Source organism: Massilia sp. LMS1-1-1.1 (assembly GCF_040815535.1).
GTDB classification, from domain to species: Bacteria; Pseudomonadota; Gammaproteobacteria; order Burkholderiales; family Burkholderiaceae_D; genus Janthinobacterium; species Janthinobacterium aestuarii.
The window spans coordinates 227,597-282,596 of record NZ_JBFPNG010000023.1 but is presented as its reverse complement, the minus strand read 5'-3'; the positions used below and the strand labels follow the sequence as shown (position 1 = coordinate 282,596).

The window sequence follows — 55,000 nt, the reverse complement described above, 5'->3', positions numbered from 1 at the left end:
GATCCAGGGCGCGATGGTCTGGAGCGGGCTCGAGACGTGGGATGAATTGAAAGCCATTTGCCTGTTTCATGCGGTCGGCTTCGCGCTGGAGGTGTTCAAGGTGTCGGGGACCATCCAGTCGTGGAGCTATCCCGACTTCGCCTACACCAAGGTGTTCGGCGTGCCCCTGTTTTCCGGCTTCATGTATGCGGCTGTCGGCAGCTACATCATCCAGACCTGGCGCCTGCTCGACATGCGGATCCGCCACCATCCACCGTACTGGATGGCGGTGCTGATCGCGCTGCTGATCTACGCCAACTTCTTTACTCACCACTACATCGGCGACTATCGCTGGTATCTGGCCGCTTGTGCGCTGGGCCTGTATGCGCGCACCACCGTGGTCTTCCGCCCGCTCGACCGCGACCGCAGCATGCCCTTGCTGCTGGGTTTCGTGCTGGTCGGCTTCTTCATCTGGCTGGCCGAAAACATCAGCACCTTCTGGGGCGTGTGGCGCTATCCGAACCAGCTTGGCGCCTGGTCGGCGGTGCACGTCAGCAAATGGAGTTCATGGTCGCTGCTGGTGGTCATGACCTTCACCATCGTTGCACACCTCAAGCACATCAAGGCCAGCATCCACGTCGCCCAGCCTTAGGCCGGGCCCCGGGAGTTGCTTATTGCAGGCTGGCCGCCACCACGTCGAAGCGCGCCCCCAGCGCCGCTTGCGGGCCGCCTTGCAGTTGCTTCGCGTATTGGCGCAGCACTTCCGCCGAATAGGTGCGCGAGGCGGGCGACAGCTTCGGCAGCAACGGCAGCACGCGTTCCAGATAGCCCGTGCCTTCCTGCCACTTGCCTTGCGCGGCCAGGGCCGACGCCAGCTCCACCATGCGGCGTCCGACGCGCGCATCGCTGCGCGGCTGCGCCGCTTCTTCCGTGGCCAGGGCTTGGCGGTACAGTTGCTCCGCTTCGGCATTCTTGCCCTGCAAGCGCTTGATGCGGCCCAGGTTGTACTGGCGCTGTGAGAGGATGTCCGCGCTGGCGCCAGCCTGCTCGGCGCTGCGCAGTGCCTGTACACACGCCAGTTCCGCTTCGCCAAACTGGCCTTTGAGTTCGGCCGCGTTGCAGGCGTCCTGCTGTTCATTGGAGGTGGTGAGTGTCGCTGGCGCCGCGCAGGCGACCAGCAGGCTGACAGCGCATAGCAGGCTGATGGTATGGGTCTTCATAGTCTCCTCGGACGGGTGTCAAACACAGTGTATCGGTGGAGTCATGCCGTAATAAATATACTCTAAGTTTTTTGGGGTGGGTGGCTTTTCGCCAGCCCGCACAATTGACGCCGCTTGCGTGCTTCAGGGATACTCCGGGCTTGTCCATTAATGCGTGCCGCCGCCATGTCCAAGACTGTCCTGATCGTGGAAGATGAACAGGCGATTGCCGACAGCATCGCCTATGCCTTGCGCACGGACGGCTTTACGCCGCGCCATGTGATGTTGGGCGAGCACGCCCTGGCCGCACTGCGCCCCATGCCCGGGGAAGCCGCGCAGATGCCCGTGCTCGTGGTACTCGACGTGGGCTTGCCCGACATGAGCGGCCTGGAGGTGTGCCGCCGCCTGCGCCAGTTTTCCGACGTGCCGGTGATTTTCCTGACGGCCCGCAGCGACGAGATCGACCGCATCGTGGGCCTGGAAATCGGCGCCGACGATTACGTCACCAAACCGTTTTCGCCGCGCGAATTGGTGGCGCGCATCCGCGTCATCCTGCGCCGCGCGGGTGTCGCTCAGGTGCCGCGCGAGACTGGCATGACGATAGCCGCGCCTGCCGCCGCGACCGCGCCGGCGCGCTTCGAGTTGCGCGCGCTCGAAGCGCGGGTGCTGTTCCACGGCCAGCCGCTGGACCTGACCCGCTATGAATACCTGTTGCTGAAAACCCTGCTCGAGCATCCGGGCCACGTGCTGTCGCGCGCCCAGCTGATGGAGCGCGTGTGGAGCGGGGCGTCCGACACGCTCGAGCGCACCGTCGACGCGCACGTCAAATCGCTGCGCGCCAAGCTGCGTGCCGTCGATGCGCAGGTCGACCCCATCCACACCCACCGTGGCCTCGGCTACAGCCTGGCCGGCGCATGAAGATCGGCCTGCGCATCCTGCTCGGCTACTTCCTGATCGTCGGGCTGGCCGCGTGGTTTTTGCTCAATGTTTTCATGGAACAGGTCAAGCCGGGCGTGCGCTCGACCCTGGAAGACACCCTGGTCGATACCTCGCAACTGCTGGCCAACCTGGTGGCGCCCGACGTGAAGGCGGGCACGCTGGCGCAGTCGCCCGTGGCCGAACGCATGCAGGATTACGCGCGCCATGGCGTGGACGTCAATATCAATGGCGTGCGCAAGCGCACGCTCGATTACCGCATCTATATTACGGACCGGCACGGCATCGTGCTGTTCGATTCCAGCGGACGCGACGTGGGGCGCGACTATTCGCGCTGGAATGACGTCTACCTGACCTTGCAGGGCAAGTATGGCGCGCGCAGCACGCGCAGCCAGCCGGACGACGAGATGTCGACGGTGATGCACGTGGCCGCGCCGATTCGCGACGGCAATGAGGTAATCGGCGTGCTGACGGTGGCCAAGCCGAACGCCAGCGTGCAAGCGTTTGTCGAGCGCAGCCAGCGCAAGATCCTGCAGCGCGGCGCCGTACTGTTGCTGCTGTCGCTGCTGATCGGCCTGGCGTTCGCCTGGTGGCTGCACCATGCGCTGGGCAAGCTGATGGACTATATTGGCGACGTGGAAGCGGGGCGCAAGGTGGCGCTGCCGGCGCTGGGAACGAACGAGATCGGCACCTTGGGCAGGGCGCTGGAGGCAATGCGCACGCGCCTGGAAGGCAAGGAATATGTGGAGCAGCTGATGCATACCCTGGCGCATGAATTGAAAAGCCCGATCGCGGCCATCCAGGCCTCGGCCGAACTGCTGCAGGAAGACATGCCGCCGGCCGAGCGCCGCCAGTTCCTCGCCAGTATCCTGGAACAGAATGCGCGCCAGCGGCAGCTGATCGACAAGCTGCTGGCCCTCGTGCGCGTGGAAAAGCAGCAGCGCCTCGATCATCCCGAGCGCATCGCGCTGGGACCCTTGCTGGCGCAAGTGGCGCAGGATGGCGCGGCCACTTTGGCGGCGCGCGGCGTGCGCGTGCAGCTGCAACACGACGAGGCGAGCGTGGCAGGGGACGCCCTGCTGCTGCGCCAGGCGCTGGGCAACCTGCTCGACAACGCAGCCGGCTTTGCGCCGCCGGGCAGCTGCATCGACCTGACGGCGCAGCGCCACGGCAGCCAGGTGGAAATTGCCGTGCGCGACCGGGGCGAGGGGATTCCCGCGTATGCGCTCGAGCGCGTCTTCGAGCGCTTTTATTCGCTGCCGCGCCCGAGCGCCGGCAAGAGCACGGGCCTGGGCCTGCCCTTCGTGCGCGAAGTGGCCTCGCTGCATGGCGGCACGGTCGAAGTGCTCAATCACGCGGAGGGCGGCGCCTGCGCGCGCCTGTGCCTGCCGCTGCTGGCTTAGCGCACTTTATTTGTCGGCTTCACACAGACTGCATCGTCAGCGCATACAGCTCTTTTACACTGGCCGCCTTACTTCAAGGATGCGCCATGCAAAAAACTCTGTTAGTCAAAGCGTTGATCGTGTTCGGCCTGATGCTGCTGATCGGCCTGCCTTTGCTGATGATTCAGGAAACGATCAAGGAACGGATGGAATTCCGCCAGGAAGCCGTCAACAGCATCGCCGCCGATTCGGTGCGCGAACAAACCATCATCGGCCCCATTCTGGTGATTCCCTACACGGAGCAGTACGAAGAGCGCGTGGAAGTGGCCAAGGGCGATGACAAGGAAGCGAAATCGCCGGTGCGCACGGAGTTGCTGCGCCGCCTGGTGCAGCGCCGCCTGATTGTTTATCCGAACGATCTGCAGATCAACGGCAACATCGAGACGGACCGCCGTTACCGCGGCATCCACCAGGTGCTGGTGTACAGCGGCCAGCACGCGTTCAAGGGCGACTTCACGGTGCCGGCCAGCAGCCAGCTGCCGCGCAAAACGCCGGACTCGCGCGTGACCCTCGGTGCGCCATTCGTCGCCCTGTCCATCGAGGACGTGCGCGGCATCCGCAATATTCCGAAAATCGACTGGGGCGGCCAGAAGATCGAGTTCGAGCAGGGCACCGACCTGTTTGCCTTCCGCAGCGGCCTGCATGCGCCGCTGGGCGCCATGCCGCTGGCGGCGCCGCAGCAGGTGCGCTTCAGCTTTGACCTGGGCCTCGATGGCATCGAACGCCAGCATTTCGTGCCGGTGGCAAAAAACAGCCAGATTAGCATCAAGTCGAACTGGCCCCATCCGCAGTTTGGCGGGCGCTTCCTGCCGTCGCCGAAGAATCGCCAGATCGACGCCCAGGGTTTCAACGTGGCGTGGAATATCTCGTCGCTGGCCACCAATGCGCAAACGCAGCTGAGCACCATCGAAGGGGAATTCAAGGTGCCCGACAGTGCGCCGCTGGGGCAGATCGACCGCTTCAGCGTGGGCTTCATCGAACCCGTGAACGTGTATTCGCAATCGGACCGGGCCACCAAATATGGCTTGCTGTTCGTGGCGCTGACCTTTGCCGCCTTCTTCATCTTTGAAATCCTGAAGAGTCTGCCAATCCATCCGGTCCAGTATCTGCTGGTGGGCCTGTCGCTGGTGATCTTCTTCCTGCTGCTGGTGGGTCTGGCCGAGCACATCGCCTTCCTGTCCGCCTACCTGATCGCCAGCGCCGCCTGTATCGTGCTGACCAGCTTTTACCTGGTGCACGTGCTGCATAACGCCTGGCGCGGCATCGGCTTCGGCGTGGCGCTGACCATGCTGTATGGCGCGCTGTATGGCTTGCTCAGTTCGGAAAACAATGCGCTGGTGATGGGCAGCATCCTGCTGTTCGCCGTGCTGGCAGTCATCATGGTGGCGACGCGCAAGGTGGACTGGTATCAGATTGGCAAAGGAGCGCCGCAGGAATAGGGGCGGCCCGGGCGCCATGCGCCGTAACGCTTGCAGCCAGCCCGGACGGTGATCTGTCCGGGCTGGCTTTTTATTGGATGCGGAAAAGTGTGGCAGCATTAATTGGTAGTTGGTTGGTATTGTTTACGGTATTCTATTGGCATTGCTTTTTAAGTAATGGCGGGTGCCGCGGCAACTGCCCGGGGCGGTGCGAGGATGGCGTGTCGTCCTGGTTGTTCTTCCATCTGATAAACGGAGATGAAATATGATCAAGAAGTCGATGGCTTTCCTGTTTGCGCTGGGCTTGAGCGCCTCGTATGCGTTTGCCGCTGGCGATGTCACGCAGTGCTATAGCGAGTGCGGGCAAAAAGTGGCCAATTGCCGCGCGCACCTCGGCGGCAGCCCCATCTGCGAAGATCTGTACCAGCATTGCCTGATCAACTGCCAGCAATAAGCTTTTTCGGGCGTCGCGCCCGGGAGGGCAGGGCAGGGCGCGCAAGCCATTGCGCGCCCTGTGTGTTTCTGCCATTGCCCGCCAGGGCGCATGGCGCCGTGCTTTGCGCCTCTCAAGTTGGCTCGCGGCGGCATTTTTCCGGCGCGCCGACAACTCCCGCAGGGGCGTCGCACAACACTTTGACATACCTCGTGTTAACTTGTTGCGTCAAGGGTTTTTGTGCTATATACTAGCCGGCTTCGGTATGGATTCGTCTTTTTTGAGTCCTACGTTACTTTGTAGTTAAACAAGCCCCGCCCAATCGCAGGTGGGAATGGAGAAAAAATGAGCCTAGGCCTTCTCGGTCGCAAGGTTGGTATGATGCGCATTTTCACGGATGAAGGGGATTCGATTCCTGTCACCGTGTTGGACGTATCGAACAACCGTGTTGCGCAAATCAAAACCCCTGAAACAGATGGTTACTCCGCTGTTCAGGTCGCATTCGGTCAACGTCGCGCTTCCCGCGTGACCAAAGCTGTTGCTGGTCATCACGCTAAAGCTGGTGTTGAAGCCGGTACTCTGTTGAAAGAGTTCCGTGTCGACGCTGCCAAAGCCGCTGAACTGAAAGCTGGCGATGTTGTCGCTGCTTCCCTGTTCGAAGTCGGTCAAAAGATCGACGTGCAAGGCGTTACCATCGGTAAAGGCTATGCAGGCGTTATCAAACGTTACCACTTCGCTTCTGGCCGTGCAACGCACGGTAACTCGCGTTCGCATAACGTTCCAGGTTCCATCGGTATGGCACAAGATCCAGGTCGCGTTTTTCCTGGTAAGCGCATGACCGGTCATCTGGGTGACGTTAACCGTACGATCCAGAACCTCGTGATCGCCCGTATCGATGCCGACCGTCAGCTGTTGCTGGTCAAAGGCGCGATTCCAGGTGCGAAAAATGGCCAGGTAGTTGTCTCGCCAGCCATCAAAACCAAAGCCAAGAAGGGAGCTTAAACGATGGAACTCAAGCTTCTGAATGCGCAAGGTCAAGCCGCCTCGAACGTTGCTGCAGCCGATACGATTTTCGGCCGTGACTACAATGAAGCGCTGATCCACCAAGTCGTCATCGCTTATCAAGCGAATGCACGTAGTGGTAACCGCAAGCAAAAAGACCGTGAAGAAGTTCACCACACGACGAAAAAGCCATGGCGCCAAAAAGGTACCGGCCGCGCTCGTGCTGGTATGTCGTCGTCGCCACTGTGGCGCGGCGGTGGTCGGATTTTCCCGAACTCGCCTGACGAAAACTTCACCCACAAAGTGAACAAAAAAATGTATCGCGCAGGTATCTGCTCGATCCTGTCGCAGCTGGCTCGCGAAGAGCGCCTGATCGTCATCGACGATCTGACGATCGACGCGCCAAAAACCAAGCTGCTGTCGCAAAAATTGAACGGCCTGGGCTTTGATTCGGTTCTGATCATCACCGACGTTCTGAACGAAAACCTGGAACTGGCATCGCGCAACCTGCCTAACGTACTCGTCGTTGAGCCACGTCACGCAGACCCGATGTCCCTGGTGTTCTACAAGAAGATCCTGGTCACCAAAGCTGCATTGGCCAAGATTGAGGAGATGCTGGCATGAGCGCGATTTTGAAACATAGCGAAGAACGCTTGATGAAGGTGCTGTTGGCGCCCGTGATTTCCGAAAAGGCCACCATGGTCGCGGAAAAGAACGAGCAAATTGTATTCCGCGTACTGCCGGATGCAACCAAGCCTGAAATCAAGGCAGCGGTCGAACTGCTGTTCAAGGTTGAAGTTCTGTCCGTGCAAACTGCAAACCGCGAAGGTAAGCAAAAGCGCACCGGCAAGTTCAACGGTCGTCGTAACCATACCAAGCGTGCTTTCGTGTGCCTGAAGCCTGGCCAGGAAATCAACTTCTCCGAGGAGGCTGCATAATGGCACTCGTTAAGATGAAACCAACCTCGCCAGGCCGTCGCGGCATGGTGAAGGTGGTGAATGCCGACCTGTACAAGGGTCGTCCATTCGCTGCTCTGGTTGAAAAGAAATCCAAGACCGCTGGTCGTAACAACAACGGTCACATCACCACCCGTCATATCGGTGGTGGTCATAAGCAACACTACCGCTTGATCGACTTCAAGCGCACCAAAGATGGTATTCCAGCGAAAGTGGAACGTATCGAATACGATCCAAACCGCACCGCGAATATCGCTCTGCTGTGCTACGCCGACGGCGAACGTCACTACATCATCGCAACCAAAGGCATGGCCGTTGGCGACAGCGTGATGAACGGTTCGGAAGCACCGATCAAATCGGGTAACTGCTTGCCAATCCGTAACATCCCAGTCGGTACCGTGATGCATTGCGTTGAAATGCTGCCAGGTAAAGGTGCCCAAATGGCCCGTACCGCCGGCGCTGGCGTTGTGCTGATGGCTCGTGAAGGTACCTACGCTCAAGTGCGTCTGCGCTCGGGTGAAGTACGTCGCGTGCACATCGAGTGCCGTGCAACGGTTGGTGAAGTCGGCAATGCCGAGCACAGCCTGCGTAAAATCGGTAAAGCTGGTGCGATGCGCTGGCGCGGTGTTCGTCCTACCGTTCGCGGTGTGGTCATGAACCCGGTCGATCACCCGCACGGTGGTGGTGAAGGTAAAACAGCAGCTGGTCGTCATCCAGTTTCGCCTTGGGGCCAACAGACTAAGGGTAAGAAGACACGCAGCAACAAGCGTACTACTTCCATGATCGTCTCGCGCCGCGGCAAGAAATAAGGGGTAGCACATGACACGTTCATTGAAAAAAGGGCCGTTCTGTGACGCCCACCTGGTGAAAAAAGTTGAAGCCGCGCAAGCAGCCAAAGACAAAAAGCCAATCAAAACCTGGTCGCGTCGTTCGACAATCATGCCTGACTTCATCGGCCTGACGATCGCGGTTCATAACGGCAAGCTGCACGTGCCGGTTTATGTTTCCGAAAACATGGTTGGTCACAAGCTCGGCGAATTCGCACTGACCCGTACGTTCAAGGGCCATGCAGCTGACAAAAAGGCTAAGAAATAATGGAAACTAAAGCTATCCTCAAAGGTGTGCGCCTGTCGGACCAAAAGGGCCGCCTGGTTGCTGACCTGATCCGTGGCAAGAAAGTTGACGCTGCACTCAACATCTTGCAATTCAGCCCGAAAAAAGGTGCTGCGATCATCAAACGCGTTCTGGAATCGGCAATCGCCAATGCGGAACACAATGATGGCGCGGACATCGACGAATTGTTCGTGAAAACGATCTACGTCGAAAAGGGCCCGGTCCTGAAGCGCTTCACCGCGCGTGCAAAAGGCCGTGGCGACCGTATTTCGAAACAATCCTGTCACGTTTACGTGACTGTCGGTAACTAAGGAGCCACGATGGGTCAGAAAATTCATCCAACCGGTTTCCGTCTGGCGGTCACCCGTAACTGGGCTTCGCGCTGGTATGCAGGCAACGGTAATTTCGCTGCCATGCTGAACGAAGACTTGAAAGCACGTGCTTACCTGAAAAAGAAACTGAAGAACGCATCCGTTGGCCGCATCGTTATCGAGCGCCCAGCCAAGAACGCGCGCTTCACGATCTACAGCTCGCGCCCAGGCGTGGTCATTGGTAAAAAAGGCGAAGACATCGAAGTACTGAAGTCCGCTTTGACCAAGATCATGGGCGTGCCTGTTCACGTGAACATCGAAGAAATTCGCAAGCCGGAAATCGACTCGCAACTGATCGCCGATTCGATCTCGCAGCAGCTGGAAAAACGGATCATGTTCCGCCGCGCCATGAAGCGTGCAATGCAAAATGCAATGCGCCTGGGTGCACTCGGTATCAAGATCATGTCGTCCGGCCGTCTGAACGGTATCGAAATCGCACGTAAAGAATGGTACCGCGAAGGCCGCGTGCCTCTGCATACCCTGCGCGCAGATATCGACTACGGTACCAGCGAAGCGTCGACCACCTACGGCATCATCGGTGTCAAGGTGTGGGTATACAAAGGTGACCGCGCGCCTAACGGCGATGCACCAGTCATCGATACCCCAGCTGACGAGAAGAAAAGCCGCGGCCCACGCCGTGACGATGGCAAGCCAGCTGGCCGTCCACGTCCAGCCGGTGCCGGTGCGAAACCATCCACAGCACCAGGTGCACGTGTGCGTACCGCCGCTAAACCGGCCGCCGCAGCAGCACCAGCTGAGAAAGCAGGAGAATAATCATGCTGCAACCAGCACGCAGAAAGTATCGTAAAGAGCAGAAAGGCCGTAACACCGGTATTTCGCACAGCCGCGGCACCGCCGTGTCGTTTGGCGAATTCGGTCTGAAGGCAGTTGCGCGCGGTCGTATCACTGCGCGTCAAATTGAAGCGGCGCGTCGTGCAATGACGCGTCACATCAAGCGCGGTGGCCGTATCTGGATCCGTATTTTCCCGGACAAACCGATTTCGAACAAACCGGCTGAAGTCCGTATGGGTAACGGTAAAGGTAATCCTGAGTACTACGTCGCTGAAATTCAGCCAGGCAAAGTACTGTACGAAATGGATGGCGTTGATGAAGCGCTGGCACGGGAAGCATTCCGTCTTGCCGCCGCTAAACTGCCACTGGCTACGACGTTTGTCGTGCGCCAAGTCGGCCAATAATTGGAGTTGTATATGAAAGCATCTGAACTCCGCGGCAAGGACCAGCCAGCTCTGCAAAAAGAGCTGAATGACCTGTTGAAGGCACAGTTCGGCCTGCGCATGCAAATCGCTACGCAGCAGCTGAGCAACACTTCGCAGCTCAAGAAGGTACGCCGCGATATCGCGCGTGTGAAGACGGTAATGAATCTGAAGGAAGCCAAATGAACGAACCAGTGAAACAGTCGCTCAAGCGCACGCTGATCGGTAAAGTGGTTTCGGACAAGATGGACAAGACCGTTACCGTTCTGATCGAGCGCCACGTAAAACATCCTTTGTATGGCAAGATCATCATGCGCTCGAACAAGTATCACGCGCATGACGAGACCAACCAAGTCAAGGCCGGTGACACGGTCGAGATCCAGGAAGGTCGCCCGATCTCCAAAACGAAGGCATGGACGGTGACACGTGTGGTTCAAGCCGCACCAACCGTTTAAATAAAAACCACCGTTTCGGCGGTGGGTTTTAATTAGTACTTGCAGGCCCGCAAATTGTATGTAATACTTGCGGGCTTCGTTCATGTAACGCCGCAAAGTGTCTGGCCACAGACAGTAGCATTCGCGGTCAGTTGATGTATGAAGGTCATGCACCCAAACAGTGAAGCCCAGCAGGGCGGCTCTGGCGGGACCAAGACTGACCGTGGGTCTACATTGTGTGGATTCTTCGGCTTAAGTTGGGAAAGAGAATACTATGATTCAAACTGAAAGCCGGCTCGAAGTGGCTGACAATACCGGTGCCAAAGAAGTAATGTGCATCAAGGTATTGGGCGGCTCCAAGCGCCGTTATGCTGGCATTGGCGATGTGATCAAGGTAACCGTTAAGGTTGCTGCGCCACGTGGCCGTGTCAAAAAAGGTGAAATTTATAACGCCGTGGTTGTGCGCACCGCTAAAGGTGTTCGCCGCCAAGACGGTTCCCTGGTGAAGTTCGACGGCAACGCCGCCGTTCTGTTGAACGCCAAGCTGGAACCGATCGGTACCCGTATTTTTGGACCTGTCACACGCGAACTGCGTACTGAGAAGTTCATGAAAATCGTGTCCCTGGCACCGGAAGTCCTGTAAGGAGTCGTAATGGATAAGATTCGTAAAAACGACGAAGTCATCGTTCTGACCGGGAAAGACAAGGGCAAACGTGGTGTGGTACAGCAGCGTATCGATGCTGAACATATCGTGGTTGACGGCATTAACATCGCTAAAAAAGCGACTAAGCCAAACCCGATGACTGGCGTAACTGGTGGTATCGTCGATAAGACCATGCCAATTCACGTGTCCAACGTTGCATTGTTTAATGCAGCGACTGGCAAGGCAGATCGCGTGGGTTTCAAAGAAGTGGACGGCAAGAAAGTTCGCATCTTTAAATCCTCCGGCGAAGTAGTGAAGGCTTAAGAAATCATGGCACGTCTCCAAGAATTCTATAAAGAAAAAGTCGTTGCCGACCTGACCAGCAAGTTTGGTTACAAGTCGGTAATGGAAGTTCCACGCCTGACCAAGATCACCCTGAACATGGGTGTTGGTGAGGCTATCGCGGATAAAAAAGTTCTCGAGCACGCAGTTGCTGACTTGACCAAGATCGCCGGCCAGAAGCCAGTGACCACCAAGTCCCGCAAAGCGATCGCAGGCTTCAAAATCCGTGAAGGTTACCCGATCGGTACGATGGTCACCCTGCGCGGCGCTCGCATGTACGAGTTCCTGGATCGCTTCATTACCGTGGCTCTGCCGCGCGTACGCGATTTCCGTGGTGTGAACGGCCGTGCATTTGATGGTCGTGGCAACTACAACATCGGTGTCAAGGAACAGATCATTTTCCCTGAAATCGAATACGACAAGATTGACGCGTTGCGCGGTATGAATATCAGCATCACGACAACCGCTAAGACCGATGACGAAGCCAAAGCTTTGCTCGCCGCCTTTAAATTCCCTTTCAGGAACTGATCATGGCCAAACTGTCACTGATTAATCGTGAGATCAAGCGTGCTGACCTGGTGGCGAAATTCGCCCCTAAGCGCGAAGCTCTCAAGGCCATCGTCGATGACCAATCGAAATCGGAAGAAGAGCGCTACGAAGCTCGCCTGAAACTGCAGGCGCTGCCACGTAACTCGAACCCGACGCGTCAACGTAACCGTTGCGCCATCACTGGTCGTCCGCGCGGCACATTCCGTAAATTCGGTCTGGGTCGTATCAAGCTCCGTGAATTCGCCATGCGTGGTGAAATTCCGGGTATGACAAAAGCAAGCTGGTAATAGGAGAATATGCAATGAGTATGAGCGATCCTATCGCCGATATGCTGACCCGCATTCGCAATGCACAAGGCGTGCAAAAGACGACCGTGGCCATGCCATCGTCGAAAGTCAAAATTGCGATTGCCAGCGTCCTGAAGGACGAGGGTTACATTGAAGATTTCGCTGTTGCCGAAGCTGGTGGCAAAGCGGAACTGAAAATCGGTTTGAAGTATTATGTTGGCCGTCCCGTCATTGAGCGCTTGGAGCGCGTGTCCCGTCCGGGTCTGCGCGTCTACAAGGGTAAAGACGAGATCCCTGTTGTGATGAATGGCTTGGGTGTGGCGATCGTGTCGACTCCGCAAGGCGTCATGACTGACCGCAAAGCACGCGCTACCGGTGTCGGCGGCGAAGTTATTTGCTACGTGGCTTAAGGAGTTACACATGTCTCGAGTAGCTAAAATGCCTATCGTAGTGCCAGCTGGCGCCGAAGTCGCCATCTCCGCACAAGCGATCACCGTAAAAGGCCCGCTGGGCGTACTTTCCCAGGCCCTCACCGGCCAGGTCAAAGTGGAAAACAATGCAGGAACCCTGAGTTTCGACGTGGCGAACGACAGCCGCGAAGCCAATGCCATGTCCGGCACGCTGCGCGCACTGGTCAACAACATGGTTGTTGGCGTCACCAAGGGTTTCGAGAAAAAGCTGAACCTGGTAGGCGTGGGTTACAAGGCGCAAGCTCAAGGCGACAAGTTGAATCTGTCCCTGGGTTTCTCGCACCCTGTAGTGCATGACATGCCAGCTGGCGTTACCTGCGCAACACCAACCCCGACCGAGATCCTGATTAAAGGTATCGACCGTCAACAGGTTGGCCAGGTAGCCGCTGAAGTTCGTGCTTACCGCGCTCCTGAGCCTTATAAAGGCAAGGGCGTTCGCTATGCGGACGAAGTGGTTAAGCTTAAAGAAACCAAGAAGAAGTAATTAGGGGCTGACGATGGATAAGAAAGAATCACGGCTTCGCCGCGGACGCCAAACCCGCATCAAGATTGCGGAATTGAAAGTAAATCGCTTGTCGGTGCATCGCACCAACCTGCACATTTACGCCAACCTGATCAGCCCGGACGCTAAAGTCCTGGTTTCGGCCTCGACGGCTGAAGCGGAAGTTCGCGCTGAACTGGCAGGCCAATCCGGCAAAGGCGGCAATGCCGCTGCTGCAGCCTTGATCGGCAAGCGCGTCGCTGAAAAAGCGTTGAAAGCAGGGATTACCGAAGTTGCGTTTGACCGCTCCGGTTTCCGTTACCACGGCCGTGTGAAAGCGTTGGCAGAAGCCGCACGCGAAGCCGGTCTGAAGTTCTAAGGATCAATCATGGCAAAAATGCAAGCAAAAATGCAAAGCGACAAGCCGGATGATGGCATGCGCGAAAAAATGATCGCGATCAACCGCGTGACCAAAGTGGTCAAGGGTGGTCGTATCATGGGTTTCGCCGCGCTGACCGTAGTTGGTGATGGCGATGGCCGCGTCGGCATGGGCAAGGGCAAATCGAAAGAAGTGCCAGTTGGCGTGCAGAAGGCAATGGAAGAAGCCCGTCGCAACCTGATCAAAGTACCGCTCAAAAACGGCACCTTGCATCACACGGTTGTTGGTCGTCACGGCGCCTCCAAGGTCCTGATGAACCCAGCTAAGCCTGGTACTGGCGTTATCGCTGGTGGCGCAATGCGCGCTATCTTCGAAGTGATGGGCGTGACGGACGTGGTGGCGAAATCCACCGGTTCGAACAACCCATACAACCTGGTACGCGCTACGCTGGACGGCCTGTCGAAAATGAGCACTGCTTCCGATATCGCTGCCAAACGCGGCAAGTCGGTCGAAGACATTCTGGCTTAAGGTGGACAAAATGACAAACACAGTCAAAGTGCAATTGGTCAAGGGCTTGATCGGTACGCGCGAATCGCATCGCGCTACCGTGCGCGGTCTGGGTCTGCGTCGTGTAAATTCGGTTTCCGAATTGCAAGACACCCCATCCGTACGCGGCATGATCAATAAAGTATCGTATCTCGTTAAAGTTGTCGGGTAAGCCTTCGGGCTTACACGAACGGAGCAAATCATGGAATTGAATACTATTGCACCAGCCGAAGGCGCTAAGCACTACAAGCGTCGCGTCGGTCGCGGTATCGGCTCCGGCCTGGGTAAAACCTCGGGTCGTGGTCACAAAGGTCAGAAATCGCGTTCGGGCGGCTTTCATAAAGTCGGTTTCGAAGGCGGTCAGATGCCTCTGCAACGCCGTCTGCCTAAGCGCGGTTTCAAATCGATGCACGCAACCTTCAAAGCTGAAGTGCGCCTGTCCGATCTGAACAACCTGGCTGTTGGCGATGTCGACATTCTGGTCTTGAAGCAAGCTGGCGTTCTGGGCGTGTTGGCCCGTGACGTGCGCGTGATCTTGTCCGGCGAAATCACCAAAGCGGTGAATTTGAAGGGCTTGAAAGTGTCCGCTGGCGCGAAAGCAGCCATCGAAGCAGCCGGCGGCTCGGTAGCCTGAGTTGACCGCTAACAGCTTGATCGGAGCGAAAATTGGCGACTAATCCACAACTTGCTAAAAGTGCAGCGGCCGGTTTCCCTTGGGGACGGCTCTGGTTTTTGCTTGGCGCATTGGTGGTTTATCGTATCGGTGCTCACGTCCCGGTTCCCGGGATTGACCCGACACAATTAGCCTCGCTGTTCAAGGAGCACGAAGGCGGCGTCCTGGGCATGTTCAACATGTTCTCGGGCGGTGCCTTGTCTCGTTTTACAGTGTTTGCGCTGGGTATCATGCCTTATATCTCGGCCTCGATCATCATGCAATTGCTGTCGATCGTGTCACCGCAGATGGAAGCGTTGAAAAAAGAAGGCGAAGCAGGTCGTCGCAAGATCACCCAGTACACCCGGTATTTCACGGTTGCCCTGGCACTGTTCCAAGCGTTAGGCATTGCAGTCGCACTGGAGTCGCAAGCTGGTCTGGTGTTGGAACCTGGTCTTGCATTCCGCTTCGTGACGGTCGTCACTTTGTTGACCGGAACAATGTTTTTGATGTGGTTGGGTGAGCAAATTACCGAGCGTGGCTTGGGGAATGGCATCTCGATCATCATTTTTGCCGGGATTGCAGCAGGTCTGCCGTCGGCGTTGGGTGGCTTGTTCACTCAGGTGTCGAATGGTTCGATCGGCAGCTTCAGCGCGATTTTCATCGTGATCCTGGTAGCACTGGTAACGTACTTCGTTGTATTCGTCGAACGTGGTCAGCGCAAAATATTGGTCAATTACGCGAAGCGCCAGGTAGGCAACAAGATTTATGGCGGTCAAACCAGCCATTTGCCGTTGAAGCTGAACATGGCCGGCGTGATCCCGCCGATCTTTGCTTCTTCGATCATCTTGTTCCCGGCCACTATCGTGGACTGGTTTTCAAAGGGCGCCGACAACGCTAACCCTGCGGTGCGGTTCTTGAAAGATTTGGCAGCATCGATGGGGCCTGGTGAGCCTATCCATGCGCTGTTGTACGCAGTGGCGATCGTGTTTTTCTGTTTCTTCTATACAGCGCTGGTCTTTAACAGCAAGGAAACAGCGGATAACTTGAAGAAAAGCGGTGCGTTCATTCCCGGGATTCGTCCAGGCGAGCAGACAGCCCGTTACATCGACAAGATCCTGACACGCTTGACACTTGCCGGCGCAGTCTACATCACCCTGGTGTGTTTATTGCCGGAATTTATGCAAGCCCAGTGGAAAGTACCATTCTATTTCGGCGGTACTTCTTTATTGATTATTGTAGTTGTCACCATGGATTTCATGGCGCAAGTACAGAACTACGTGATGTCGCAGCAATATGATTCACTGCTGCGCAAAGCAAATTTCAAGGGCGGAATTCCGACGCGTTAAGCGCGGTAAACATACCGAATGGCAAAAGACGACGTCATACAGATGCAGGGCGAGATTCTTGAGAATCTCCCAAATGCAACATTTCGAGTGAAGCTGGAGAACGGACACGTGGTGCTCGGGCATATTTCAGGTAAAATGCGGATGAACTATATTCGCATTCTCCCTGGAGACAAGGTGACGGTGGAGTTAACGCCGTACGACCTGAGCCGAGCCCGCATTGTGTTCCGTACCAAGTAACACACTGAATCAAACCAAAGAAGCGAAAGAAAGAGCCCAAAAATGAAAGTTCTCGCATCAGTCAAGCGGATCTGCCGCAACTGCAAGATCATCAAGCGCAAAGGCGTAGTCCGCGTTATCTGCGTGGAACCACGTCACAAGCAGCGTCAAGGTTAATCGAGGAATAACAAATGGCACGTATTGCAGGGGTTAATATCCCAAATCATCAGCATACCGTTATCGGCCTGACGGCCATCTACGGTGTGGGCCGTCCACGCGCAGAGAAAATCTGTGCATCGACCGGTGTAGCAACCAACAAAAAGATCAAAGATCTGGATGACAGCGAACTGGAAAAGCTGCGCGATGAAGTAGGTAAATTCATCGTCGAAGGCGATCTGCGTCGTGAACTGTCCATGAACATCAAGCGTTTGATGGATCTGGGTTGCTACCGCGGCATGCGTCATCGTAAGGGTCTGCCTTGCCGTGGCCAGCGTACGCGTACGAACGCACGTACCCGCAAGGGACCGCGTAAAGCCGCTCAATCGCTGAAAAAATAATCCGCTAGGGAATAATTATGGCTAAGTCGCAAAATAACGCCGCATCAGCACGCGTGCGTAAAAAAGTTAAAAAGAACGTCGCTGAAGGCATCGCACATGTCCACGCATCGTTCAATAACACCATCATTACCATCACCGATCGTCAAGGCAATGCCTTGTCGTGGGCTACCTCCGGCGGTGCAGGCTTCAAGGGTTCGCGTAAATCGACCCCATTCGCAGCGCAGGTCGCCGCGGAAGCCGCTGGTAAAGTGGCTGTTGAGTGTGGCGTAAAGAACTTGGAAGTACGTATCAAGGGCCCAGGTCCTGGTCGTGAATCCGCCGTTCGCGCGCTGAACAACCTGGGCATCAAGATCACCGAGATCCAGGACGTGACGCCGGTACCGCACAACGGTTGCCGTCCACCGAAACGTCGTCGTATCTAAGATAGTGTTGCAGAGGGCGCTTCGGCGCCAGCTGCTTTGCTGTCTGTTGTAACTCAGTACAGTTGTGTGAAAACGCTGGAGCAGGGAGCCGGAAACGGTTATACTGCCCGGCTGTTCTTGCCTGTCAAATTCTGTTTGACGGGTTTTTCGTTTTCAGCCACCGTCTGATTGAAACCAAATCAGACTAGCGCCTAACCGCATCAGTGTGTTTGATCATGCATGTGGCTGGGGCGTTATCATTTAAAAAAAGGAAGTATCGTGGCACGTTATATCGGACCTAAAGCAAAACTTTCCCGCCGTGAAGGTACAGACCTGTTCCTGAAGAGCGCACGTCGCTCGCTGGACAGCAAGTGCAAACTGGACGTCAAGCCAGGCCAGCACGGTGTCAAATCCGGCGCCCGCACCTCGGACTACGGTAACCAACTGCGCGAAAAGCAAAAAGTCAAGCGCATGTACGGCGTGCTGGAACGTCAATTCCGCCGCTACTTCGCTGAAGCAGACCGTCGTAAAGGCAACACCGGCGAAACGCTGTTGAAGTTGCTGGAAACGCGTCTGGACAACGTTTGCTACCGCATGGGCTTTGGCTCGACCCGCGCTGAAGCGCGTCAATTGGTCAGCCACAAAGCGTTCACCGTGAACGGTATCGTTGTGAACATCGCTTCGTACGCAGTCAAAGTTGGCGACATCGTTGCTGTTCGTGAAAAATCGAAAAAGCAAGTGCGTATCGTTGAAGCACTGTCGCTGGCTGAACAAGTTGGTATGCCTAGCTGGGTTTCGGTTGATGCCAAGAAAATGGAAGGTACCTTCAAGTCCCTGCCAGAGCGTAACGAAATCGCTAACGACGTCAACGAATCGCTGATCGTCGAGCTGTACTCGCGTTAATAGTAGTCAGTAGCAAGATCTCCGCCCACTTTGCTTTTGTAAAGTGGGCGTTTCACTAATGCCATCAGCCTTATCGGTGTAATGAGCCGAGGGTATTGAAAAGGACATTTCATGCAAAACAGTTTGTTGAAGCCACGTATTATCGATGTTGAAGCTCTCGGTGCAGGTCACGCCAAAGTCGTGATGGAACCGTTCGAGCGCGGCTATGGCCACACATTGGGTAACGCGTTGCGCCGCGTTCTGCTGTCGTCGATGGTAGGCTACGCGCCGACCGAAGTGACGATCGCTGGCGTCGTCCACGAATACTCCTCCCTCGATGGCGTGCAAGAAGACGTCGTCGATCTGTTGCTGAACTTGAAGGGTGTGGTTTTCAAAGTCCACAACCGCGATTCGGTAACCCTGACCCTGAAAAAAGAAGGCGAAGGCGCGATCCTGGCCTCCGACATCGACCTGCCGCATGACGTCGAACTGATCAACCCTGACCACGTGATCGCCCACCTGACCGCTGGTGGCAAGCTGGACATGCAGATCAAGGTTGAAAAAGGCCGCGGCTACGTTCCTGGTAACGTGCGTCGCCTGTCGGAAGACACGAACAAGACCATCGGCCGTATCATTCTGGATGCGTCGTTCTCGCCAGTCCGTCGTGTATCGTACTTCGTTGAATCGGCCCGCGTTGAACAGCGTACCGACCTGGACAAGCTGATCATCAACATCGAAACCAACGGCGTGATCTCGCCGGAAGAAGCGATCCGCCAGTCGGCCCGCGTTCTGGTGGACCAGTTGAATGTGTTCGCTGCCCTGGAAGGCACGGAAGCCGCCGCCGAAGCGCCATCGCGCGCTCCGCTGGTCGATCCTATCTTGTTGCGTCCAGTCGACGACCTGGAGTTGACCGTGCGTTCGGCGAACTGCCTGAAAGCGGAAAACATCTACTACATCGGCGACCTGATCCAACGTTCGGAAAACGAACTGCTGAAAACGCCAAATCTGGGCCGTAAGTCCCTGAACGAAATCAAGGAAGTGCTGGCATCGCGCGGCTTGACCTTGGGCATGAAGCTGGAAAACTGGCCGCCTGCCGGCCTGGAAAAGTAATTCGAAGTTTGTAGCAAACTGCCTGGTACAGGTGTCCCAGGCTTTTATTTTTGAAGTACCAAACCGGTCCGCGATGAAACCCTGGTTTCATTGATCGAAGAACTGGATTTAAACTCACTACCGAAAGGATTTACCATGCGTCACGGTCACGGCCTCCGTAAACTGAATCGTACCTCGTCCCACCGTCTGGCAATGCTGCGCAACATGACAGTATCGCTGCTGCGTCACGAAGCGATCAAAACCACCCTGCCAAAAGCAAAAGAACTGCGCCGCGTTGTTGAGCCAATTCTGACCCTGGGCAAAACCGACTCCCTGGCAAACAAGCGTCTGGCATTCAACCGTCTGCGCGACCGTGAAATGGTCGTCAAACTGTTCGCTGAACTGGGCCCACGTTTCGCCAACCGTAACGGTGGTTATGTGCGTATCCTGAAAATGGGTTTCCGCGTCGGCGATAACGCTCCTATGGCGTTCGTTGAACTGATGGATCGTCCAGATACGACCGAAGCAGTTGAAGTTGCTGGCGAGTAATCCCAGTAGCCGCTTCAAGAAAAGCCAGGCCTAGCCTGGCTTTTTTGTTTTCTGCTGCAGCTATCCTTGCTGCGGTGTACTATTCTTCTTTCGCGCCGGCCCTGCAGCCACTGCACGCCCCGCGCGTCTCTTGTTGAATGGCACAGCTGATGCCGCAGAAAAAGGTCGTTCATGTCCCGTTTCCCCTCCAGCGCCACCGCGCGCGCCGCCCCCTTACGTCAACTGTTGCTGTGGTTTGCCACCTGTTTGCTGCTGGCGATGGCCGTCTTTGGCGCCAATCATGCCCGTGCCGACGATGAATTCCTCGATCCCGAGCTGGCCTTCAGGTTTTCCGCCCGCATGCAGGATCCGTCCACCATCGCCGTCACCTATGTGATCGCCGATGGCTACTATATGTACCACGAGCGCTTCAAGTTCGAGGCCGTGGGCGCCAAACTGGGCACGCCGGTGTATCCGGCTGGCAAGGTCAAGTTTGACGATACCTTCCAGAAGAATGTGGAAACGTTCCGCAAGACGCTGACCATCACGATTCCCGTGGAAGCGGCCGGTGCGTTCACCTTGAAGGCGACGGGCCAAGGGTGCTCCGACAAGGGCCTGTGCTATGCGCCGCAGGATGCCACGGCCCAGCTGGTGGGCGGTGGCGGCGGCCAGAGCAAGGCGCCCGGCGCCGGCCTGCCATCGAAATTCGCCTTGCCGGCAGCTCCCGCAGTCGACACGGCGGCCGTCAATGGTCCGCAGGCGCAAGCGTCGCCTGGCGTGTCCGTGATGAGCATTCCCCAGGCCGATATCACCAGCACGCCTGAGCCGGTCGCGGCGGCCCCCGTGGCGGCAAGCGCCGCGCCTGCGCAAAGCGAAATGGGCAAGATCGAAGCGGCACTGAAGGGCGGCAAGCTGCTTGTCATCGTGCCCCTGTTCATGTTGCTGGGCCTGGGCCTGGCTTTTACGCCGTGCGTGCTGCCGATGGTGCCGATCTTGTCGTCGATCATCATCGGCGATGGCGCCAAGGTCAGCCGCTCGCGCGGCTTGCTGCTGTCGCTGACGTACGCGCTGGGCATGGCCATCGTCTACACGGCGCTGGGCGTGGCGGCCGGCCTGGCGGGCGAAGGCCTGGCGGCGCAACTGCAAAACCCCTGGGTGCTCGGTTTCTTTGCCTTGCTGATGGCGGGCCTGGCCCTGTCGATGTTCGGTTTTTATGAGCTGCAAGTGCCGGCTTTCCTGCAAGGCAAGCTGACGTCCGTGTCGAACCAGCAATCGTCGGGCCGCCTGGCGGGCGTGTTCGTCATGGGCGCCATTTCCGCCCTGATCGTGGGGCCATGCGTGGCCGCGCCGCTGGCCGGCGCCTTGCTGTACATCAGCCAGACACGCGACGTCGTCATCGGCGGCAGCGCCCTGTTCGCCATGGCCGTGGGCATGAGCGTGCCGCTGCTGCTGGTGGGTGTGTCGGCCGGCACCTTGTTGCCGCGCGCTGGCGCGTGGATGGACGCTGTCAAGCGCTTCTTTGGTGTGCTGCAGCTGGGCGTGGCCTGGTGGCTGGTCTCGCCCGTGCTGCCGGGCGCCGTGCAGATGCTGGGCTGGACGGTGCTGTTCGTCGGCTACGGCATGTATCTGCTGGTGGGCAAGAGCGGCGCGAAGAATGCCTGGGTCGCCAAGGCCTTCGGCTTCGTGTTCGCCGTGCTGGGCGCGATGCAACTGGTTGGCGTGGCCAGCGGTGGTCGCGACCCGCTGGCGCCGCTGGCGCACCTCGGTGGTGGTCAGGTGCATGCGCAACCATTTACGCGTGTAAAGACCGTGGCGCAGCTTGATGCGGCGCTGGCCCAGCTGGGTGGCAAGCCGGCCTTGCTGGACTTTTATGCGGACTGGTGCGTGTCGTGCATCGAGATGGAAAAACTGACCTTCGTCGACCCCGCCGTGCGCGAGAAGATGGGGCAAGCCGTGCTGCTGCAAGTGGACGTGACGGCCAATGATGCGGACGACAAGGCCATGCTGAAACGTTTTCAGCTGTTCGGCCCGCCGGGCATCATCATGTTCAACCCGCAGGGACAGGAAATCGCCCAGTCGCGCGTGATCGGCTTCCAGAATGCGGCCACTTTCCTGACCTCCTTGCGCAAACTTGACGAGTAGGTCGGGGTAGGTCGGGTTAGCCCGCCAGGGCGTAACCCGACACCACCGCACACGTTCAACAAGGTTGTCGGATTACGCGGCGTTCCGCCACTAATCCGACCTGCGCTCAGCCTGCTTTATGGTGGCCACCGCGATGGCCGCCGTGCTTGCCACCAGGCACACTGTCATCAAACACTTTCTTTTGCTCCGGCGTCAGCACGGCGTAGAACGTTTTCAGCGAGGCCAATCGGCTTTCCTGGTCGGCGATGCGTTCCTTCGACATGGCGATCCATTGTTCCATGCGTTCCGGCGCCGACAGTTTGGCCATCGCTTCGCGCTTGGCTTTCCAGTCGCCCATCGGCTTTTTCGGTGCGTTGGCGGCCGTGAACGTGGCCCAGGCCGGTTCCTGGTCGGCCGTCAGCTTCAGCTTGTCGTGCAGGCGGGCCTGGTACTTGGCCATGCGTTCGGCGGGATTGCCTCCGCGGTGCTGGCCGCGCTGGCCTTCATGTTGCATCTTGGTACTGGCCGCAGGCGCGCTGGCGGCCGCTTCCTGGGCGTGGACGGTCAGCGATGCCGCACCCATGCCGAGTACGCTCATGGCGATGATCAAATTCTTGCGTAAAGTCTTCATTGAGGCGTTCATCTGGATTCCTTTGTCAAGTGAGGGATGTACATGTTGCTGCACATGAATCCATGTTGGACTTTCCATGTTTCCCCGAAGTGTCCGCTGCCAGACAGTTTGTATCTATATGTTTCTTCGGGTCTTCTATATACAAGACGATACAAATGCGTTGTGCAAGGCCGGGGGAAGTGGGGATAATTCGTACCATGGAACCCACTTCTACAATTCTCATCGTCGACGATGACCGCGATATCCGCAGCCTGCTGGCGGACTACCTGGAAACGAACGCCTACCGCACCCTGGGCGCGGCAGATGGCACGGCCATGTGGAAAATCCTCGATGAAACGCGGCCCGATCTGATCGTGCTCGACTTGAACCTGCCCGGCGACGACGGCCTGACTTTGTGCCGCAAGCTGCGCGCGCAGTCAACCGTACCGGTGATCATGCTGACGGCGCGCAATGAGCCGCTGGACCGCATCCTGGGCCTGGAAATGGGCGCCGACGATTACTTGCCGAAACCGTTCGAGCCGCGCGAACTGCTGGCGCGCATACGCAGCGTGCTGCGCCGCAGCCATGCCATGCCGTCGAACGTGCCGTCGGACAAGGCGCAGCAAATCCGCTTTTCCGGCTGGACCTTGGACTTGACGGCGCGCCACCTGCTCAATCCCAGCGGCCTGGTGATCATGCTGTCGGGCGCGGAATTCCGCTTGCTGCGCGTCTTCCTGGAACACCCGAACCGCGTTCTCAACCGCGACCAGCTGCTGAACCTGACGCAGGGCCGCGACGCGGACCCGTTCGACCGCTCGATCGATATCCAGATCAGCCGCCTGCGGCAAAAGCTCGGTGAAGATGCCCGCTTGCCGCAAATCATCAAGACCGTGCGCAACGGCGGCTACGTGCTGGCCGGCCAGGTCAATGTGGAGCCGCACGCGTGAAGGCCTTCCTGGGCTCGATGACGGGCAGAGTCTTCGTGTTTTTGCTGATCGGCATCGTCGCTTCGGCCGCGCTGACGCAGTGGCTGGCTGTGGGCGAACGCCAGCGCGCCATCGAGCAATACCGCGATTACCACGCCGTCGAGCGGGCCGAGCAGCTGGTGATGGCGGCCGACGTGGTACCGCTGGCCTCGCGCGCCGCCTACCTGAAGGTGGCCAACAAGGGCAGCGTGCGCCTGGAATTGCGTCCCGACGTCGAGCATGTACCGGGCAAGCCGACGGAATTTTCCACCGCCCTGCAAGCCAAACTGGGTGAAGGTTTCAAGGTCAGCGCGCTGGCCGAACGTCCGGCCGCCTGTATCGAACCGCGCAAATCACCGGGCATGTTTTCCGCCAAGCCATGGGGCGGCACTTGCGAAAACCTCGACGTGCGCATGCAGGATGGCCACGTGCTGCGCCTGATGGTCTTGCCACCGCGCCAGCAGCCGCCGTTCAATGAACATAACGACTGGATGACCTTGCTGCCTTTCCTGATCAGCATTGCCATCCTCGCCTACCTGGTCACGCGCATGACGATGCGCCCGCTCAAGCAGCTGGCGCAGGCGGCGAAAGACCTGGGCAATGACATCAACCATCCGCCGCTGACCCTGTCGGGCGCCAGCGAGATCCGCCAGGCCAGCGCCGCCTTCAATGCCATGCAGGCGCGCATCCGCCAGCATATTTCCCAGCGTACACAGATGCTGGCCGCCATCACGCACGACTTGCAAACACCGCTCACGCGCTTGCGCTTGCGCCTGGAAAAAGTGGCCGATACGGAATTGTATGACCGCCTCGTGGGCGACCTGTCGGCCATGCAAAGCATGGTCAAGGAAGGGCTGGACCTGGCCCGCTCGATGGACAGCACGGAAGCGATGCAGGCGCTCGATCTCGATTCCCTGTTGGATAGCGTCTGCTCCGACGCGGCCGATGCCGGCCAGAAAGTCACCCTCAGTGGACAGGCGGGCATGGCCTTGATGGCGCGCCCGATTGCCATGCGGCGCTGCCTGGTGAACTTGATCGACAATGCCGTCAAATATGGCCAGTACGCGCAGGTGACCGTCGAGCGCATCCCCGGTGCCGCGCGCATCCGCATCCGCGATGGCGGGCCGGGCATTGCGCCAGATCAGCTGGCCAAGGTGTTCGAACCGTTTTACCGCATCGAGACCTCGCGTTCGCGCGAATCGGGCGGTACGGGCCTGGGCCTGACCATCGCGCGCAATATCGCCGAGCAGCACGGCGCCACGGTTTTGCTGTCCAATCACGTCGACGGTGGACTGGAAGTCACCCTCATCGTGCCAGAGTATTACGCAGGAAAGTGAGCATTTCCGTGCGACAATATTGTGCTTTATGCCTCCCTGGCAACTACATTCAACCTGCAGCCCTGCGCTGCAACAGCATGACAGAACAATGAAAAAGACTAGTCTGGCAATCCTCGTGGGTGCGGCCCTGTGTATCGGTGGCGGCATCTGGTATTTCACTCATCCGTCTGGCGCGGCGACCGGTGGGCAGGATGGCAAAGGGGGCAAGGGCGGACAGGCGCCGACGACGGTGAGCGTGGTCGCGCCCGTGCGCCAGGATGTACCGATGGTGCTGCAGGCCAATGGCAGCGTGATGCCGATCAGCAGCGTCGACTTGCACCCGCAGACGACTAGCACCATTAGCAAGGTGCATATCCGCGAAGGCCAGTTCGTCAAGCAGGGCGAGCTGATGTTTACGCTGGATGCGCGCAGCGAGCATGCGAATGTCGACAAGGCACAGGCGCAAGTCTTGCGCGACCGCGCCTCGGTGCAGGACTTCGAGCGCCAGCTCAAGCGCAACCAGGATTTGCTGAGCAAGAATTTCATCGCCCAGGGCGCCGTCGACACCCTGCAAAGCCAGCTCGACGCGGCACGCGCCTTGCTGGCCGCCGACCAGGCCGCCTTGCGCGCCGCCCAGGTCGACTCGAGCTACACCGTCCTGCGCGCGCCGCAGGCGGGCAGGGTGGGCGCCATCAATGTCTACGCGGGCAGCCTGGTGCAGCCGACCACGTCGCTGACCAGCATCACCCAGCTCGACCCGATCGATGTGGCCTTCACCTTGCCGGAAAGCAGCTTGTCCGGCTTGCTGGCGGCGCAAAAGGCGGGCGAGGTGCCTGTCAAGGCGCTGTTGTCGGACGCGGGCGGCAAGCAGCTCGACGGCAAGCTGAACTTTATCGACAATGCCGTCGATCCCGCCACGGGCGTGATCAAGATCAAGGCCCGCTTCAATAATGGCGGCACCGACTTGTGGCCTGGCCAGTACGTGAATACGCAGCTGACCGTGCGCACCCTCAAGGATGCGCTGGTGATCCCGCAAAATGCCATCATCACGAGTACTTCCGGCACGTTTGTGTACTCGATGGAAGCGGACAGCACGGCAAAGATGCGCAAGATTGCCCGCGTGTATGCATTTGGACCGAATGCCGTCGTCACCGGCCTGGCCGGCGATGAAAAAGTCATCGTCGATGGCAAGCAGAACTTGCGTCCGGGTAGCAAGGTGCGCCTGGCGGAAAAACACAAGGCTGGCGATGGCGCCGCCGCACCGCAGGGCAAGCCAGCATGAACCTGTCCGAACTGAGCATCCGCCGCCCCGTCATGGTGGTGCTGCTGTCCCTCTCCATCATCCTGGCCGGCGTGCTGGCCTACCTGCAAATTCCCGTGGCAGCCTTGCCTAGCTACAACACGCCCGTCATCAACGTGAGCGCGGACCTGGCCGGCGCCAGCCCGGAAACCATGGCGTCCTCGGTCGCCTTGCCGCTGGAAAAACAGTTTTCCACCATTTCCGGCCTCAGCCTGATCACGTCCACGAGTACCCTGGGCAATACCTCGCTGACCCTGGAGTTTGACGCCAGCATCAATGTCAACGAGGCGGCCGTCGACGTGCAGGCGGCCCTGCTGCGCGCGCAGCGCCAGTTGCCGACGGAAATGACGGACTTGCCGTCCTACCGCAAGGTCAATCCGGCCGATGCCCCGGTGCTGTTCATCCAGATGACGTCGCCCTCGCTGAACTTGTCGGACCTTAACGATTATGCGGAAAACCTGATCGCGCCGAGCCTGTCGACCTTGCCCGGCGTCGCCCAGGTCATCGTCAATGGCCAGAAACGCTTTGCCGTGCGCGTGCGCGCCCGTGCCGACCTGATGAATGCGCGCAACCTGACGATGGACGAGCTGGCCATTGCCTTGCGCACCTCGAACACGAATTCCCCGCTGGGCATCCTTGACGGCCCCAGCCAGACCCTGACCATCCAGGGTAATCCGCAAATGATGAAAGCGGCCGATTTTGCCGAACTGATCGTTGCCAGCCGCAACGGCCAGCCCGTGCGCCTGAAAGACGTGGCCGAGGTGGAAGACAGCTTTCAATCGATCAAGGCCGTCGGCAGTTTCAATGGCGAGCGCTCGATCAGCCTGATGGTGCAGCGCCAACCGGACGCCAACACCGTGCAAGTGGTCGATGGCGTGCGCCGATTGCTGCCAGGCTTCAAGGAGCAATTGCCCCAGTCGATACAGATCAGCCTGGTCAACGACCGCTCGCTGTCGATCCGCGAAGCCATCCACGACGTGAATCTGACCCTGGCCCTGACGGTGGTGCTGGTGGTGCTGGTGATCTTTTTGTTCCTGCACCGCGCGGCCGCCACTTTCATTCCGGCCGTCACCATGCCGATCTCGCTGCTCGGCGCACTGGCCCTGCTGTACTGGCTCGGCTACAGCCTCGACAACGTTTCCCTGCTGGGCATTACCCTGGCCGTGGGCCTCGTCGTCGACGATGCCATCGTGGTGCTGGAAAACATCGTGCGCCATATCGAGATGGGCAAGAAACCGATACGCGCAGCCCTCGAAGGGGCAAAAGAGATGGGCTTTACCATCATTTCGATTTCCGTCTCGCTGGTGGCCGTGTTCATCCCCATCTTCTTCATGCCGGGCGTGATCGGCTTGCTGTTCCATGAGTTCGCCGTCGTCGTCTCGCTGGCCGTGCTGGTGTCCGCCATTGTGTCGCTGACCTTGGTGCCGATGCTGGCCAGCCGCTTCCTGCCGGCCGACTCGCGCGAGCACAATGACAGCGACCCCAGTCATGGCGAGAAAACCTTTATCGGCCGCCATTTCGAAGCGGGTTTCACGGCATTGCGCAACGGTTATGTGCATCTGCTCGACAAGGCCCTGGCACACCGCAACGTGGTGCTGTTCGTTGCCGTGTGCACTTTCGCGCTGACGGTGCTGCTGTACGCGACCATTCCGAAAGGATTCTTCCCCGAGGAAGACCTGGGTCAGATCCAGGTGAATACGGAAGCGTCGGAAGACATCTCCTCTGCGGCGCTGCAGGATTTGCAAGCGCGCGTGGCGGCCGTGCTCAAGGCGGACCCGAGCGTGCAGGACGTGACGTCGTTCGTCGGCGGCGGCAACACGGGCCGCATGTTCATGGTCTTGAAGCCGCGCAGCGAGCGGCCGAAAATGCCCGTGGTGCTGGAAAACCTGCGCCGCGCGGCGGGCACCGTGCCGGGCATGGCCGTGTATTTCCGGCCCGTGCAAAACTTGCAGCTGGGCGGGCGCCAGAGCAAGAGCCGCTACCAGTACACCTTGCAAAGCGTCAGTCCCGACGCCTTGAATGACTGGGCGGAAAAGTTTATTGCCGGCATGCGCACGGATCCCGCCTTCCGCGACGTCACCAGCGATTCGCAGATCAAGGGCTTGCAGGCATCGCTTCGAATCGACCGCGACAAGGCCAATCTGCTCGGCGTGCAAATGTCCGATATCCGCACGGCCTTGTACAGCGCCTTTGGCGAGCGGCAAGTGTCGACCATCTATTCATCGGCAGCCAGCTATTACGTGATCCTGGAAGCGGCCACGGCAGACCGCCAGTATGACGATGCGCTCACGCGCGTGTCCGTGCGCAGCAAGACGGGCGAACTGGTGAAACTGTCGAGTATTGCCTACGTGGAACGCACGATCGGTCCCACGTCTGTCAACCACCAGGGGCAGTTGCAGGCCGTCACCATCGCCTTCAACCTGGCGCCGGACGTGCCGCTGGGCATCGCCACGGGCAAGATCGACGCGATGGCCAAGGAAATGAGCTTGCCAGCCTCCATCATCACGCGCTATGGCGGCGACGCGGCCGTGTTCCAGAGCTCGCAGGCTAGCCAGATCATCCTCATCATTGCCGCGCTGGTCGTGATCTATGTGCTGCTCGGCGTGCTGTATGAAAGCTATATCCACCCGCTGACCATCCTGGCCGGCTTGCCATCGGCGGCCGTGGGCGCGCTGCTGACCCTGCGCCTGTTCGGCATGGACCTGACCATGATCGCCATCATCGGTATCCTGATGCTGATCGGTATCGTCAAGAAAAACGCCATCATGATGATCGACTTCGCCCTGCATGCGCAGCGCAATGAAGGCATGAGCCCACCTGAGGCCATCCGCCAGGCGTGCATTCTGCGTTTCCGTCCCATCATGATGACGACGGCGGCAGCCCTGATGGGCGCCTTGCCGATCGCCCTGGGCCTTGGCGCCGGCGCCGAGCTGCGCCAGCCGCTGGGCCTGGCCGTGGTCGGCGGATTGCTGTTCTCGCAAGTGATTACCCTGTTCATCACTCCCGTCATCTATTTGTTCCTGGACAAGTACAGCGGCACGGGGCCGATGACGGACGAGCAACTGGTGGCGCTCGACAACAAGGCTTGAGTACGTGAGCACTTGCGTGACCCGTGACCGGCGTCCCCTTCCTGCGTGAATGGGGCGCCGGTTTTGTATGGGCAGTGATACATACGGTAACAACCGTCAAGGGAGGGCTCGGGTACTCTGGTCAGCGCTGCAAGGAATGTCGCTATCCTGTACGCTTCGGGTTGGAAAGGCCGAGGAAGTGTTCCCAAAAGCAAGGGACTCTGGCACTATGGCTGCCCTGTAATGTTATTTCTTCGCTACACAGAAAGCACGATTCATTTTGCATGACACGACCCATTTGTTGGCTGCCGATTCCGATGTTTGCCCCACCTGCGGGCAAGTGATCCAGCCACTGCCGGCCTACGGGTCCAAGACCAGCACGACGCGCAAGGTGGCGCTTGGCGTGTCCGTCTTGCTGCACGTGCTGCTGGCGGCGTATGTCCTGTTGCGCAGCGACAAGATCGAAAAGATTCCGCCGCCGAAGAAGGAAAGCGCGATGGTCTACATCGCGCCGCTGAAAGACAAGCCGCAACCGAAGCCGCAACCGAAACCCACGCCGAAACCGAAGGACACGAAAGTGGCCAAGGTGAAACCGCCGCCAGCGCCGAGCAAGCGCGTGGTCACAAAAGACGTGCCGCGCGACAAGCCGAAACTGGAAACCTACACGCCGCCGCTGGTATCGAAAGTGCCGTTGCCGCCGCCACCGGCTGAAGACATGAGCTCGATGATCGAGCAGCGCCGCAAGCAGCGCGAGGCGCAAAATCCCACGCCGCCGGCCGAGGAAAGCGAAAACGACCGCGCCATGCGCGTGGCCAAGGCGAATATTGCCGGCGCCCAGGGACGCAATTCCGGCAGCGACCGCGAGGATTCGGGCGGCGTGTTTTCCATCGTCAACCAGACCTCGTTCAGCGCGGAAGTCAAATTCAAGGGCTGGAATGGCAATTTCAAGCGCAATTGGCTGAAGCAGGAAAAAGTCGAACTGGGCAATGAACCTGATATCGAATCGGCCATCATCAAGAAGATGATCCAGCTGATCCGTGCCGAAAAACCTGGTGATTTCGTGTGGGAATCACGGCGCCTGGGGCGCAACGTCAACCTCAGCGCCCGCGTGGAAGACACGGCCGAGCTGACGGCGTTCCTGCGCCAGGAATTCTTTTCCGAGAAGCGCTCTGGGCCGGGACGGCGCTAGACATTAGAGACTCGCTGCAATAAAAAAGGCTGCGCCGTGTGAACGTGCAGCCTTTTTTTACGTAGCGTTGATCTCGATCAAGCCGGTTTGTCGGTTCCCGCTTCCGGCTCGACGTCGTCTTCCATCTCGATCAGTTCGACCATCTGGGCCGCTCCATCTTCGCTGATGCCGGCCAGTTCCATGATCTTGTCGTTGGCTTCGTCGATGCCGACTCTTTTCAGGGCCGAGAACAATTGCACGGTGAACGGGAAGCCAACGCCGTCTTCATCCACGTAGCTGTCGAGCTTGGCTTTCGCCTGGCGCAAGGCATTCACCGATTCGTTGCGGTTCAGCTTATCGACTTTCGTCAGGATGCAGTGGATCGGCTTGCCCGTCGGGGCGAACCATTCCAGCATCTGGATGTCCAGGTCGGTGAACGGGCGGCGCGAATCCATGATCAGGATCAAACCGGCCAATTGTTCGCGGCGCTGCACGTAGTCGCCCAGCAGGCGCTGCCAGTGCAATTTGGCCGAGCCCGATACTTCCGCATAGCCGTAGCCCGGCAAGTCGACCAGCAGGCATTCGATCTCTTCGACGATGGTGGCATCCTTGCGGTGCTGCGCCACGTGGGCGCCGCCGATGGAGAAGTAGTTGATGTGCTGGGTACGGCCAGGTGTCTTGGAGGCGAACGCCAAGCCTTTCTGATTACACAAGATGTTGATGGCGGTCGATTTACCGGCATTGGAGCGGCCGGCAAAGGCGATTTCCGGCACCGTGGTATCGGGCAGGTCACGCAATTGGTTGACGGTCGTAAAGAAGCGGGCTTGCCAGAGTTTTGACATGGGAGTAGTAAAGCAACAAAAGGGAGCGATAAGGGAGCGATAACGCCAAGAAGCTATTGTACAATAAGGGGTTGTTTATTGTTGCCGGCGTAGCAGCGATGCGGCTTGCGGCCCTGAAAATAAAGCAAAAATCCACAGGGCGCGGCAATGTCCACCACTAATTTCTCACTGTCTCAGGGTGCCTGAATGAATCGTGCGTTTTCACCGTTGTTCAAATCCATGCTGCTCGCTTTGCTGGCTGTATCGGCAACTGCCTCCGCGGTCGAAGCACCGAAACCGGCCATCAAGGCTGACGCTGCCAAGGGCGCTACCCTGTACGCCGATGGCGATGCGGCGCGCGGCTTGCCTGCCTGCGTCTCCTGCCATGGCGCGGCCGGCAATTCGACCATCGCGGTCAATCCGAAGCTGGCCGGCCAGCACGAAAGCTATATCTACAAGCAATTGGTCGATTTCACGACGCCGCAGCGCAACCAGCCCGTCATGACGACGTACGCGAAGATGCTCAGCGACGCCGACAAGAAGAATATCGCCGCCTACCTGGGCGCGCAGCTGTCCAAGCCGGGCGCCGCGAAAAACAAGGACACGATCGACCTGGGCAAGAAAATCTACCGTGGCGGCATTGCCTCCAAGCAAGTTGCCGCCTGCGCCAGCTGTCATGGCGCGACGGGCAATGGCATTCCCGTCCAGTATCCGCGCATCGCCGGCCAGCACCAGGATTACACGGTGGCCCAGCTGACGCTGTTCCGCAGCACCAAGGCCGATGCCCGCAAGAACAGCGCGGAAATGCACACCATCGCCGCCCGCATGTCGGATGACGAGATCGCCGCCGTGGCCGACTATATCGCCGGCCTGAAGTAAGTTTTCATAGTGGCAAGAGATTGCCAGGCGCACCAGCGCGCGTGAACAAGGGCGGCCGTCTCAACGGGCTGCCCTTTTTTCATGGCAGGGGCCAAACAGGAGTATGCTGCCGCCTTGCGCGGAGAAACACTCTGCTCCATGCCTACATTTTCTTGAAGATTGCATATCCCGTATGAGTATCCACGTATGAGCACAGGCACGACCGGAATCGAGTTAAAGACCCAACGCCGCAGCCTGGCTGAATTCGTCGAGCTGGTCTCGTCGATGCGCTTTGCCATCAGCCTGCTGACCCTGATCGCCGTCGCATCGATCATCGGCACCGTGCTCAAGCAAAACGAGCCCATGCCCAATTATGTGAACCAGTTCGGTCCGTTCTGGTTCGCCGTTTTCGACAAGCTGAGCCTGTATTCCGTGTATTCGGCCTGGTGGTTCCTCGTGATCATGGGTTTCCTCGTCGCCTCGACCTCGCTGTGCATCGTGCGCAATGCGCCGAAGATGCTCAAGGATATGCGCAGCTGGCGCGAAACCGTGCGCGAGCAATCGTTGCGCAATTTCCATCACAAGCTGGAATGGCAGGTGCCGCTGCCGCGCGCCGTGCTGGCCCAGCAGATGGTGATGCGCCTGAAAGACGCCGGCTATGCGGCCAAGGTGGTCGAGAAGGACAACGCCACCCTGGTGGCCGCCAAGCGGGGCGCAGCCAATAAATGGGGCTATATCTTTGCCCACGGCGCCATCGTCATCATCTGCGTGGGCGGCTTGCTCGATTCGGAAATGCCGATCCGTGTACAGCAATGGTTCTTTGGCAAGACGCCATTTGCCGGCAGCGGCGTGATCGCCGACATTCCCGCCCAGCACCGTTTGAGCCTGTCGAACCCCACTTTCCGCGGCAACACCATGATCCCGGAAGGCTCGTCGAGCAACACGGCCATCATTCCTCAGGCCGATGGCGTGCTGATCCAGGATTTGCCCATCACCATCCTGCTGAAAAAATTCCACATCGATTTCTACAGCACGGGCATGCCCAAGCTGTTCGCCAGCGATGTCGTGGTGACCGATCATGAAACAGGGAAAAGTTTCCCAGCAACCATCAAAGTCAACCAGCCGCTGCTGTACAAGGGCCTGGCCCTGTACCAGTCCAGCTTTGAAGATGGCGGCAGCAAGCTCAAGTTGACGGGTTTTCCCATGACGGGCAAGACGACGAAACGTTTCGATATCGGCGGCGAAGTGGGCGGCAGCACGCCGCTCGAGCGCAGCGATGGCAATTCCTACACGGTGGAATGGTCGGGTTTCCGCCCGTTCAACGTGGAAAACCTCAGCGCGGGCCAGGATGTGCGCGCCGTCAGCAAGGCGGAAAGTTTCAACGAGAAGTTCTCCGTCGGCCTGGACAAGCGCCTTGGTTCGGCCGCGAAGAACGCGAACAACAAGGATCTCAAGAACGTGGGACCGTCGGTGCAATACAAATTGCGCGACAAGACGGGCCAGGCGCGCGAGTACCAGAACTATATGCAGCCCGTCGCCGTCGATGGCACGACGGTGTTCCTGGCCGGCATGCGCGTCAACCCCAGCGACCCGTTCAGCTATCTGCGCATTCCCGCCGATGACAATTACAGCGTGAATGAATGGATGCGTTTGCGTGCCGCGCTGCAAGATCCGGCGCTGCGCCAGCAGGCGGCCACGCGCTATGCGGCGCGCGCCATGCCGCAGGCGGGCGCCGAAGCGTTGCGGGGCCAGTTGCAGGAATCGGCCGCGAAAAGCCTGGGCATCTTTGCCGGCAATGGACAAGAGGGTGGTTTCCTCGCCATCTCACGTTTCCTGGAGAAAATTCCTGCCGCCGAGCAAGAAAAAGCGGCCGATATCTTCATGAAAATCTTGAATGGCAGCCTGTGGGACTTGTGGCAGGCGGCGCGCGCGCAGGATGGCTTGAAAGCCATCGAGGCCGATGACAAGCACGGCCGCTTCCTGCAACTGGCCACGAATGCGCTGTCCGACAGCTTCTTCTATGGCGCGCCCGTGTATCTGCAGCTCGACGACTTTACGGAAATCAAGGCGTCCGTGCTGCAGGTGACGCGTTCGCCGGGCAAGAGCGTGGTCTACCTCGGTTGTCTGTTCCTCGTGATCGGCGTATTTTCCATGTTCTATATCCGCGAACGCCGCCTGTGGGTGTGGATCAAGGATGGCGAAGGCGGCAGCGAAGCCTTGATGGCCATGAGCACGCAACGCAAGACCCTGGATTTTGAAAAAGAATTTGAGAACTTGAAGGCAAAGCTGCCGCAATCGGCGTAAGCTGCGCTGAGTTGGATTAGCTGAGTTTCGGAACGCTGCAGCGCCGCCGGGAATGGAGAAAATGATGGAATTGGCAAACAAGCAAATATATACGCAGGAACCAGGATTTTTCAAGCGCCTGAGCCTGATCGATTGGCTGTACGGCGCCGGCTTGCTGGCCGCCTCCCTGTTCGGCCTGATGCGCTTTGGCGAATTCATGGATATCTATGAAAAAGCCATCCTGCTGGCCGCAGCGCCCACGTTCGCGTGGCTGGGCTGGTACTGGAAGCCCGTGCGCTGGCTGATCCCCGTGGCGGCCGTGCTGTCGCTGTTCGCCATCGAGCTGTACGCGGGTCACCTGGAGATGGCGAACCAGAAATTCTTCCTGAAATATATCTTGTCGAGCCAGTCCGCCATCTTGTGGATGGGTACGCTTTTCGTGCTGTCGACCCTGTTCTACTGGATCGGCCTGGTGGCGCGCTCGGAATTCGGCTCGTCCGTCGGCTCCCTGCTGTGCTGGGCCGGCGTCGTGCTGGGCCTGACGGGCATGCTGGTGCGCTGGTACGAGTCTTACCTGATCGGCGCCGACGTGGGCCATATTCCCGTGTCGAACCTGTATGAGGTGTTCATCCTGTTTTCCCTGATCACGGCCATGTTCTACCTGTACTACGAGCAGCACTACGCGACGCGCCAGCTGGGCGCCTTCGTCATGCTGGTCATTTCGGCGGCCGTCGTGTTCCTGATGTGGTACACGGTCACGCGCGACGCGGCCGAAATCCAGCCGCTGGTGCCGGCCCTGCAAAGCTGGTGGATGAAAATCCACGTGCCGGCCAACTTCATCGGCTACGGCACCTTCGCCCTGTCGGCCATGGTGGCGGCGGCGTACCTGCTCAAGTCGAGCGGCTACCTGGTCGACCGTTTGCCGTCGCTGGAAGTGCTCGACGACGTCATGTACAAGGCTATTTCCGTCGGCTTCGCTTTCTTTACGGTAGCGACCATCCTGGGCGCCCTGTGGGCGGCCGAAGCATGGGGCGGCTACTGGTCGTGGGATCCGAAAGAAACGTGGGCGCTGATCGTCTGGCTCAACTATGCAGCCTGGCTGCACATGCGCCTGATGACGGGCTTGCGCGGCCGCGTCGCCTCGTGGTGGGCGCTGGTGGGCTTGCTGGTGACGACGTTTGCTTTCTTGGGCGTGAACATGTTCCTGTCGGGCCTGCATTCTTACGGAAAACTTTAAAAAGTGCTCGAGAAAAAGCCCATGGCGGCGTTGCCTTGCCTGGTCGTACTATGCGTACTGCCTGCGGCAAGGCGCCTTGCCCTGAACTTTTTTCGGGCACTTTTCTGCATGACAGAAGCGTCATGAACGGCCCGGAAAAACTGGTGTAAGGTATATCCAATCACCTTTTTCCGGAGCCGCCATGTTGATCAAGCGCAGTCCCAACGGCATTGAGTTGCCGTATTCTTCCGAAATCACGCCGCGTGCCGTGTTTGAATCGCGCCGCAGCTTCATCAAGCAAGTGGCGCTGGGCTCCGTGTCCAGTGCGGCCTTGCTGGAAATGGCCAGCCGCGAAGCCTTCGCACAAGGCACGAATCCCAAGCTGGCTGCCAAGCTCAATCCCGCCTATTCGGCGCTGGACAAGCAGACGGCGTATAAAGACGCCACCAGCTACAACAATTTCTACGAATTCGGCACAGACAAGAGCGATCCGGCGCAAAACGCGGGCACCCTGCGCACGCGGCCGTGGACGGTCAGCATCGAAGGCGAAGTCAAGAAGCCAATGACCCTGGACCTCGACGCGCTGCTGAAGCTGGCGCCGCTGGAAGAGCGCGTCTACCGGCTGCGCTGCGTGGAAGGCTGGTCGATGGTCATCCCTTGGGTCGGTTATTCCTTCTCGGAAATCATCAAGAAGGTCGAGCCGACGGGCAATGCCAAGTACGTGGAATTCATCACCCTGGCCGACAAGAAGCAGATGCCGGGCGTGGGCAGCCGCGTGTTGCAGTGGCCGTATACGGAAGGCTTGCGCATCGATGAGGCGAACCATCCGCTGGCGCTGCTGACTTTGGGCATGTATGGCGAAACCTTGCCGAACCAGAACGGCGCGCCCGTGCGCATGGTCTTGCCGTGGAAATATGGTTTCAAGTCAGCCAAATCCATCGTCAAGATCCGTTTCGTCAAGGAACAGCCACGCACGTCCTGGAACCTGTCGGCGCCGTCCGAATACGGTTTTTACTCGAACGTGAACCCCAACGTCGATCATCCGCGCTGGTCGCAAGCTTCCGAGCGGCGTATCGGCGAAGACGGTTTTCTCGCGCGCAAACGCAAGACCCTGATGTTCAACGGTTACAACGATGTCGCTTCCCTGTACGCGGGCATGGACCTGAAGAAGTTCTTTTAAGGAACGACCATGGCCCTCAATCCCACGAGCAGGCAGTTGTCGCTGCTGAAAAGCCTGATCTTTTTGCTGGCGCTGCTGCCGTTTGCACGCATGGTCTGGCTGACGTACACGGGGCAGCTGGTGGAGCCGCTGGAATTCATCACGCGCGGCACGGGCGACTGGACCCTGTATTTCCTGTGCATCAGTCTGGCGGTGACGCCCTTGCGCCGCTTCACGCAGTGGAATTGGCTGATCAAGCTGCGGCGCATGCTGGGCCTGTTCGCGTTTTTCTACGCGGTGCTGCACTTCACCACCTTTTTATGGTTCGATCACTTTTTCGATGTGCAGGAAATGTGGAAGGACGTGCTCAAGCGCCCGTTCATCACGGTAGGCTTTATCGCTTTCGCGCTGCTCATTCCGCTGGCCGTGACGAGCACGAACGGCATGGTCAAGCGACTGGGTGGCAAGCGCTGGCAGTGGCTGCACCGGCTGATCTACATCATCGCGCCGCTGGGCATCTTGCACTTCTGGTGGATGAAGGCGGGCAAGAATAATTTCGCGCAACCGATCCTGTTCGGCAGCATCGTCGCGCTACTGCTGTTAATCCGCGTTTATTTCGCCTGGAGCAAGCGAGAGAAAAGCGCCAGGGCGGCCAAGGCTGCCACCCCGGTACGCTCGGCTTAGGTTGCCGGCACGATCACCGGTGGCGGCGGCACGGGCGCCGGTTCGACGGGGCCTTTGGCTGGCGTGCCTTTGGCCGCAGGTGGCTTGGGCAGGTACAGGGGGCCGGTCTGGCCGCAGCCGGCCAGGACGCTAGAAACCACAATGGCGGTGCCGATATAAAACGCTGAGGATGACTTCACGATTAGAATCACGGTTTGATTAAGATCTTTGGAGTGTAGCATGAGCGAATCGGAATTCCTGGCCCTGGCCGAAGCCACCCTGACCCAGATCGAGGCGGCGCTGGACCGGCTGAACGATGAAGACGTGCTCGACGTCGAATGCAGCCGCAGCGGCAATGTGCTGGAAATCGAGTTCATCGACAACGGTACGAAAATCATCGTCAACAGCCAGGCCCCCATGCGTGAAATGTGGGTAGCCGCCCGTTCCGGCGGTTTCCACTACAAGCGCGTGGGCGACGAGTGGATCAACACGCGCGACGGCTCGGAACTGTTCGCGGCCCTGTCGGCCATGGCCAGCGAGCAGGCGGGCGCACCGGTGGTGTTGAAATAATCCTGTCAGCCGCATGCAATAAAAAAGGGCAGCCCGCATGGGCTGCCCTTTTTTATTGCTGAAACGTAGGTCGGATTAGCGCGTAAGCGCGTAATCCGACAACATGGTTGGCGCGAGCGCCGGGGTGGTGTCGGGTTACGGCCTGCGGCCTAACCCGACCTACGGTTTAAAACAACTCGTTCTTCACGGCCTCTTTCGCTTTCTCTTCCTCCGGCGTGCCGCGCGCCGCACCTTCCAGGCTGCCTACGCCCGTGCCCGGTGGATTTTCCGCATAGTAATACTCGTCGCCCACGTGGATCAGGCCTTCCGGCACGGCGCGTTCCTCGACGGGAATGCTTTTCAGAGCTTTCGCCATGTAGCTGATCCAGATCGGCAAGGCCAGGCCGCCGCCCGTTTCACGGTTGCCCAGGTTGCGCGGCTGGTCGTAGCCGATCCACGCGATACCGACCAGCTTGGCCTGGTAGCCGGCGAACCACGCATCGATGGAATCGTTGGTCGTGCCCGTCTTGCCGGCCAGGTCGGGGCGCTTCAATGCCATGGCTTTATTGGCCGTGCCGAAGCGCACGACGTCGTTGAGCATGCTGTTCATCATGAAGGCATTGCGCTCGTCGATGACCCGGTTGGCTTCCTCGCCCGCCAGGTCCGGCTTGGCTTGCGACAAGACATTGCCGTCGCTATCGGTGACCTTGGCGATCAGGTAGGGGTTGATCTTGTAGCCGCCATTGGCGAACACGGCATAGGCGCCCGCCATCTGCAGCGGCGTCACGTTGCCGGCGCCCAGGGCCAGGGTCAGGTATGGCGGGTTCTTGTCCGCGTCGAAGCCGAAGCGCGTCGCGTATTCCTGGCCATATTTGGCGCCGATCTTGTGCAGGATGCGGATGGAAATCATGTTTTTCGATTTCATCAAACCCTTGCGCATGGTCATCGGGCCATCGTATTTGCTGTCGTAGTTCTTCGGTTCCCACGCCTGGCCGCCCGTCTGGCCCGCGTCGAACGAGATCGGCGCATCGTTGATGATGGTGGCCGGCGACAGGCCACGCTCCAGCGAAGCGGAATAGATGAAGGGCTTGAAGGCCGAACCGGGCTGGCGCCACGCCTGCGTGACGTGGTTGAACTTGTTGCGGTTGTAATCGAAGCCGCCCACCATGGCGCGGATGGCACCGTCGGTGGTGCTGGCCGAGACGAACGCCGATTGCACTTCCGGCATCTGCGTCAAGACCCAGGCATTGCCTTCTTGCATGACGCGGATCACGGCGCCGCGCTTGATGCGGCGGTTCGGCGCCGCTTTTTCCGACAGCCAGGCCGCGCCGAAGGTCAGGCCGGGGCCGGTAATGGTGATTTCCTCGCCGGCCGAGGTGACTGCCTGCAGCGATTTGGGTGACGCCTGCAGCACCATGGCGGCGATGATGTCGTCGCTGTCCGGGTGGTCGGCCAGTTCCGTTTCGATCGCGTCATCGGCTTCGGCCTTGGTTTTCGGAATTTCGATATACGCTTCGGGGCCGCGGTAGCCGTGGCGTTTCTCGTAATCCATTACGCCCTTGCGCAAGGCGATGTAGGCGGCGTCCTGGTCGGCCTTGGTGATGGTGGTGTAGACGTTCAGGCCGCGCGTATACGTGTCTTCCTTGAATTGTTCGTAGACGAGCTGGCGCGCCATTTCCGACACGTATTCCGCGTGCACGCCAAAGGCGCTGCTGTCGGTTTTCACTTTCAGCTCTTCATTCTTGGCTTCCGTGTATTGCTCTGGCGTGATGTAGCCCAGCTGCGCCATGCGCTGCAGAATGTATTGCTGGCGCATGCGCGCGCGTTTCGGATTGACGACGGGATTGTAGGCCGACGGCGCCTTCGGCAAGCCAGCCAGCATGGCCGCTTCGGCCACGGTCAGGTCCTGGATATTCTTGCCGAAATAGATTTGCGCGGCCGAGGCGAAACCGTAGGCGCGCTGTCCCAGATAAATCTGGTTCATATACACTTCGAGGATCTGGTCCTTGCTGAGGTTTTTCTCGATCTTCCAGGCCAGCAAGACTTCATACGCCTTGCGTTTCAAGGTCTGTTCGCTGGACAGGAAGAAATTGCGCGCCACCTGCTGCGTGATGGTCGAGGCGCCTTGCTTGGCGCCGCCCGTCAGGTTGTGCAGGGCCGCACGCGTGATGCCCAGGTAATCGACGCCGCCATGCTCATAGAAGCGGTCATCTTCGATGGCCAGCACGGCTTTCTTCATGACATCGGGAATATCCTTGATGTGCACCATGTTGCGGCGCTCTTCGCCGAACTCGCCGATCAGCACGCTGTCGGAAGTGAAAATGCGTAGCGGCATTTTCGGCTTGTAATCGGTCAGGGTATCGAGCGCCGGCAGATTCGGATACGCCATGGCCAGGCCGAATACCACCAGCAGCACGCCGACGATGCCCAGGCCCAGCAGCGATGCCAGTGCCATCAGCAGGAAACGTTTGGGTTTGCTGCCCTTGGTGGGCGGCTTCGAGCCAGCGGGGCCAGCGGATTTTGAAGATGTCATGCGTCGTATGTCTTTCGGTTAATTATGCCGGCCAATTATAAGCGAGCTTGCCGGGGTGGCAGCGCGCTGTGGCGCTTGCCGGGGCGCAGTCGAAACTTGCCGATACTCTATATAAGCGTGTATTGGCCCGCTGGCAACCAGGATTTGGTAACAATTATTCTGCGCCAGATCACGGCCCCGCCAGATAGGCGCCGCGCACCGCAGAGACCAGCGTGAAATCCATTTACAAGCCAGCGCTGCCGGGACTAGGCTTTCGGATGGCAGGACCTCCTTCCACGCTGACTTTTCTCTATGAAAAACATCTCCATCAGCAGTTTTCTTGGCACCGGCTTGCTGGGTGTCGACATGGCGGACGATGCCGTGCGCGTGGTCGAGTTGGGACGCCGGCGGGGGAAACTGTCGTGCCGGCATTGCGGCAGCGCCGCGCTGGCGACAGGAGTGATGCTTGAAGGCAATGTCGAAGATATGGAAGGCATGGCCGATGCCGTGCGCCAGGCATGCCGCGACAGTGGCAGCACCTGTACCCGCGTGGCGTTGGCCATGCCGGCCACGGCCCTGATCACGCATGCGATCCGCCTGCCTGCCGGATTGCCGGAGGAACAGCTGGAAATCCTCGTGGAACTCGAAGCGGCGCAATACATGCCGTTTGCGCTGGAAGACGCCAGCCTGGATTTTGTCATGCTCGGCCCCGCGCCGTCGCTTGCCGGCCAGACCTGCAGCGAGATCGACGTGCTGCTGGTGGCGGCACGGCGCGCCAGCGTGCAGCGCCGCCTCGATGCGGCCAAGGCGGCCGGCTTGACGCCGGTCATCATGGATAGCGAGGCGCTGGCCTTGCAGGCGGCGCTCGCGCAGGGCGGCTGGCAAGCCTTGTCCGACGGTGGCGTGGCGTACCAGTTGGCCTGGGGCCTGGCCATGCACCGGTACGCCCGATGAAGGCCGTGGCGGAAGCGCCGTGCATCAACCTTTTGCCGTATCGCCAGGCGGCGCGCCGCAAGCGCATTCAGTGGCTGCTGTGGCAACTGGCAGGCGGGGCACTGCTGGGATTGCTGCTGGCCCTGGCGGCAGGCGCCTGGCTGCAACAGCAGCTCGACGCGCAGCTGCGCCGCCAGGACGGTTGGCAACATCGCATGCAGCAAGTCAATGCCGTCCTCGCCGCAGGCAAGCGGGTGCAGGGCGAGACGGCGGCGCTGCTGCAGCGCCAGCAGGCCATTGCCAGTTTGCAAGAGCAACGCCATGCCTGGGTGCGCATGCTGGCGGCCCTGGCCCGGGCGATGCCGGCCGGTGTCGCCTTGCACAGTGTGCGCCAGGAAACAGCGATGGTGCGGCTGCAAGGGCAGGCCGTGTCGCAGGAAAAGGTCGCGGCATTGCTGCTGGCGCTCGAGCAGGCCGCGCCCTGGTCCCGTCCGGAAGTGCTGGAGGTGCGCGGCGCGGCCGATGGCGCCGTGGAATGGACGATACGGCTGGCTTTGGCACCCGCTGGACAATCTTAGTCGTGGAGGTTGATCATGCTGAGCTTGAAGACCGCGTCGCTGTGGCCGCTACCGGTGCGCCTCGCTTGCGCCGCCCTGGCCGGCGCGCTGGTGGCCGCGCTGTTGAACGCCACATGGTTGACTGGACTGATGGCCGCCGTGCAGGTGGCGCAAGGCGAGGAGGGCCGCTTGCGCGCCGATTATCTGGCGGCGCAGGCCAGGGCGAAGCAGTTGCCGCAGTGGCGTGCAGAGCAGCGCCAGGCCGGCGCCGAACTGGCCCTGCTGGAACAGCAATTGCCGGACCAGCAAGCGATGGCGGCGCTGTTGACGGACATTAACGCTGCAGGCCAGTCGCGCGGCCTGCAATTTTCCCTGTTCAAGCCCGGTGCTGCCCGGCCGCAAGCGCCGTATGTCGCCTTGCCGATCGCCATACAGCTGCGTGGCGGCTACCACGCCATGGGCGCGCTGCTGGCGGACCTGGCGCGCTTGCCGCGCATCGTCACCGTGCATGCGCTGGCCCTGACCCTTGGCAAGGATCGCTTGCTGACCCTCGATGCCGTGCTGCAAGCGTATCGCTTGCCCGAAGCGGGGGAGCTGGCGGCGCAAGCGGCATTGCCTCCAAAGACCAGCGCGCCCGCAGTGATACCAACTTGGCGTCCGCTTGCCGCTGTCGCGCCGCACCCCTACGAAGCCGCTGTCCTGGCCGATCCATTTAATGCCTTGCCGCGGGTGTCCGTGTCCGGTCAGCAGGGCGGCGTGGCGGGGCCAGACCTGCGGCGTGTGCGCGAGCCGCTGGAAAGCGTGGCCTTGCCAACCATCAGCATGGTCGGCAGCGTGCAACAGGACGGGCGCCTGAGCGCATTGCTGCTGGCGGGCCAGCGCGTGTACCGGGTGGCGGTGGGGCAGTACTTGGGACAAGACCACGGTGTGGTGACGGACATCAGCGAACAGGCCGTGCAGTACCGCGAATTGCTGCGCGAGGCCGATGGTCCCTGGCGCGAGCGGCGCGGCAGCCTGGTCTTGCAGGTGGCGGGGGCTGCTCCGAAGGCCAGCCCGCCCGAGGCGGCGCCATGAGGCCGCGCCGCATGCTCCTGGCCGCCATGCTGTGCCTGCATGCCGGCGCCCTTGCCCAGGACGCCGTGGTGCAGGTGACGGCGCCGCGCCTGTATGCGGGCGACAAAATCTCCGTTGATTTCCAGAACGTGGGCGTGCGCGCGGCCCTGCACATCCTGGCCGATGCGTCGGGGCAAAACATCATCGCCAGCGACAGCGTGGCCGGCAATGTGACCGTGCGCCTGCGCGACTTGCCGTGGGACCAGGCGCTCGACGTGCTGCTGCAGGCCAAGGGCCTGGACATGCGGCGCAATGGCAACGTGCTGTGGATCGCGCCGCGCGAAGAAATCCTTGCGCGCGAAAAGCTGGAACTGGAGCAGCGCGCGCAGATCGCGGAACTCGAACCGTTGCAATCAGCCATTTTCCAGCTCAATTACCAGAAGGCCGAAGCGTTCCGCACCGTGTTCGGCCTCGATGCGGGTGAAGGGCGCAGCCGGCTGCTGTCGCGCCGTGGCAGCGTGCTGATCGAGCCGCGCACGAATCAGCTGTTCGTCACCGACGTGCCGGCGCGCCTGGAACAGATCCGCCAGCTGATCGCCAAGACGGATATTCCAACGCGCCAAGTGATGATCGAGGCGCGCATCGTAGAGGCGAACGACAGTTTCAGCCGCAACCTGGGCGCGCGCCTGGGTTTTACGGACCAGCGCCTGGCGGCGGGCCAGTTGCCCGGCTTTTCCCTGGGCGGCAGCGGGCGCCGCGCGGCCATCGGCGGCAGCTACCAGGGCGTGGGCGAGGCGACGGGGCAAACGGTGGCAGGCAGCGGCGCTTTCGTGCCGAACACGCAATTCGTCAACTTGCCGGCCGCCAGCATCAATGGCTTGCAGCCGGCCAGTTTCGCCCTGAGCCTGTTTTCGGCGGCTGCCAACCGCTTCCTGAACCTGGAACTGTCGGCGCTGGAAGCTGACGGCCGGGGCAAGATCATTTCCAGCCCCCGCGTGGTGACGGCCGACAAGGTGCTGGCGCTGATCGAACAGGGTATCGAACTGCCGTACCAGGTAGCCACCAGCAGCGGCGCCACGTCGATCACGTTTCGCAAGGCGAATCTGCGCCTGGAAGTGACGCCGCAAATCACGCCGGACGGCAACGTGGTGCTGGAAGTGGACGTCAACAAGGATAGCGTGGGCCAGGAAACCCGTTCCGGCTTCGCCATCGACACCAAGCACGTGCGTACGCAAGTGATGGTGGAAGACGGCGGCACGGTAGTGCTGGGCGGTATTTATCAGCAATCCGAACGGGGCACGGACAGCAAGGTGCCGATTCTTGGCGACATTCCCGTGCTCGGTGTTTTTTTTCGCAGCACGGGCCGCAGTCAAGAAAAAACGGAACTAATGGTGTTTATTACGCCGAAAATAGTGGCAGATCAGCCAGCAACACGTTAATGTCACATCTTTACGTTTAAGTAACAATGCAAACGAAAGCGGACTGATGGCGACTATGCGGAATGTATCTTGGGGCAACACTTATTGGAGTGGGGTATCGAACTGGCTGGTCTTGCTGCTCATGAGCACTGTACTGGCCGCCTGTGGCGGCGGTGGCGGCGATCCGACCCTGGGCGTCAAGGATGGCGCGAATGCCGGTGTCGGCAGCGTGGTACTGGTGGCTGGCGCAACAACGATTGTGGCATCGGGCGCGGACGGCACGGAAGTTGTGCTGACGGCAGTAGTGAAAAATCCCGGCAATAATGCCATGGCAGGCCAGACGGTGACCTTTACCGCCAGTTCCGGTACCATCAGCAACACCAACCGCGTGACGGATGCCAATGGCACGGTGACGGAAAAACTCAGCGTGAAAGGCGATGCGAGTTTGCGCGACATTACCATCAAGGCCAGCAGCAGCGGCGTCGAGTCGGCGCCCGTAGTGGTGAAAGTGGTGCCTGTCACCTCCGGCATTGCCAGCTTGCTGCTGACGTCTTCCGGTGGCACCCTGGCGTCGTCGGGCGGTACCGCCGTCAACATGATCGCCTTTGTCAAAGACGCCAACAATGCCGTCGTGCCCAATGCCAGCGTGACATTCAGTGCCGATTCGGGCGCGCTGGGTGCGACGAAGGTCAATACCAATGCGCAGGGACAGGCACTGGTCAGCCTGAACACGGGTGGCGACGCCAGCTTGCGCACGATCAAGGTCACGGCCAGCGCAGGTGAGCAGACGGCCAGCACGGACATCGGCGTCAGCGGTACCCGGCTGGTCATCAGTGCCTTTTCGACGGTGAACCTGAAGACGAGCACCGACATGGTGGTCAAGCTGGTCGATTCGAGCGGCAATCCCCTCGTTGGCAAGCCGGTGACCTTCAGCGCCCGCAGCAATGCCATCACGGTCAAGGGCGGCGGCGCCAGTCCCGCGCTGACGGACAACAACGGCCAGCTGGTGTTGAGCTACAACGCTCAGGCGGGCAGCAGCGACAGCATCAGCGTCAAGGCGCAAGGTGACAGCGTCGTGTTGCCAATTGCAATTAATGCATCGAACTTCACGATCAATGCCGTGTCGGGAGGCAATGTTGCCTTGGCGACCTTGAACACGAACACCTGCTATGCGGTGACGGTGCATAGCGATGTGGCTGGCGTGCCACAAACGGGCAATGTGCGTTTCAGCACGTCGCGCGGCGCCATCTATCAGGACGCGACCTGCGGCACGCCATTGCAGGCGCCGCTGGCGCTGGTGGGTGGCAATGCCATCGCTTACGTAAAGGCCAGCGGCGCCGGCCTGACCGCCCTCACGGCGAAGTACGAAGACAGCGGCGCCTCGGTGCAGTCGGAAGTGGAGTTCGTTGCACCACTGACGGCCCAGGCCACGATCAGCCTGCAAGCCGATCCGGCGGTCATCGGCGCCAATACGGCCGGCAGCACGGCGCAGCGCAGCGCCTTGCGCGCCATCGTGCGCGATGGCACGGCAGAAAACAACCTGGTCAAGAACGCACAGGTGAGCTTCTCGATCCAGACCGACGCCAGCAATGGTTCCCTGAGTTCGCCTTCGCTGGTCTCCACCGATAGCGATGGTGTGGCCACGGTCAGCTACATCGCGGGGCAGGGCACCACCGGTGTCGATGGCGTCGTTGTCAAGGCGCAGCTGCAGGGCGTGTCGAGCAATGCGGCCACGGTCAAGCTGACGGTGACGAAAAAATCGCTGTTCATCAGCGCCGGCAGCGGCAATGCGCTCGACGCCTCCGACAGCAGCACCTACCGCAAGACGTATAGCGTGTTTGTGACGGATGCCGCCGGCAACCCCGTGCCGGACGTGATCATCACGGCCGCCGCCTGGCCACGCTATTATTACAAGGGCTATCTGCAATATTCCCAGGCTGCCCAGTCGTGGGTGGTGGCGGCCGCGCTGAAGTGCGACAATGAAGACCGGGACCGCAGCGGCGCCTTCAATCCGAATAACGACCTCAATCTGAATGGCCGTCTGGACCCGGGCATTCCGCTCAATCTGTCGACCGGCGGCAAGACCGACAGCTCGGGAACGGCGCTCATCACCCTGACTTATCCGCGCGACAGGGCCAACTGGCTGGACGTCGAATTGACGATTCGCGGCAATAGTTCCGGGACGGAGGCAACTTATGTCGGTTACACTTTGCTTCCGGGGCTGGCGACGGACTTTAACCGCGTGGATATTTCACCGCCAGGCGCCATTAGTCCGTATGGGCAAGCCACTGATTGTCGTAATCCAAATTAACTGTCGCAGCACATGCAAAATCTGTTTTTAGTAGGCCTCATGGGCGCAGGCAAAACCACGATCGGGCGCATCCTGGCCCGCAAGCTGGGCTTGCGCTTTGTCGATTCCGACCACGAAATCGAAGCACGCACGGGAGCGACCATCCCGTGGATCTTTGAAATCGAGGGCGAGGCCAGCTTTCGCCGGCGCGAAGCCGAGGTCATCCGTGACCTGAGCGCCCAGGAAGGCATCGTCATGGCCACCGGTGGCGGGGCCATCCTCAACGCCGACAGCCGCGCCTACCTGAAGGAGCGGGGCACGGTCGTGTACCTGCGCGCCAGCGTCAGCAACATCCTCGCGCGCACCAGCCACGACAAGAACCGTCCCCTGCTGCAGACGGCCGACCCGCGCAGGAAGCTCGAAGAATTGACGGCGCAGCGCGAGCCCCATTACATGGAAGTGGCCGACATTGTGATCGACACGGGCCGTCCTAACGTACAATCGATGGTCCAGACCATCCTGATGCAGCTGGCCAGCCTCGAATGCGAGGCCTCGCCCAACTGCGTCATTCATGCAGAGCCTTCGATGAACGAGCAATCCAAAATGTTGTTGAGCGTAGACCTCGACGAACGCAGTTATCCGATCGCCATCGGTCCTGGTCTCCTGGCCGACGCCGATGCGCTGCTGCGCCATATCAGCGGCCACAAGGTGGCCATCGTCACCAATACCACGGTCGCCCCGCTGTACCTGGGCCGCCTGCAGGCGGCGCTGGCCAGCGATGGCCGCGAAGTGATCAGCATCGTCCTGCCGGACGGCGAAGAATATAAAAACTGGGCCAGCCTGATGCAGATCTTCGACGCGCTGCTGGCCAATAAATGCGACCGCAAGACCACCCTGGTGGCGCTGGGCGGCGGCGTGATCGGCGACCTGACCGGCTATGCGGCAGCGAGCTACATGCGCGGCATCGGCTTCGTGCAGGTGCCCACCACCCTGCTGGCGCAGGTTGATTCCTCCGTCGGCGGCAAGACGGGCATCAACCACCCGCTGGGCAAGAACATGATTGGCGCCTTCTATCAGCCGCGCGCCGTGATCGCCGACACATCGACCCTGGAAACCCTGCCGGCGCGCGAGCTGTCGGCTGGCCTGGCCGAAGTGATCAAGCATGGCGCCATCATCGACGCGGCCTTCTTCGACTGGATCGAGGCGAACATGCCCAAGCTGATGGCGCGCGACAAGGGCGCCCTCGCGTATGCGATCGCCCGCTCGTGCGAAATCAAGGCCGACGTGGTGCGCCAGGACGAGCGCGAAGGCGGCTTGCGTGCCATCCTGAATTTCGGTCACACCTTCGGCCACGCCATCGAGGCCGGCCTGGGTTACGGCCACTGGCTGCACGGCGAAGCCGTCGGCTGCGGCATGGTGATGGCGGCCGACCTGTCGTGCCGCATGGGCTATATCGACCAGGCTGCCGTCGAGCGCGTGCGCGCGCTGGTTGCCGCCGCCGGCCTGCCCGTGAAAGCGCCGGACCTCGGCGTGGCGCGCTGGCTGGAACTGATGGAAGTGGACAAGAAGAATGAGGGCGGCGCCATCAAGTTCATCCTCTTGAAACCGCTGGGCAGCCCATGCATCACGGCCGCGCCGCACGAACTGGTGCTGGCCACCCTGGCCGCCGGAGTGCAATAGCCATGACGCCCGAAGACTTCCTTGCCCCCTACGCGGCCCACTCGGCACAGGGCCAGGGACGTCGCTTTGATGAAGCGGCACACGCCTCGCGCAGCCAGTTCCAGCGCGACCGCGACCGCATCATCCATTCCTCGGCCTTCCGCCGCCTCGAATACAAGACCCAGGTCTTCCTCAATCACGAGGGGGATCTGTTTCGCACGCGCCTGACGCACAGCCTGGAAGTGGCGCAGGTGGGGCGTTCGATCGCGCGCAACCTGCGCCTGAACGAAGACCTGGTCGAAGCCATCGCGCTCGCGCATGACCTGGGCCACACGCCGTTCGGCCACGTGGGCCAGGACGTGCTCAATGAATGCATGCAGGAGCATGGCGGCTTCGAGCACAACCTGCAAAGCCTGCGCGTGGTCGACACCCTGGAAGAGCACTACGGCGCCTTCGATGGCTTGAACCTGATGTTCGAGACGCGCGAAGGCATCCTGAAACACTGCTCGCTGACGCATGCGCGCGAACTCGGTCCCGTGGCGCAGCGCTTCATCGACCGCACGCAACCGACCCTGGAAGCGCAGCTGACCAACCTGGCCGATGAAATCGCCTACAACAGCCACGATATCGACGACGGCCTGCGTTCGGGCCTGATCACCATCGCCCAGCTGGAAGAGGTGGAATTCTTCGGCCGCCTGTGGCGCGACGTGCAGCAGGCGTTCCCCGGCCTGTCGGGCCGGCGCGCCATCTATGAAACCCTGCGCCGCCTGATCACGGCCCTGGCCGACGACCTGATCGTCACCTCGACCGGCCTGATTGCCGATGCCGCGCCGCGTGATGTGAACGAAGTGCGCGCGAGTGCCCCGCTGATCCGTTTTTCGGACGCCATGCGCAAGGACGCGACGGACCTGAAACGCTTTTTACGGGCGAACCTGTACCGCCACTATCAGGTCAACCGCATGCGCGTAAAGGCCAGCCGCATCGTGCGCGAACTGTATGACAGCTTCATGGCCGAACCGGCCCTGCTGCCGCCCGACTATCAGCTCAAGGATGGCGACGTCACGCAGCAGGCGCGCAAGATCGCCGACTACATCGCCGGCATGACGGACCGCTACGCGATCCGCGAGCATCGCAGGCTGTATTCGCTCGACGAGCTGTAACAGTCACTGCGGGCACTGATCTGCCCGCGCGGCGCTGCGTGTCGGGTTACGCCGTGCCGACTAACCCGACCTACCAATGCAATCGGTCATGGGGAATCTGACGTAGGTCGGATTAGCGCAGCGTAATCCGACAACATCGTTGGCGCGGCGCCGTTACTCCGCATTGTCGATCCTGTCAATTGGCATGATCATCTAGGCCCCCGCACTATCACCCCAATATCCCCGCAGCGCCTTCTTTTCTATCATGGCAGCAAGTCAACAAGGGCTTGCCGCCCATAGTCAAGGAGAGTGTCATGATTGAATCGCGCCGCAGTTTCTTGCGCGCCTTGCCAGCCGTAACCATCGGGGCGGCCATCGCGCCGCTGCCGAGCAAGGCGGCCACGAAGGGCGAAGGCGGCCAGCGCTGGGCGATGGTGGTCGATGTGCAGAAGTGCATCGGCTGCCAGGCTTGCACGGTCTCCTGCATCATGGAAAACGCCGTGCCGGAAAACAGCTTCCGCACCGTCGTCTCCACCTATGAAGTCAAGGAAGAGAATCGCTGCGGTACCTACATGCTGCCGCGTCTGTGCAACCACTGCGCCAATCCCCCCTGCATTCCCGTCTGTCCCGTGGGCGCCACCTTCCAGCGCAAGGATGGCGTCGTCGTTGTCGATGGCGACCGCTGCGTGGGCTGCGCCTACTGCGTGCAAGCGTGTCCGTACGACGCGCGCTTCATCAACCACGAGACGGGCAAGGCCGACAAATGCACGTTCTGTGCGCACCGCGTCGACGAAGGCTTGCTGCCGGCCTGCGTGGAAACCTGCGTGGGCGGCGCGCGCATCTTTGGCGACCTCAATGACCCTGAAAGCCTGGTGCACCAGCTGCTCACCGAGAACAAGGTGAAGGTACTCAAACCCGAGCAGGGCACCCAGCCCCACGTATTTTATTTGGGACTGGACACGCGCTTCGCCGGCCACGTCGAAGGCGAAGCGACTCTTTGGCAACCGAGCAAACACGGGAAATAAACCATGGACAGCCACATCACCGAAATTGTCAACGTCACGCGCGAAGCGGCATGGCTGCCGTGGGCGGTGCAGTATTTTTTCCTCATCGGCCTCAGTTACGGCAGCTTCATGCTGACCTTGCCGTACTTCGTCTTCGGCCGCAAGGCGTATGAACGCCTGGGGCGCATCGCGCTGCTGGCGTCCCTCGTGTGCGGCATGACGGCGCCCGTGGCGCTGCTGGCCGACCTGCACGGGCCGGGCCGCTTCTACCATTTCTATATCTACTTCCAGCCGCAATCGTGGATGTCGTGGGGCTCGTTCTTTATTCCCCTGTACCTGGGCTGTCTGATGCTGTACGCGTGGCTGGCGCTGCGCGTGGATTTTGCCACGCGAGGGCAGGGACATGACCGACTTGCCTTTGCCTATCGCCTGCTGGGGCGCGGTGGCGCCGCTTCCTTGCGCGCCATCCGCATCGCCGCCGCTTGCACCTTGCTGGCTGCTTTCGCCGTGGGCCTGTACACGGGGATGGAAGTGATGGTGGTGCGTGCCCGTCCCCTGTGGTTCACGCCCTTCCTGCCGGCGCAATTTGCGGCCACGGCCTTTGTTGGCGCGGTGGGCCTGGCGCTGCTGTTCAACCGCTTCCTGCCGGGCCGTGAGCAGGCCCTGGAAGTGTCCTTGAACCGGGCGCTGGCCCTGTCGCTGGCGCTGGTGCTGGCACTGGGCGGCGGCTGGCTGTTCGTCAGTCTCTCTGGCGTGAGCGCCAGCCACAGCATGGCATTTACCCAGGTGGCGGGCATGCCGCAATGGCAGTTCACGGCTGTCTGGGCCGTGCTGTCGTCCATCGTGCCGATGGCCCTGGCCATCTGGCGCCCGGCCACGAGTGGCCTGGTCAACGGCCTGATCGCGCTGCATAGCGCATGGATGATGCGCTGGACGATTTTCATCGGCGGCCAGACGATCCCGAAAACGGGCGCGGGCCTGTACGACTACCACCTGCCGATGGGGAACGATGGCTTGATGGGGATTATCGGCACGGCCGGCCTGTGGATCGCGCTGCTGTTGCTGATGCTGGAATTTTTGCCATGGGCCGGACGCATGCTGCGCAACCGTCCCGCCGTGGCCACGCACTGAGGAGTCAAAAATGAACGAACACACACACGACGACGTCCCTGAAGACGACAATGAAAAGCGCCGCAAGCTGCTGCGCTATGGCGCCATCGGCGGCGGCCTGGCCGCGTTTGCCGCCAGTTTTTCCACCACGGCCGGCCGCATGGTCGACCACGCGCTGGGTAAAGATAAACCTGTGCAGAAACTGCACGGCAATTCGCTGCCGCCCGAGTTTTCCGTCGACACGGCCACGGGCAAGCTGACCGTCAATCCGGACCAGCAGGTCAGCTACACCATGTGCATGGGCTGCACCACGTTTTGCGGTGTGCGCGTGCGCCTCGATAAAAAAAGCGGCAAGGTCTTGCGCGTGGCCGGTAATCCGTACAGCCCCCTGTCGGCCGACCCGGCGTTGCCGTACCAAACGTCGATACGCGACAGCTTTGTCTCCCTGTCGCGCTTCCAGGAAAAGGGCTTGAAGGGCCGCTCGACGGCTTGCGGCCGCGGCAACGGCGTGCTGGAACAGATGGAGTCGCCGTTCCGCGTGCTGGCGCCCATGAAACGCGTGGGGCCGCGCGGCGGCGGCCAGTGGGAGCCGATCGCGTTTGATCAATTGGTCAAGGAAGTGACGGAAGGCGGCGACCTGTTTGGCGAAGGCCACGTGCAGGGCTTGCGCGCCTTGCGCGAGCTGGAAAAACCGATCGATCCGGCGCAGCCGGAATTGGGCCCGCAAGTCAATCAGGTGGGCCTGATGTGCAGCACGGACGATGGCCGCCTGGCGTTCGGCACGCGCTTTTTCAAGCAGTCGTACGGCAGTCTGAATCTGGTCAACCACGGCTCGTATTGCGGCGGCGCCTACCGCAGCGGCTCGGGCGCCATGTTCGGCGACATGAAGAAAATGCCGCATGCGAAAGTGGACCTGGAAAACACGGAGTTCTGCATTTTCGTCGGCACGGCGCCGGGCAATGCGGGCAACCCGTTCAAGCGCCAGGGCACCCTGATCGCCAAGGCCCGTTCGGGCAAGCGCGAATTCAGCTACGTCGTCGTCGACCCCGTGCTGACGAATGCGGACAGCCTGGCCGCGGGCGACCGCAGCCGTTGGGTGCCGATCAAGCCGGGTACGGACGGCGCGCTGGCCATGGCCATGATCCGCTGGATCATCGAGCACGAACGCTATGATCGTAACTTCCTCGTGCAGCCGAACCTGAAGGTGGCGGAAGCGGCGGGCGAGGCCGCCTGGTGCAACGCCACGCATCTGATCATCAACGAGAAGGGCCATCCGCGCGATGGCCGCTACCTGCGCGCGTCGGACATCGGTGCGGTGGAACTGGCGGAAGAAGAGCGCTACAAGGATGGTGACGCCTTCTGCGTGATCGACGCCGCCACGCAAGCCATCGTGCCGCACAACGCAGCCAAGGGCGAGGCGCGCCTGTTCTTCGATGGCCCGCTGGACGTGGGCGGCGCGCCGCTGCGCCTGAAGACGGCGATGACGATGCTCAATGAAGAAGCGCAGCGCCACAGCATGGATGACTACGCGGCCGCCTGCGGCATCGCGCGCGACATCATCGAAGGGCTGGCGCAGGAACTCACCAGCCACGGCAAGCGCGCGGCCGTCAATGCGCACGGCGGCATGATGTCGGGCGCCGGCTTTTACAACGCGTATGCGCTGGTCATGCTCAATACCCTGATCGGCAATTTGAACCGCAAGGGCGGCACCCTCGTCAATGGCGGCAGCTTCAAGGATGCGGGACCCGGTCCGCGCTATAACCTCGAGAGTTTTGACGGCGAGATCAAGGCGGCCGGCATGCCGATCGGGCGCAATGTGCCGTATGAAAAAACCTCGGAATTCAAGCTGAAGAAAGAAGCGGGCAAGGCGTATCCGGCCAGGGCGCCGTGGTATCCGAACGCGCCCGCGCTGGCCACCGAATGGCTCACCAGCGCCATGAACGGCTACCCTTACACCTTGAAGGCGCTGATACTGTGGAGCTGCAATCCCGTCTACGGCATCACGGGCTTGCGCGCGCAGATCGGCAAGGAGCTGGCCGATCCGAAGAAGATTCCCCTGATCGTCGCCATCGACCCCTTCATCAATGAAAGCTCGGCCTTTGCCGACTATCTGCTGCCCGATACCTTGCTGTATGAAAGCTGGGGCTGGGCCGGCGCCTGGGGCGGCATGCCCGTCAAAATGAGCACGGCGCGCTGGCCCGTGGTCGAACCGCGCGTGCAAAAAACGCCGGACGGCCAGACCATCTGCATGGAATCGTTCTTCATCGCGCTGGCAAAAACGATGGCCTTGCCTGGCTTCGGCCCGGACGCCTTGCAGGACATGGATGGCCAGCGCTTTCCCCTGCAGCGGGCGGAAGACTGGTATCTGCGCGGCGGCGCCAACATCGCCTGGCAGGGAAAAACGTCCGTGCCTGACGCGAGCGACGACGATATCGACCTGTCCGGCGTGGTGCGCATCCGTCCCGAGCTGGAACGTACCCTGAAGCCGGAAGAGTGGCGCAAGGTGGCCTTCATGCTGGCGCGGGGAGGGCGCTACCAGAGCTATGGCGAGATGTTCGGCCTGCGCCTGCCGCCGCCCGCGAACCCCAAGGCGCCGGCTGTTCCTGCACCCGTGACCGACGAATCGCCGTATCCGCAGGACTGGTCCACGCACCGCTATCTGAAACCGATGATGCTGTACAACGAGGGCCTGGGCGTGAGCAAGAACAGTTTGAGCGGCAAGCGTTTCCCCGGTACGCCCGCGTGGAGAGTGGCGGCGTTTGCCGATGGCACGCCCGTGCGCAAGGCCTATCCGGCCAGCGAATGGCCGTTTGAACTGATCAGCTTTAAATCGGCGTTGCAAAACTCGTACAGCATCGGCGCGCGGCGCTTGCGCGGCATCCATCCGGACAATCCGGTCGCCGTGCACCCTGACGACGCGGCCCGCTTGAAGCTGCAAAATGGCGACGTGATTTACCTGGAAACGCCGGGCGGCAAGGCCAGGGCCACGGTGATGCTGCGCCACGGCGTGCAGCGCGGCGTGATCGCCATCGAGCACGGTTTCGGCCACAAGGAGCACGGCGCGCGCGCCCACCGCATCGGCAAGTCGCGCCAGCCCGACGAACCGGCCATCGGCGCGGGCATCAATCTGAACGACCTGGGCTTGACGGATCCGAGCCGCGGCGACAAGAACGTGTTTGTCGATCCCGTCTCGGGCACGGCGGTGCGGCAGGGACTGCCGGCGCGGATTATTCGTTGAGAAGCAGGCTCGAACCTTTTACCTCAAGGTCGTAACGGCTGGGGGCAGACCCGGCGGGTCTGACCCCGGTTAAATCTCCCCACCCGCCATCAGCAGCCGGGCCACCTCGGCTGCTGAATGCA

The 55,000-nt window shown here is 60.3% G+C and carries 60 protein-coding genes and 1 pseudogene (2 of these 61 cut by a window edge); 55 read left to right on the top strand and 6 right to left on the bottom strand.

The features are described from left to right. Positions 1-631, top strand: the 3' portion of a protein-coding gene (locus tag MRBLMS1_RS16345) for a DUF817 domain-containing protein (protein WP_485880414.1). 215 nt of this gene lie to the left of the window's left edge; the window shows 631 of its 846 coding nt (coding positions 216-846); the start codon falls outside the window, past its left edge; it ends in the stop codon at positions 629-631. A 19-nt stretch (positions 632-650) separates the two neighbouring features. Here the strand turns inward: MRBLMS1_RS16345 and MRBLMS1_RS16340 are convergent, their stop codons facing one another. Beyond that, entirely contained in the window at positions 651-1,199 is a 549-nt protein-coding gene (locus tag MRBLMS1_RS16340) for a tetratricopeptide repeat protein (RefSeq protein WP_485880412.1), read from the bottom strand. A gap of 165 nt (positions 1,200-1,364) precedes the next feature. Between MRBLMS1_RS16340 and creB the strand changes: the two genes are divergently transcribed. The 33 genes from creB to dsbD all read left to right on the top strand — a co-directional run bounded on the left by creB (position 1,365) and on the right by dsbD (position 22,010). Then, entirely contained in the window at positions 1,365-2,096 is a 732-nt protein-coding gene (creB, locus tag MRBLMS1_RS16335; RefSeq protein WP_485880410.1) for a two-component system response regulator CreB, read from the top strand. Then, positions 2,093-3,517, top strand: coding sequence for a two-component system sensor histidine kinase CreC (gene creC / locus MRBLMS1_RS16330; RefSeq protein ID WP_456148306.1), 1,425 nt, complete (start codon positions 2,093-2,095; stop codon positions 3,515-3,517). The genes creB and creC overlap by 4 nt, the downstream gene beginning before the upstream one ends. An 86-nt stretch (positions 3,518-3,603) precedes the next feature. Then, positions 3,604-4,995, top strand: a complete 1,392-nt coding sequence (gene creD, locus MRBLMS1_RS16325) for a cell envelope integrity protein CreD (RefSeq protein ID WP_128141075.1) — start codon at positions 3,604-3,606, stop codon at positions 4,993-4,995. A gap of 244 nt (positions 4,996-5,239) precedes the next feature. Then, positions 5,240-5,428 carry a hypothetical protein gene (locus MRBLMS1_RS16320; RefSeq protein ID WP_034753196.1) on the top strand — a complete coding sequence of 63 codons (189 nt, stop codon included), beginning with the start codon at positions 5,240-5,242 and terminating at the stop codon, positions 5,426-5,428. 324 nt (positions 5,429-5,752) lie between these two features. Next, positions 5,753-6,409, top strand: coding sequence for a 50S ribosomal protein L3 (gene rplC / locus MRBLMS1_RS16315; protein ID WP_010394393.1), 657 nt, complete (start codon positions 5,753-5,755; stop codon positions 6,407-6,409). A 3-nt stretch (positions 6,410-6,412) separates the two neighbouring features. Further along, the gene (gene rplD / locus MRBLMS1_RS16310; RefSeq protein WP_034753197.1) at positions 6,413-7,033 is read left to right on the top strand and encodes a 50S ribosomal protein L4; all 621 of its coding nucleotides are present in this window, start codon (positions 6,413-6,415) and stop codon (positions 7,031-7,033) included. After that, the gene (gene rplW / locus MRBLMS1_RS16305) at positions 7,030-7,347 is read left to right on the top strand and encodes a 50S ribosomal protein L23 (RefSeq protein WP_010394398.1); all 318 of its coding nucleotides are present in this window, start codon (positions 7,030-7,032) and stop codon (positions 7,345-7,347) included. The genes rplD and rplW overlap by 4 nt, the downstream gene beginning before the upstream one ends. Continuing rightward, positions 7,347-8,174: a 50S ribosomal protein L2 gene (rplB, locus tag MRBLMS1_RS16300; protein ID WP_034753198.1), complete on the top strand. Its 828-nt coding sequence runs from the start codon at positions 7,347-7,349 to the stop codon at positions 8,172-8,174. The genes rplW and rplB overlap by 1 nt, the downstream gene beginning before the upstream one ends. A gap of 10 nt (positions 8,175-8,184) precedes the next feature. After that, positions 8,185-8,460: a 30S ribosomal protein S19 gene (rpsS, locus tag MRBLMS1_RS16295; protein WP_008444295.1), complete on the top strand. Its 276-nt coding sequence runs from the start codon at positions 8,185-8,187 to the stop codon at positions 8,458-8,460. Then, a complete protein-coding gene (rplV, locus tag MRBLMS1_RS16290; RefSeq protein WP_170840583.1) occupies positions 8,457-8,789 on the top strand; it encodes a 50S ribosomal protein L22 in 333 nt (110 codons plus the stop codon). The genes rpsS and rplV overlap by 4 nt, the downstream gene beginning before the upstream one ends. Positions 8,790-8,798: 9 nt before the next feature. Next, positions 8,799-9,623, top strand: a complete 825-nt coding sequence (rpsC, locus tag MRBLMS1_RS16285; protein ID WP_092718261.1) for a 30S ribosomal protein S3 — start codon at positions 8,799-8,801, stop codon at positions 9,621-9,623. Between the two features lie 2 nt (positions 9,624-9,625). After that, on the top strand, positions 9,626-10,045 hold the full coding sequence (gene rplP / locus MRBLMS1_RS16280; RefSeq protein WP_038497037.1) for a 50S ribosomal protein L16: 420 nt from the start codon (positions 9,626-9,628) through the stop codon (positions 10,043-10,045). Between the two features lie 12 nt (positions 10,046-10,057). Further along, a complete protein-coding gene (gene rpmC, locus MRBLMS1_RS16275) occupies positions 10,058-10,249 on the top strand; it encodes a 50S ribosomal protein L29 (protein WP_010394412.1) in 192 nt (63 codons plus the stop codon). Then, entirely contained in the window at positions 10,246-10,518 is a 273-nt protein-coding gene (gene rpsQ / locus MRBLMS1_RS16270; protein WP_010394415.1) for a 30S ribosomal protein S17, read from the top strand. Before rpmC ends, rpsQ begins: the two co-directional genes overlap by 4 nt. Positions 10,519-10,771: 253 nt before the next feature. Beyond that, positions 10,772-11,140: a 50S ribosomal protein L14 gene (gene rplN / locus MRBLMS1_RS16265; RefSeq protein WP_008444317.1), complete on the top strand. Its 369-nt coding sequence runs from the start codon at positions 10,772-10,774 to the stop codon at positions 11,138-11,140. 9 nt (positions 11,141-11,149) lie between these two features. Beyond that, positions 11,150-11,464, top strand: a complete 315-nt coding sequence (gene rplX, locus MRBLMS1_RS16260; RefSeq protein WP_034753204.1) for a 50S ribosomal protein L24 — start codon at positions 11,150-11,152, stop codon at positions 11,462-11,464. Positions 11,465-11,470: 6 nt separating this feature from the next. Then, positions 11,471-12,010, top strand: a complete 540-nt coding sequence (gene rplE, locus MRBLMS1_RS16255; protein WP_010394421.1) for a 50S ribosomal protein L5 — start codon at positions 11,471-11,473, stop codon at positions 12,008-12,010. Between the two features lie 2 nt (positions 12,011-12,012). Continuing rightward, positions 12,013-12,318: a 30S ribosomal protein S14 gene (gene rpsN / locus MRBLMS1_RS16250; RefSeq protein ID WP_010394423.1), complete on the top strand. Its 306-nt coding sequence runs from the start codon at positions 12,013-12,015 to the stop codon at positions 12,316-12,318. Positions 12,319-12,332: 14 nt separating this feature from the next. Next, a complete protein-coding gene (gene rpsH / locus MRBLMS1_RS16245) occupies positions 12,333-12,728 on the top strand; it encodes a 30S ribosomal protein S8 (protein ID WP_034753208.1) in 396 nt (131 codons plus the stop codon). 10 nt (positions 12,729-12,738) lie between these two features. After that, positions 12,739-13,272: a 50S ribosomal protein L6 gene (gene rplF / locus MRBLMS1_RS16240; protein ID WP_034778281.1), complete on the top strand. Its 534-nt coding sequence runs from the start codon at positions 12,739-12,741 to the stop codon at positions 13,270-13,272. A 13-nt stretch (positions 13,273-13,285) separates the two neighbouring features. Further along, entirely contained in the window at positions 13,286-13,648 is a 363-nt protein-coding gene (gene rplR / locus MRBLMS1_RS16235) for a 50S ribosomal protein L18 (protein ID WP_010394431.1), read from the top strand. Between the two features lie 9 nt (positions 13,649-13,657). Further along, positions 13,658-14,176 carry a 30S ribosomal protein S5 gene (gene rpsE / locus MRBLMS1_RS16230; protein ID WP_010394433.1) on the top strand — a complete coding sequence of 173 codons (519 nt, stop codon included), beginning with the start codon at positions 13,658-13,660 and terminating at the stop codon, positions 14,174-14,176. A 10-nt stretch (positions 14,177-14,186) separates the two neighbouring features. Continuing rightward, entirely contained in the window at positions 14,187-14,366 is a 180-nt protein-coding gene (rpmD, locus tag MRBLMS1_RS16225; RefSeq protein ID WP_010394435.1) for a 50S ribosomal protein L30, read from the top strand. 30 nt (positions 14,367-14,396) lie between these two features. After that, positions 14,397-14,828 carry a 50S ribosomal protein L15 gene (gene rplO, locus MRBLMS1_RS16220; RefSeq protein ID WP_034753211.1) on the top strand — a complete coding sequence of 144 codons (432 nt, stop codon included), beginning with the start codon at positions 14,397-14,399 and terminating at the stop codon, positions 14,826-14,828. A gap of 32 nt (positions 14,829-14,860) precedes the next feature. Further along, on the top strand, positions 14,861-16,195 hold the full coding sequence (gene secY / locus MRBLMS1_RS16215; RefSeq protein WP_010394438.1) for a preprotein translocase subunit SecY: 1,335 nt from the start codon (positions 14,861-14,863) through the stop codon (positions 16,193-16,195). Positions 16,196-16,213: 18 nt separating this feature from the next. After that, positions 16,214-16,432 (top strand): translation initiation factor IF-1, encoded by a 219-nt coding sequence (gene infA, locus MRBLMS1_RS16210; RefSeq protein ID WP_005663428.1) that lies wholly within the window; start codon positions 16,214-16,216, stop codon positions 16,430-16,432. A gap of 42 nt (positions 16,433-16,474) precedes the next feature. After that, the gene (rpmJ, locus tag MRBLMS1_RS16205; RefSeq protein ID WP_010394471.1) at positions 16,475-16,588 is read left to right on the top strand and encodes a 50S ribosomal protein L36; all 114 of its coding nucleotides are present in this window, start codon (positions 16,475-16,477) and stop codon (positions 16,586-16,588) included. Between the two features lie 14 nt (positions 16,589-16,602). Beyond that, positions 16,603-16,968: a 30S ribosomal protein S13 gene (gene rpsM / locus MRBLMS1_RS16200; protein ID WP_046681666.1), complete on the top strand. Its 366-nt coding sequence runs from the start codon at positions 16,603-16,605 to the stop codon at positions 16,966-16,968. 17 nt (positions 16,969-16,985) lie between these two features. Next, positions 16,986-17,390 carry a 30S ribosomal protein S11 gene (gene rpsK / locus MRBLMS1_RS16195; RefSeq protein ID WP_010394475.1) on the top strand — a complete coding sequence of 135 codons (405 nt, stop codon included), beginning with the start codon at positions 16,986-16,988 and terminating at the stop codon, positions 17,388-17,390. A 258-nt stretch (positions 17,391-17,648) separates the two neighbouring features. Next, positions 17,649-18,272: a 30S ribosomal protein S4 gene (gene rpsD, locus MRBLMS1_RS16190; RefSeq protein ID WP_010394478.1), complete on the top strand. Its 624-nt coding sequence runs from the start codon at positions 17,649-17,651 to the stop codon at positions 18,270-18,272. Positions 18,273-18,383: 111 nt separating this feature from the next. Then, positions 18,384-19,361 carry a DNA-directed RNA polymerase subunit alpha gene (locus MRBLMS1_RS16185; protein WP_008444343.1) on the top strand — a complete coding sequence of 326 codons (978 nt, stop codon included), beginning with the start codon at positions 18,384-18,386 and terminating at the stop codon, positions 19,359-19,361. 135 nt (positions 19,362-19,496) lie between these two features. Further along, positions 19,497-19,889, top strand: coding sequence for a 50S ribosomal protein L17 (rplQ, locus tag MRBLMS1_RS16180; RefSeq protein WP_034753219.1), 393 nt, complete (start codon positions 19,497-19,499; stop codon positions 19,887-19,889). 171 nt (positions 19,890-20,060) lie between these two features. Then, on the top strand, positions 20,061-22,010 hold the full coding sequence (gene dsbD / locus MRBLMS1_RS16175; RefSeq protein ID WP_485880395.1) for a protein-disulfide reductase DsbD: 1,950 nt from the start codon (positions 20,061-20,063) through the stop codon (positions 22,008-22,010). A 106-nt stretch (positions 22,011-22,116) separates the two neighbouring features. Here dsbD and MRBLMS1_RS16170 read toward each other — a convergent pair whose 3' ends face one another. Continuing rightward, positions 22,117-22,632 (bottom strand): Spy/CpxP family protein refolding chaperone, encoded by a 516-nt coding sequence (locus MRBLMS1_RS16170; RefSeq protein WP_485880393.1) that lies wholly within the window; start codon positions 22,630-22,632, stop codon positions 22,117-22,119. Positions 22,633-22,817: 185 nt separating this feature from the next. Between MRBLMS1_RS16170 and MRBLMS1_RS16165 the strand changes: the two genes are divergently transcribed. From MRBLMS1_RS16165 to MRBLMS1_RS16145, 5 genes are all read left to right on the top strand, one after another. Beyond that, a complete protein-coding gene (locus MRBLMS1_RS16165) occupies positions 22,818-23,546 on the top strand; it encodes a response regulator (RefSeq protein ID WP_034753223.1) in 729 nt (242 codons plus the stop codon). After that, positions 23,543-24,901 carry an ATP-binding protein gene (locus tag MRBLMS1_RS16160; protein WP_139092242.1) on the top strand — a complete coding sequence of 453 codons (1,359 nt, stop codon included), beginning with the start codon at positions 23,543-23,545 and terminating at the stop codon, positions 24,899-24,901. The genes MRBLMS1_RS16165 and MRBLMS1_RS16160 overlap by 4 nt, the downstream gene beginning before the upstream one ends. 88 nt (positions 24,902-24,989) lie before the next feature. Next, positions 24,990-26,162, top strand: a complete 1,173-nt coding sequence (locus MRBLMS1_RS16155) for an efflux RND transporter periplasmic adaptor subunit (protein ID WP_485880390.1) — start codon at positions 24,990-24,992, stop codon at positions 26,160-26,162. Then, entirely contained in the window at positions 26,159-29,269 is a 3,111-nt protein-coding gene (locus MRBLMS1_RS16150) for an efflux RND transporter permease subunit (RefSeq protein ID WP_128141079.1), read from the top strand. The genes MRBLMS1_RS16155 and MRBLMS1_RS16150 overlap by 4 nt, the downstream gene beginning before the upstream one ends. Positions 29,270-29,528: 259 nt before the next feature. Continuing rightward, a complete protein-coding gene (locus MRBLMS1_RS16145; RefSeq protein WP_485880388.1) occupies positions 29,529-30,437 on the top strand; it encodes a hypothetical protein in 909 nt (302 codons plus the stop codon). A 77-nt stretch (positions 30,438-30,514) separates the two neighbouring features. On the opposite strand, the gene yihA is transcribed toward MRBLMS1_RS16145, so the two are convergent. Continuing rightward, complete coding sequence (gene yihA, locus MRBLMS1_RS16140; RefSeq protein WP_034753234.1) at positions 30,515-31,258, bottom strand: ribosome biogenesis GTP-binding protein YihA/YsxC; 744 nt, start codon at positions 31,256-31,258, stop codon at positions 30,515-30,517. Positions 31,259-31,444: 186 nt separating this feature from the next. Between yihA and MRBLMS1_RS16135 the strand changes: the two genes are divergently transcribed. The 5 genes from MRBLMS1_RS16135 to MRBLMS1_RS16115 all read left to right on the top strand — a co-directional run bounded on the left by MRBLMS1_RS16135 (position 31,445) and on the right by MRBLMS1_RS16115 (position 37,437). Then, positions 31,445-32,116 carry a c-type cytochrome gene (locus MRBLMS1_RS16135; RefSeq protein ID WP_128141082.1) on the top strand — a complete coding sequence of 224 codons (672 nt, stop codon included), beginning with the start codon at positions 31,445-31,447 and terminating at the stop codon, positions 32,114-32,116. A gap of 186 nt (positions 32,117-32,302) precedes the next feature. Further along, positions 32,303-34,399, top strand: coding sequence for a cytochrome c biogenesis protein ResB (locus MRBLMS1_RS16130; RefSeq protein WP_456148311.1), 2,097 nt, complete (start codon positions 32,303-32,305; stop codon positions 34,397-34,399). A gap of 64 nt (positions 34,400-34,463) precedes the next feature. Next, complete coding sequence (gene ccsB / locus MRBLMS1_RS16125) at positions 34,464-35,615, top strand: c-type cytochrome biogenesis protein CcsB (RefSeq protein WP_070305283.1); 1,152 nt, start codon at positions 34,464-34,466, stop codon at positions 35,613-35,615. Positions 35,616-35,796: 181 nt separating this feature from the next. Next, positions 35,797-36,774, top strand: coding sequence for a protein-methionine-sulfoxide reductase catalytic subunit MsrP (msrP, locus tag MRBLMS1_RS16120; protein ID WP_034753241.1), 978 nt, complete (start codon positions 35,797-35,799; stop codon positions 36,772-36,774). 9 nt (positions 36,775-36,783) lie between these two features. Beyond that, positions 36,784-37,437: a protein-methionine-sulfoxide reductase heme-binding subunit MsrQ gene (locus tag MRBLMS1_RS16115; protein WP_485880385.1), complete on the top strand. Its 654-nt coding sequence runs from the start codon at positions 36,784-36,786 to the stop codon at positions 37,435-37,437. On the opposite strand, the gene lptM is transcribed toward MRBLMS1_RS16115, so the two are convergent. Then, positions 37,434-37,616, bottom strand: coding sequence for an LPS translocon maturation chaperone LptM (gene lptM / locus MRBLMS1_RS16110; RefSeq protein ID WP_223279083.1), 183 nt, complete (start codon positions 37,614-37,616; stop codon positions 37,434-37,436). The genes MRBLMS1_RS16115 and lptM overlap by 4 nt on opposite strands. A gap of 40 nt (positions 37,617-37,656) precedes the next feature. On the opposite strand from lptM, the gene cyaY reads away from it, so the two are divergent. Further along, the gene (gene cyaY / locus MRBLMS1_RS16105; protein WP_035824041.1) at positions 37,657-37,986 is read left to right on the top strand and encodes an iron donor protein CyaY; all 330 of its coding nucleotides are present in this window, start codon (positions 37,657-37,659) and stop codon (positions 37,984-37,986) included. Between the two features lie 166 nt (positions 37,987-38,152). Here cyaY and MRBLMS1_RS16100 read toward each other — a convergent pair whose 3' ends face one another. Next, on the bottom strand, positions 38,153-40,498 hold the full coding sequence (locus tag MRBLMS1_RS16100; RefSeq protein ID WP_436483165.1) for a penicillin-binding protein 1A: 2,346 nt from the start codon (positions 40,496-40,498) through the stop codon (positions 38,153-38,155). A gap of 291 nt (positions 40,499-40,789) precedes the next feature. On the opposite strand from MRBLMS1_RS16100, the gene pilM reads away from it, so the two are divergent. The 10 genes and pseudogenes from pilM (at position 40,790) to MRBLMS1_RS16050 (ending at position 54,878) form a co-directional block, all read left to right on the top strand. Beyond that, positions 40,790-41,431, top strand: a complete 642-nt coding sequence (gene pilM, locus MRBLMS1_RS16095) for a pilus assembly protein PilM (protein WP_485880382.1) — start codon at positions 40,790-40,792, stop codon at positions 41,429-41,431. Further along, entirely contained in the window at positions 41,428-41,988 is a 561-nt protein-coding gene (locus MRBLMS1_RS16090; RefSeq protein WP_485880380.1) for a PilN domain-containing protein, read from the top strand. Before pilM ends, MRBLMS1_RS16090 begins: the two co-directional genes overlap by 4 nt. A 15-nt stretch (positions 41,989-42,003) precedes the next feature. Further along, a complete protein-coding gene (locus MRBLMS1_RS16085) occupies positions 42,004-43,041 on the top strand; it encodes a pilus assembly protein PilP (RefSeq protein WP_485880378.1) in 1,038 nt (345 codons plus the stop codon). A 92-nt stretch (positions 43,042-43,133) separates the two neighbouring features. Beyond that, a pseudogene (locus tag MRBLMS1_RS16080) lies at positions 43,134-44,459 on the top strand (type IV pilus secretin PilQ); the annotation flags it as partial. A gap of 121 nt (positions 44,460-44,580) precedes the next feature. Continuing rightward, on the top strand, positions 44,581-46,749 hold the full coding sequence (locus MRBLMS1_RS16075) for an Ig-like domain-containing protein (RefSeq protein WP_485880376.1): 2,169 nt from the start codon (positions 44,581-44,583) through the stop codon (positions 46,747-46,749). Positions 46,750-46,788: 39 nt separating this feature from the next. Further along, complete coding sequence (gene aroKB / locus MRBLMS1_RS16070) at positions 46,789-48,408, top strand: bifunctional shikimate kinase/3-dehydroquinate synthase AroKB (RefSeq protein ID WP_485880374.1); 1,620 nt, start codon at positions 46,789-46,791, stop codon at positions 48,406-48,408. 2 nt (positions 48,409-48,410) lie between these two features. Then, positions 48,411-49,547: a deoxyguanosinetriphosphate triphosphohydrolase gene (locus MRBLMS1_RS16065; protein ID WP_485880373.1), complete on the top strand. Its 1,137-nt coding sequence runs from the start codon at positions 48,411-48,413 to the stop codon at positions 49,545-49,547. A 293-nt stretch (positions 49,548-49,840) separates the two neighbouring features. After that, a complete protein-coding gene (gene dsrO, locus MRBLMS1_RS16060) occupies positions 49,841-50,551 on the top strand; it encodes a sulfate reduction electron transfer complex DsrMKJOP subunit DsrO (protein WP_051991383.1) in 711 nt (236 codons plus the stop codon). Between the two features lie 3 nt (positions 50,552-50,554). Further along, positions 50,555-51,661: an NrfD/PsrC family molybdoenzyme membrane anchor subunit gene (nrfD, locus tag MRBLMS1_RS16055; RefSeq protein WP_485880370.1), complete on the top strand. Its 1,107-nt coding sequence runs from the start codon at positions 50,555-50,557 to the stop codon at positions 51,659-51,661. Positions 51,662-51,671: 10 nt separating this feature from the next. Continuing rightward, positions 51,672-54,878, top strand: coding sequence for a molybdopterin dinucleotide binding domain-containing protein (locus tag MRBLMS1_RS16050; RefSeq protein WP_485880368.1), 3,207 nt, complete (start codon positions 51,672-51,674; stop codon positions 54,876-54,878). A gap of 69 nt (positions 54,879-54,947) precedes the next feature. On the opposite strand, the gene MRBLMS1_RS16045 is transcribed toward MRBLMS1_RS16050, so the two are convergent. Continuing rightward, a protein-coding gene (locus MRBLMS1_RS16045) for a response regulator transcription factor (protein ID WP_128141093.1) crosses the window boundary here: on the bottom strand, positions 54,948-55,000 show its end. 562 nt of this gene lie beyond the right edge of the window; only the last 53 of its 615 coding nucleotides appear in the window; its start codon lies beyond the right edge, outside the window; it ends in the stop codon at positions 54,948-54,950.

Bases quoted from the DNA above. Each gene is read 5' to 3' on its own strand.
- MRBLMS1_RS16320 (WP_034753196.1), top strand. From the start codon at position 5,240: ATGATCAAGAAGTCGATGGCTTTCCTGTTTGCGCTGGGCTTGAGCGCC.
- rpsS (WP_008444295.1), top strand. From the start codon at position 8,185: ATGACACGTTCATTGAAAAAAGGGCCGTTCTGTGACGCCCACCTGGTG.
- MRBLMS1_RS16185 (WP_008444343.1), top strand. From the start codon at position 18,384: ATGCAAAACAGTTTGTTGAAGCCACGTATTATCGATGTTGAAGCTCTC.
- rpmD (WP_010394435.1), top strand. From the start codon at position 14,187: ATGACAAACACAGTCAAAGTGCAATTGGTCAAGGGCTTGATCGGTACG.
- rplD (WP_034753197.1), top strand. From the start codon at position 6,413: ATGGAACTCAAGCTTCTGAATGCGCAAGGTCAAGCCGCCTCGAACGTT.
- creB (WP_485880410.1), top strand. From the start codon at position 1,365: ATGTCCAAGACTGTCCTGATCGTGGAAGATGAACAGGCGATTGCCGAC.
- MRBLMS1_RS16115 (WP_485880385.1), top strand. From the start codon at position 36,784: ATGGCCCTCAATCCCACGAGCAGGCAGTTGTCGCTGCTGAAAAGCCTG.
- MRBLMS1_RS16170 (WP_485880393.1), bottom strand. From the start codon at position 22,632: ATGAACGCCTCAATGAAGACTTTACGCAAGAATTTGATCATCGCCATG.
- rpsQ (WP_010394415.1), top strand. From the start codon at position 10,246: ATGAACGAACCAGTGAAACAGTCGCTCAAGCGCACGCTGATCGGTAAA.
- MRBLMS1_RS16340 (WP_485880412.1), bottom strand. From the start codon at position 1,199: ATGAAGACCCATACCATCAGCCTGCTATGCGCTGTCAGCCTGCTGGTC.
- MRBLMS1_RS16075 (WP_485880376.1), top strand. From the start codon at position 44,581: ATGAGCACTGTACTGGCCGCCTGTGGCGGCGGTGGCGGCGATCCGACC.
- creD (WP_128141075.1), top strand. From the start codon at position 3,604: ATGCAAAAAACTCTGTTAGTCAAAGCGTTGATCGTGTTCGGCCTGATG.
- dsbD (WP_485880395.1), top strand. From the start codon at position 20,061: ATGTCCCGTTTCCCCTCCAGCGCCACCGCGCGCGCCGCCCCCTTACGT.
- rpsN (WP_010394423.1), top strand. From the start codon at position 12,013: ATGGCCAAACTGTCACTGATTAATCGTGAGATCAAGCGTGCTGACCTG.
- rplO (WP_034753211.1), top strand. From the start codon at position 14,397: ATGGAATTGAATACTATTGCACCAGCCGAAGGCGCTAAGCACTACAAG.
- rplW (WP_010394398.1), top strand. From the start codon at position 7,030: ATGAGCGCGATTTTGAAACATAGCGAAGAACGCTTGATGAAGGTGCTG.
- rpsM (WP_046681666.1), top strand. From the start codon at position 16,603: ATGGCACGTATTGCAGGGGTTAATATCCCAAATCATCAGCATACCGTT.
- rplF (WP_034778281.1), top strand. From the start codon at position 12,739: ATGTCTCGAGTAGCTAAAATGCCTATCGTAGTGCCAGCTGGCGCCGAA.
- MRBLMS1_RS16150 (WP_128141079.1), top strand. From the start codon at position 26,159: ATGAACCTGTCCGAACTGAGCATCCGCCGCCCCGTCATGGTGGTGCTG.
- rplE (WP_010394421.1), top strand. From the start codon at position 11,471: ATGGCACGTCTCCAAGAATTCTATAAAGAAAAAGTCGTTGCCGACCTG.
- rpsC (WP_092718261.1), top strand. From the start codon at position 8,799: ATGGGTCAGAAAATTCATCCAACCGGTTTCCGTCTGGCGGTCACCCGT.
- rpmC (WP_010394412.1), top strand. From the start codon at position 10,058: ATGAAAGCATCTGAACTCCGCGGCAAGGACCAGCCAGCTCTGCAAAAA.
- rplP (WP_038497037.1), top strand. From the start codon at position 9,626: ATGCTGCAACCAGCACGCAGAAAGTATCGTAAAGAGCAGAAAGGCCGT.
- MRBLMS1_RS16130 (WP_456148311.1), top strand. From the start codon at position 32,303: ATGAGCACAGGCACGACCGGAATCGAGTTAAAGACCCAACGCCGCAGC.
- rplX (WP_034753204.1), top strand. From the start codon at position 11,150: ATGGATAAGATTCGTAAAAACGACGAAGTCATCGTTCTGACCGGGAAA.
- MRBLMS1_RS16090 (WP_485880380.1), top strand. From the start codon at position 41,428: ATGAAGGCCGTGGCGGAAGCGCCGTGCATCAACCTTTTGCCGTATCGC.
- rplB (WP_034753198.1), top strand. From the start codon at position 7,347: ATGGCACTCGTTAAGATGAAACCAACCTCGCCAGGCCGTCGCGGCATG.
- MRBLMS1_RS16135 (WP_128141082.1), top strand. From the start codon at position 31,445: ATGAATCGTGCGTTTTCACCGTTGTTCAAATCCATGCTGCTCGCTTTG.
- msrP (WP_034753241.1), top strand. From the start codon at position 35,797: ATGTTGATCAAGCGCAGTCCCAACGGCATTGAGTTGCCGTATTCTTCC.
- MRBLMS1_RS16155 (WP_485880390.1), top strand. From the start codon at position 24,990: ATGAAAAAGACTAGTCTGGCAATCCTCGTGGGTGCGGCCCTGTGTATC.
- MRBLMS1_RS16085 (WP_485880378.1), top strand. From the start codon at position 42,004: ATGCTGAGCTTGAAGACCGCGTCGCTGTGGCCGCTACCGGTGCGCCTC.
- nrfD (WP_485880370.1), top strand. From the start codon at position 50,555: ATGGACAGCCACATCACCGAAATTGTCAACGTCACGCGCGAAGCGGCA.
- creC (WP_456148306.1), top strand. From the start codon at position 2,093: ATGAAGATCGGCCTGCGCATCCTGCTCGGCTACTTCCTGATCGTCGGG.
- rpsE (WP_010394433.1), top strand. From the start codon at position 13,658: ATGGCAAAAATGCAAGCAAAAATGCAAAGCGACAAGCCGGATGATGGC.
- rpmJ (WP_010394471.1), top strand. From the start codon at position 16,475: ATGAAAGTTCTCGCATCAGTCAAGCGGATCTGCCGCAACTGCAAGATC.
- MRBLMS1_RS16165 (WP_034753223.1), top strand. From the start codon at position 22,818: ATGGAACCCACTTCTACAATTCTCATCGTCGACGATGACCGCGATATC.
- ccsB (WP_070305283.1), top strand. From the start codon at position 34,464: ATGGAATTGGCAAACAAGCAAATATATACGCAGGAACCAGGATTTTTC.
- MRBLMS1_RS16050 (WP_485880368.1), top strand. From the start codon at position 51,672: ATGAACGAACACACACACGACGACGTCCCTGAAGACGACAATGAAAAG.
- rpsK (WP_010394475.1), top strand. From the start codon at position 16,986: ATGGCTAAGTCGCAAAATAACGCCGCATCAGCACGCGTGCGTAAAAAA.
- rpsH (WP_034753208.1), top strand. From the start codon at position 12,333: ATGAGTATGAGCGATCCTATCGCCGATATGCTGACCCGCATTCGCAAT.
- rplC (WP_010394393.1), top strand. From the start codon at position 5,753: ATGAGCCTAGGCCTTCTCGGTCGCAAGGTTGGTATGATGCGCATTTTC.
- rplN (WP_008444317.1), top strand. From the start codon at position 10,772: ATGATTCAAACTGAAAGCCGGCTCGAAGTGGCTGACAATACCGGTGCC.
- MRBLMS1_RS16065 (WP_485880373.1), top strand. From the start codon at position 48,411: ATGACGCCCGAAGACTTCCTTGCCCCCTACGCGGCCCACTCGGCACAG.
- infA (WP_005663428.1), top strand. From the start codon at position 16,214: ATGGCAAAAGACGACGTCATACAGATGCAGGGCGAGATTCTTGAGAAT.
- pilM (WP_485880382.1), top strand. From the start codon at position 40,790: ATGAAAAACATCTCCATCAGCAGTTTTCTTGGCACCGGCTTGCTGGGT.
- dsrO (WP_051991383.1), top strand. From the start codon at position 49,841: ATGATTGAATCGCGCCGCAGTTTCTTGCGCGCCTTGCCAGCCGTAACC.
- aroKB (WP_485880374.1), top strand. From the start codon at position 46,789: ATGGGCGCAGGCAAAACCACGATCGGGCGCATCCTGGCCCGCAAGCTG.
- yihA (WP_034753234.1), bottom strand. From the start codon at position 31,258: ATGTCAAAACTCTGGCAAGCCCGCTTCTTTACGACCGTCAACCAATTG.
- cyaY (WP_035824041.1), top strand. From the start codon at position 37,657: ATGAGCGAATCGGAATTCCTGGCCCTGGCCGAAGCCACCCTGACCCAG.
- MRBLMS1_RS16100 (WP_436483165.1), bottom strand. From the start codon at position 40,498: ATGACATCTTCAAAATCCGCTGGCCCCGCTGGCTCGAAGCCGCCCACC.
- rplQ (WP_034753219.1), top strand. From the start codon at position 19,497: ATGCGTCACGGTCACGGCCTCCGTAAACTGAATCGTACCTCGTCCCAC.
- rplR (WP_010394431.1), top strand. From the start codon at position 13,286: ATGGATAAGAAAGAATCACGGCTTCGCCGCGGACGCCAAACCCGCATC.